The sequence below is a fragment of the Moorena sp. SIO3B2 genome, assembly GCF_010692525.1.
In the GTDB taxonomy this organism is placed as follows: domain Bacteria; phylum Cyanobacteriota; class Cyanobacteriia; order Cyanobacteriales; family Coleofasciculaceae; genus Moorena; species Moorena producens.
Genome location: NZ_JAAHHE010000031.1, coordinates 1 through 55,747, shown reverse-complemented (window position 1 = coordinate 55,747; position 55,747 = coordinate 1). Strand labels below are relative to the sequence as shown.

The window sequence follows — 55,747 nt, the reverse complement described above, 5'->3', positions numbered from 1 at the left end:
GTCGCCAGGGCAGTTAGGACATCGACATTAGTCTCACACCCTTTGTAAGCGATGCAGAGGTGCGACCCGTGGCGAATTTAATTCGCCAACGGAAAGCGCACCTAAGCGGTCTTGGGGGTTTCCCCCATGAGCGACTGCATCAAGAAGCGCAAGAGTTTGACTTCTGACAAATGACTTCTGACAAATGACTTCTGCTATATGAAGTAGGAATTATGACATGATACGTGTAACTCCTGGTTGTTGACCACGTTTTGAGTCAATCTTTAGTGAGCCACTAATCAAGTCATTTCAGGCTACCCTACCGGAACGCTATCCGGCCAACAGCCTTCATACTTCAGCCTTCATACTTCAGCCTCCATACTTCAGCCTTCATACTTCAGCCCCCATACTTCAGTCTTCAAGCTTCAGCGTTCTATAAAATTGTTGTAATTCTCAAGAGGTTTATTGCAAATGAAACGTTCATCAATTCTAGGTCTGGGTGCGATCGCATTCATGGTTGCTGTCCCTTTTGTAGGTAAGACTCCTGTATTAGCTGGTTTACAGGAAGCTGGGGAAGTGATTGTCCAAAACATCATGCGCCCGAAAGTGCAGTTGAAATTAGTGGCTCAGAAGAAGATAGTAGAAGTTGATAGTGAAGGTAAAGAAAATATTACTTGGCAAGCCCTAGAGAACAAAGCCGTTGTCAAACCAGGAGATACCCTTCGTTACACTGTCAAAGGTGAAAATGCTGGGGAAGTGGAAGCTGACAATCTGATGGTTACCCAACCTATTCCTCGCGCTACCATGTATATTCTTGATTCTGCTAGCAACAGCAATGGAGCAACGATAACTTACAGCATTGATAATGGAGAGACTTTTATAGAACAACCTACTATTGAAGTCACCCTTGAAGATGGCACGGTAGAAACTAGACCTGCCCCTGCTTCAGCTTACACTCACGTTCGCTTTGAGTTTCCAGAAGCTCTCGATCCCAAAGCAGTTTTAGAAGCATCTTATGATGTGAATGTTCGCTAGTAATTAGTGATTAGTGATTAGTGATTAGTGATTAGTGATTAGTGATTAGTGATTAGTTGCTAGTTAGTACTTAGAAGTCATTTGTAAATACCAATAAAATCTTGTTAATTACAAATAACTTATAAATCAGGACTCATAAATCGTCAGCATATGCGCTACAGATGGTGCTACTTGAGGTTCGGTCAGCGGTCAGCGGTCGGTGGTCAGCCGTGAGCTAAAAGCTCACGCTACTTGAGGTGCCGTCAGCTGTTGGCCACAGGCCCAAAGCTGATCGCTGATAGCTTACTAAAAATCCTAACTAATGACTAATCACTTAAGCTTATAATTTTGTTATTTTTAGAACATAATTACAGGTAATTAAATAATTTATTTAGTAGTCACTATTACTCATTCAGTTGTAACAGTTTTTATCTGGCTAAATAAAACTCCGTAGTAATAAATTCATAACCATAAATAATTTAATTATAAGTATTAGGCGTTGGGTATTAGGCGTTAAGTATTATGTAAAATTAAAGCAGTTTACAGCCTCGTTGCTGTAGCCGGTTCGCTTCATAATCAGAAGACTACAGCCTAAAACCTAAAGCCTAGAGCAGAATAATTCTATTTTTTTAAAAAAAAGCCAGCATAAGTACTGCCTAAAAAAATCAGCGCAACCCGCGCTATTTTTTGATTATTTTTGCCTGATTTTTATAATTTTGCTTAATTTTTATAAAACTTATAAAACCTAAATTTTAATTTTTATAAAAACACCCAATTTCAATCAACAAAAATATCCAGTGATTTACTATCAAAATGTGCAAATCAACCCCTGACTGGAAAAAACGTTTACCAAAGCTGCTAGCAACAGTTTTGATAGGAGGTGTCTTACCAACATCTCCACCAGTACTGTCGCAAACTCAGCCAGCAGAAATTTCAGCAACAACCGGTAAGACACCGCTACAGTGTACAGCTCCTGAAACAGTAGGAGCAACTGTGATCAATCAAGTCACTTATCGGTACCAAATGCCTCGTGGTCCAAGGGGAAGATTCTCTCGACCTAGTGAGTTATTCATTACTGGTACTTCTAGCAAAGTTAAGAGTGAAACCTCTAAACAAGGAACTCTCAATCTGGTATCTCAGGGGATTAAAGATGGGGAAGGCCAGTTGGTGTTTGGCTTAGGTGCTATGACTGATGCCCTGGAGGATGAACTAGTAACCTTGGGCTTTACTTCAGAGGAAGCTAGCAATGCCAGTATCAAAGCAGTAATGAGTTTTGCTAATTCATCCACTGACACTACCGCTGATCAAGTCATCACTGCTGCCAAAACCGCTATTGAGGAAGCAATACCGAATAAAGCTGCCGTCTTAAATGGGGAGAATAGTCAGGCCGATCAAGTCATGGCTCTAGTCTTTACTGGACTAGCTCAACAGGGCTTAGAATCCATTGGTATTGCTGAAGCCGATGCCACAACTGCCCAAAATACCGCAGCTGGTTTAATCCCAACTGACTTGAGTAGTACTACTTTTACCGATATTCGCCAGCAAGCATTTGATGAAGCGCTCAATGCTATCCCTGAACAACAACAACTCCTGATCCAAGCTAAAGACTCTCTTGAGCAAGACCTAGTAAACATTCAGTCTGGTCAAGGGTCGCGGGTGCAATCGGGAGATATTGTGAGTTTCCGTTATGCCTTGCTTAACACCGGAGATGCAGCGATTGAGATACAAACTCCCCAAGCCAGCGTTATTGCTCAAAGTGGCTTAGTCGGTTCAGCTTCGATTGGCAATGTTACTGTTGAGGGTTTGGAGGAAACCCCGGAAACACTGAAAATCGAGCCTGGGCAGGAGGTGGTGCTGAATGTGCAAGTGGCACTTAACGCTGCTGCTGAAGACAATGATCAGCAAACTATAGCCTTAGGGTTTAGCAGTAATTGTGGTCAAGACAATACCTCCCAAGAAACAGCACAACAGACCATAGCTACTATAGCTCCTACACCTGACCCCAGGTTGGAACTGATTGACCCGTTTGGAGAAATCCGGGGTTGTAACAATGAACTGTTGGATGACTATACCGGATTTAGCGTTGGCTTATTTGAACCAGACCCCAATGACCCCACAGGATTCTTGAGTGCTGTAGAACTGACCACCACTGAAGTTCCCGATGACCCCAATAACACCATTCCGGAAGGGATTGAACCTAATACTACCAATGCCAATCCCTTTTTCCTTAACAATGACGACAATGAAAACCGAGGTAGATACAGCTTTCTGTTTGATCGAGACCGAGGTCAGTTAGAGCAAGGTCGAAGCTACATTTTGGTGGTTAATCCACCCGATAATAGCAACTTCCTACAACGGCGCATTCGCTTGACCATCAATAATGTTGATGAAGCCCAAGGTATAGTTTCCTATACTGCTACGTCTTTAGATGGTCTACCGATTACTACGGATGCCAATCCCACAGAGGTACAGGGTGAATTCCTGATTCGGAATGCCAAACGGGAAGGTCTGGTTTTGGGATTGTTGAATGTAGATACGGGTATTTGTGACCTTGAATCGATTCGGATTACCAAGAGCGCAGACCGAGCTACCGCTGAACCAGGAGATACTATCATCTACCGCCTCTCTTTGCGCAATCTAGCCCGTAGTGCTGTGGTTGACATTGTAGTGACTGACGACTTACCCCTAGGATTCACATTGGTTGAAGATTCTGTCCGGGGCGAGTTACAGCAAGAATCAATGGAGATTGAAACCACACGAGATGGGGCAAGAATTACTTTCAGGGTAGCAGAGCCAATTCCAGAAGGTGGAGTATTGAACATTGCTTATGGGGTGCAAGTCACCCCAGATGGCATCCGGGGTGACGGGGAGAACTCAGCAATTGTTGCTGCGGAACGGGATGACAACGGCTGGGATATCAAAGATGGTCCAGTGGTTCATCGAGTACGAATTGATCCCGGCATTATTTCCGATTGCGGCACTTTACTAGGTCGAGTATTTGTAGACAAAAACTTTGATGGTCATCAGCAACCAGGAGAACCGGGCGTTCCTAATGCGGTGATCTTTATGGAAAACGGTAACCGAATTACCACTGATGCCAATGGTCTGTTCTCGGTTAAGAACGTTCTACCGGGATACCACACTGGAGCTTTAGACCTGACTAGCCTTCCAGGTTACACCCTAGCTCCCAATACCCATTTCAATGAGGGCAACAGCCAATCCCGACTCGTGCGTTTAGAACCTGGTGGTATGGCACGCATGAACTTTGCAGTCACTCCGACCTTCAACGAAGAGGATCAGCAATGAAATTAACTAACAATTATAACACATCTTGTAAACTACAGCTAATGGGAGCGATCGCTGGTAGCGTCACCATGGTGCTGTATCCTGCGATCGCTGAAGCTGAATCAACCCAAGCAGCAGAGGATAAATTACCAGTCATTGACCTGAAGCCAAGTCAACTACCTAGCCTTGATCTCAAACAAGAACCGATCCTCAGCTTCAATCCCGGTCTGGTTCCCTCCCTAAACCAAAATGAGCAATCAACAACAATTGCTCTGAGACAGTCTTCCAGTTTTAACATCAACGATGGACAATTTCCTAGGTTTGATGTGAGGTCAGATCAAGTCCCTAGACTGAACTTGAAACGAGAACCTATCGTTAGTTTCAACTCGACTCTGACTCCCTCACCAATCCAACAGACAGAGCCATCCTCAGACATCGCCCTTGCACCTGTAGTGGACTTGAGTACAAGTCGGCTACCTAGTTTTGACCTACTGCCTGGTCAACTACCTCAGCTAAATTCACCAAAAGCTCTACTTGCTAATCTAGACCTGAAACAACAGCAAAGGGTTAGTCTCAATCGTGTTAATACTGAAGCTAGACAAACTATACCGATCGCAGCAACTAGCTCAGATACTGAAATTACAATCGCACCTGATATCGATATCCAAGTCGGAGACTTACCTGAGTTTGCGGTTAATGGTGAATTACCTAACTTAGATTTAAGTAACGCTCAATTAGACCACCTTCAACTGCGTACGCAACAAACTGTTAGTCTCAATCCTACGGTTAATAATGAAGCTAGACAAACTATACCGATTCCAGAAACTCAGTTAGACCAAGAGATTGCTTATGCACCTGATATCGATATCCAAGTCGGAGACTTACCTGAGTTTGCGGTTAATGGTGAATTACCTAACTTAGATTTAAGTAACGATAAATTAGACAACCTTCAACTGCGTACGCAGCAAACCGTTAGTCTCAATCGTGTTAATACTGAAGCTAGACAAACTATACCGTACCCAGAAACTCAGTTAGACCAAGACATTGCTTATGCACCTGATATTGATATCCAAGTTGGAGACTTACCTGAGTTTACTGTTAATGGTGAGCAATTCCCTAACCTAGATTTAACTAACGATAAATTAGACAACCTTCAACTGCGTACGCAGCAAACCGTTAGTCTCAATCGTGTTAATACTGAAGCTAGACAAACTATACCGTACCCAGAAACTCAGTCAAATCAAGAGATTGCTTACGCACCTGATATTGATATCCAAGTTGGAGACTTACCTGAGTTTGCTGTTAATGGTGAGCAATTCCCTAACCTAGATTTAACTAACGATAAATTAGACAACCTTCAACTGCGTACGCAGCAAACCGTTAGTCTCAATCGTGTTAATACTGAAGCTAGACAAACTATACCGTACCCAGAAACTCAGTTAGACCAAGACATTGCTTATGCACCTGATATTGATATCCAAGTTGGAGACTTACCTGAGTTTACTGTTAATGGTGAGCAATTCCCTAACCTAGATTTAACTAACGATAAATTAGACAATCTGGAGTTGCCATCCCAGCAAAGCATTAGTCTCAATCGTGTTAATCCTGAAGGTAGACAAACTATACCGTACCCAGAAACTCAGTCATATCAAGAGATTGCTTACGCACCTGATATTGATATCCAAGTTGGAGACTTACCTGAGTTTGCTGTTAATAGTGAATTACCTAACCTAGATTTAAATCAAGCTCAATTAGACAAGCTGGAGGTGCGTTCGCGTAGCGTGACCTACGGTCAATCGCAACAAACCGTTAGTTTCAATCCTACTGTTAATCCTGAACCAATCCAGCAGATAGAAGCATCACCAGAAGTAATTGAACCGAGTCAAGAGCAACTAATCAGCTTTAACCTAAGACAGGAGCAACTAGCAAGCTTTGACCTAACACAGGAACAACTCTTAAGCCTGGATTTGACACAGCGGGCATCACTTAACCTTGACCTAAAACCAGTTGAACTTCCAACCATTGCTTTTGCAGAATTGGGAGAAGAGTACCAAGACACTCTCGAAATCGCCAACTACTGGATACGGCAAAGAAGACGCAACCGCCGACAAAGACGCCAACAACCCAGAAGAGAATCGACTCCATCTTCTAGCTCTAAACCCAAATCATCCTATTTAAAAGTACTTGCCCCTACTTCGGATAAGGTATTAGATATTCCAGCAACTAGTATTATTTTACAATATGCTTTGGGAGCTGAGGTGGAACTTCGGGTCAATGGCAAACTGGTAGACCCCTCCTTCATTGGACGCACAGAAACAGATACACTAACTAATCTTATAACTCGGACTTGGTATGGTATTGTCCTTAGGGAAGGGGAAAACACGATCACTGCCACTATCGATGGGTCAGATAACGTAATTTCTATACCGGTACAAGTAAGGGGAACACCCGATAAACTGGTTGTGGAAACGCGCGAGGCTCGTATCCCAGCGGATGGACGTTCTCTAGCAACGGTTCAGGGTCGGTTATTGGATAAATTCGGTAATGTCTCTCACCGCGATACCATTGTTACCTTATACGCCAGTGACGGTGAGTTCGTTGGTGTAGACCAAAACCCAGACCACCCGGGATTTCAGGTAGAAGCTCGAAAGGGGCAATTTACTACTGAACTGCGCTCAGGCTTAGACGCTAAAACCATTCGGATTAGTGCTGCTACTAGTGATTTAGAAGCCTTTACCCAAATGCAGTTTGACACTGCACTGCGCCCGAGTTTAATCACCGGTGTGATCGATATGCGTTTGGGAACTGAAGGGACAGACTTTTTCAAGAGCTTTCGGGACTTTTTACCAGAAGATGAAGATGATGACACTAAATTTGACATCCGATCCGCTGCTTTCTTCACCGGAAGCCTTGGGAATTGGTTAATCACTGGGTCATTTAATACTGACCATGCTTTGAACAAAGGCTGTGATTGTAATGACAGTAATCGGTTATTTCGCGAGTACCAATCCTCTGAACAAGACTATCCCGTTTACGGTGATAGTTCGACAGTGGATGTAACCACTCCTTCTATAGATAATCTCTATCTGAGGCTAGAACGCTCTGGTACAAAAGTAGGAATAGAAGCGGACTATTTGATGTGGGGGGATTACAACACTGACGAGTTTTCTAGACGCTCTCAGCTATTTACCTCCACGAGGCGCAAACTCCACGGCTTCAAGACTAACTACAACTTTGGTAAGTTTCAAATTACTGGATTGTTCGCCAATAACGTGGAAGGCTTCCAGCGGGATACGATTGCCCCTGATGGTACTAGTGGTTTTTACTTTCTTTCCCGGCGACTATTGGTTGCTGGTTCAGAAGAGGTTTACATCGAGTTAGAAGAACTACAGCGACCTGGTACTGTAATTAAACGAGAACGTCTCAGTCGGGTCAGTGACTATGAAATTGACTATGACCGTGGCACTTTATTGTTCAACCAACCAATGTTACGTACTGACTTGGATCAGGAAGGACGAGTCTTAGTGCGACGGATTGTTGTTACCTATCAATTTGATGGGGATAGCGAAGATACTAATATTTACGCAGGTCGGTTTCAATACAACTTCTCTCGGGAACTTAATCAAGAGAGTTGGCTCGGCGCTAGCTATCTGCGGGAAAATCAGGGAGCTAGAGACTTTGAACTTTATGGTGTGGATGCTTTGTTCTCCTTCGGGGAGGATGTTCAATTAATCACAGAATACGCTCACTCTACCAATGATTCTGACGAATTAGGCTTAGTAAGCGGTTCAGCCTACCGCGTCCAACTAGACGGTAAATTTGGTGATGGTTTCTCCGGTAAGGCTTATTTGCGCTCCACTGAAACTGGCTTTGCCAATAACGCTACCGTTAGCTTTGTTCCTGGTCAAACCCGTTATGGTGCTCAGTTTCTGGCCAAACTGACTGATACGACTAATTTTCGGGTACAGGTAGACCGGGAAACTAACCGAGGTATAGCCCCCCGAGTTGTTACTAGCTTTGGTGATTTATTCGACCCCCGTACTGAACCCCAGGCTGGTAATCGAGTGGATAATTCCCTGACTACTGTAATTGCAGGGATTAAGCAACGTATTGGTCCGGGTAGCCTCCAACTCGACTGGGTGTTTCGCGATCGCGAAGACCGTAAAGATGACTCTAGAAGTCGTACATCCAATCAGTTGCGATCGCGTTTTAAAATGCCCTTAACTGATAACCTCACTTTCCAGGCTCTCAATGAACTAACTCTATCCAGCGAAACCGATTCAGTGTATTCAGACCGGACTGCGATCGGATTAGACTGGCGAGTATATCCAGGAATTACCATCAATATCGGACAACAATGGTTTACCCGAGGGCAATTTGAGGGCAAGCAAATTACCCATCTTGGTGTTAGTGGCGATTACAATCTTGGCTCTGATACCACCATCTCTGGACGTTACTCTATTGTCGGGGGATTAGATCAGATGACCGGTCAGGGCGCTATCGGATTGAAGCACGGCTGGACGATTTTCCCTGGCATGCGACTAAACCTTGCTTATGAGCGGGTATTAGGTAACTTCCTTGGAGAAAACGCTGCTGCTGATCAGTTCAGTCAACCTTACGCTTTTGGTCAAGGAGCCTCTGCCCTTGGATTTGAGAGTGGAGAAAGCTACAGTATCGGTTTTGAATACACTGACAGTCCCGATTTCAAAGCCAGTTTCAAATGGGAGCATCGTTCTTCTAATCGTGGCAACAACACTGTAATCACTGGTGCGGCTTCTGGTAAATTGTCTCCTGCTATAACTGCTTTGTTTAGTTATCGACAGGCGAATGGTGCTAATCAACGACTTAGGAGCCGATTAGGAAATTCGATCAATCTCAGGGTAGGTGTTGCTTACCGCAATCCCGAGAGCGATAACTTTAACGCTTTAATGCGCTATGAATTTCGCCAGAATCCCGCTACTATTCCCGACACGATTTTATTGGGCAGTGGTAGTGGTTATAACGAACATCTATTTTCCGGCGAAATGATATATGCTCCCAACTGGCGATGGGAATTCTACGGTAAATATGCTTTGCGTTATAGTAAATCCTATTTATCCAATGATTTAATCGGAGATAGCACCATTCATCTCGGTCAACTCAGAGCATCCTATCGTTTAGGCTACAACTGGGATATAGTCGGTGAAGGTCGCTTTATCTCTCAACCTTCAGCAGACTACTTTGAAAATGGCTTCCTGATTGAAACTGGCTACTACCTGAGTCCGAGTCTGCGCCTTGCGGCTGGATACGCTTTTGGTAATATTGACGACTACGACTTCCGTGGCTCTCGTTCCGCCAGTGGTCCGTATTTAGGACTTACTGTCAAACTTGATGGGCTGATTGGTAATCTATTTGGCGGCTTTGGCAATCAAAAGGTAGCACCACCCCAGCAGCAGGAATCTCAAACTGAATCCATTGTTGAAGATAACCAAAACCAAGACAATCCCAAGAAAACTAACCAACCTGTGGTTGAAGAAGGGCTAGAAGACAACAGCAAACCCCTTTCTAACGACAAATCCGAAGACGACAACACACAAGCAATAAGAATAGAAAAAAATAGTGTGTTCCGGTAATTGATGATTGGTGATTTGAGTATAACAACCAATTAATGAGTTTTTTACTATTATTAATTACCAGAAATATCTAGTTTATCTTTAACTATAAATGGTGTCAGACCATAAACCAGTAAAAAATTACTATTTATCAGTATATTAATCCTTAAAAGTAAGCAGCTATGAATCCAAATAGAATTACTTCGGATTTAAAGTCAGAAGTCTACCTCAAACTCTCAAAAAAAAATCCTTACTATTCTAGTTTAATTTCAGGTTGTATTAATAAAAAAGAAAACCCTAGACTTATCAAAACAAACCAGTATATACCTAGTTTATTATCAACCCTAGACTCAAAAGAGTTCATCCATACTGTTACCGTTTGCCTTTTGCCTTTTGCCTTTTGCCTTTTGCCTTTTGCCTTGATTAAGCCAGCCCTAGCCCAACCAAAACCATCACCCCTAAAAGTAGTCGTCAATAGCAACCAAGATGGTTCAGTAAAACCAGACAATAACTTAACCCTGAGGGAAGCTATTAACCTGATCAACGGCACATTAACCCTAGACCAACTTAGTCCCACAGAAAAAGCTCAAGTAGAATCCCTAAGTTCCCCAGCACGGTCAAAAATAGAGTTTAATTTACCTGGCCAGCAAACCACTATTCGTTTGGTAGAACACTTGCCGCCCATCGCGACTGCTGGAGTAATCGTAGATGGCACTACCCAACCTGGCTATAACCGAGATCAATCAGCTACTGCTGAGATTGAAATCCCGATTCCATTGGTGGCAATTACTCCAGCGGAAACAGTAGAAATTTTTCAAGGTTTGACAATTATTAATGATGATGTTATTATAAAAGGTTTAAGTATATATGGATTTAACGGTGAGCACCAAGCAACTGTCATCTCAACACCAGCAGACATATTGATTTCCCATCGGCTGCCACCCGACTACGACAGTAAATTTTACAAGAGTCAGTTTGCTGCCGACAAACCTCCCCAATCGGTGATTATAGAAAACACTTGGCTAGGTATACCCCCCGATGAGAGTATGCCATCAACCATGTCAGCTTTTGGGGTATGGGTGTTTAACGGGACAGGAGTTACGATCCGGCGTAATCGAATTGCTTATCACGACGGTAGCGGGATTATTACCTCCAAGCAGGCGAGGGATCTAACGATTACCGAGAATATCATCGTTGGTAACGGGATGGCTGGGATGCCAGATGCTATTCGTCTAGATGGTACTATCGACAACACCACTATTGACTCTAACTTAATTTGCGGCAACGACGGCAGCGCTGTGTACCTATTTAAACCTATGGGTGCTGTCAGCATTCGGAATAACCAAATTAAGTATAATGGACACCGTTTACGTCGGGCTGCCATATATTTGATGGGAGATGACCATCAAGTCATTGGTAACCAAATCACTCACCAAGCAGGACCAGGAGTGGTGGTTGCTGCTTATCCAGAAAGCGATCGCAATATCATCCAAGATAATCAATTTGCGGCTCTAGAAGGGCTGAGCATTGACCTAGTAACTAGAAACCACACCGGAGCAAGGCATTATCAAGTGGGTGATGGACCAAACCCCAAGCGAGACTCTCCTAACCGTAGGCGAGACACTGGCAATAATGCTGTGAATACACCTCGGTGGTTAGCGGTAGAGTTTTTTCAACGGGATGGTCAGGTCAGTTTGGATGGGTTAGCTGACCCTGGTTCTGAGGTAGATATCTATGTTGTAGACCAGGTTTCCCCAAAAACCCCTGGTTATGGTGCCTTGAGCAAAAAGATTGCTACAGCCGAAGCAGATCAAGAAGGGAAGTTTGGGATTAGTCTTAGTAATGTCCAGCCTGGGGATTACTTGAGTGCGATCGCAACTCACCCAGACTACGGTACCTCGGAACCAGCTGTGACTGTGGTAGTGCGTTCTCTTGATGATCCAGGGAATAGTATCGAGACCCGGTCAGCAACAACTCTACCGAACACAGCAAAGCCCCAGTGTACCAGCCGTCCAGTGGCCAGGGTTCCGGTACAACCACAGTCCCCACAAATACCTGAACCGATACTTTTTAGCTACCAAAGTCTACCAAGATAGACCAAGGCTCGCCAATGCAAGATGCCATAGCATCCAGGGGGTATCTCCCAAAGCTCTCGGGAATATCCCGCGAGCGCCATAAAAATGTCAAAAAAGTTTAACACCGGGATGTAACCGCAACTATTAAAGCCTTGGTTTTCGGCTTTAATTTAAGTTACATAATAATCCCTGTCGGTGTTACCCTAATTTAAGTCTAACAAATAATAAGAGTTTTTGGTAGACTCTGCGACATTTTATCTAGCTGTTTACTAACCCTGAATATCAATGGTCATGAAGGTTTGGACGTTATCTTGATAGAACAGGAGGAAGACTTACAAGTAGAGTAGGATACGGATTTCTATGGATAATCCCCGATCGGAATAGTTTTTGGGAATAGCCTCAAACCCTTGTTCTACAACACTTCAAGTTTGTCTCGCCCTTTGTTATAGTAAACAACTACCTATAAATACACCAGGGGTATCTTGAGTAAAATGGTGTACACCCTCTCAATTAATTAACTAACATACAATCAAGATATACAACCAATGGACTACGTAATTACAAGCAACACCTAACGATCATATACCTTATTGGAAAAACCTTGTGTGAATATTGCTACTTCATCAGTAGACCTTGACCCGAACAACCTATTTCCCTTTGAACTCGATGAGTTCCAAAAACAGGCAATTGAGGCTCTCAATCATAGTCAGTCAGTAGTTGTCTGTGCTCCGACTGGTTCTGGGAAAACCCTGATTGGAGAATATACCATTTATCGTGCTTTGTCTCAAGGGGGACGTGTTTTCTACACCACCCCCCTCAAAGCGCTCTCCAACCAGAAACTAAGGGATTTTCGGGCAAAATTTGGCGCAGACAAAGTCGGTCTAGTTACCGGTGATTCCTCGGTCAACCGGGAAGCTTCTGTCTTAGTGATGACTACGGAAATCTTCCGTAATATGCTCTATGGTACCCCAATTGGTCAAGTGGGAGCCTCTATGCTAGGGGTTGAGGCGGTCATCCTAGACGAATGTCACTACATGAATGACCGACAACGAGGCACGGTTTGGGAAGAATCAATTATCTATTGTCCGCCAGATATCCAAATTGTTGCCCTCTCTGCCACTGTTGCCAATTCTGACCAGCTGACCGACTGGCTCAATCAAGTTCATGGCTCCACTCAGCTAATTTACTCTGACTTCCGACCTGTTCCCCTAGAGTTTTACTTTGCCCATCCCAAGGGAATTGTCTCCCTGCTGAATGACGACCAAACCAAGATTAACAACTCCCTCAAAACCAGGCGTCCTAAAAGCAAGGACAAACATGGACGTCCGGAGGGCCCCAGCATTAGCTCTGTGGTGAGCAAACTAAAAAAACGGGAGATGTTACCAGCTATTTACTTTATCTTTAGCCGCCGAGGCTGTGATAAGGCAGTAGATGAGATGGGTCCAATATCCCTGGTCAATGAACAAGAAGCAGCTCGACTCAAGAAACGGATTGATGAATTTATCACTAAGAATCCAGAAGCAGCTCGAACCAAACAAATTGACCCCCTCTACCGAGGTATAGCTGCCCATCATGCTGGAATTTTACCTGCTTGGAAAGGTCTAGTAGAAGAACTATTCCAACAAGGACTAGTGAAGGTGGTATTTGCGACAGAAACCCTAGCAGCAGGAATTAATATGCCTGCTCGTACCACGGTTATTTCCAGTCTATCTAAGCGTACTGACCGAGGACACCGGCTACTCACTGCCTCTGAATTTTTGCAGATGGCTGGACGAGCAGGACGGCGAGGGATGGATACCAATGGCTATGTGGTGACCGTGCAAACCCCCTTTGAAGGGGCTAAGGAGGCGGCTTATCTAGCAACTGCTGGTGCTGATCCCCTAGTTAGTCAGTTTACCCCTACCTATGGTATGGTACTGAATTTGTTGCAAACTCACTCTCTGCCTCAAGCCAAGGAGTTAGTTGAACGCAGCTTTGCTCAGTACCTAGCTACTTTGTACCTAAAACCTCAACAACAGGCAATTACTGAACTGACTGCGGAACTGACCAGAATTGATTTTCAACTGGCACCGGTAGATGTGGCAGTAATGGAAGGCTATCAAAAACTGAAGGAACACCTGAAAGTAGAGCGCCGCATTCTTAAAGACCTGCAACACCAAGCAGAGGTATCTGTTTCTAAAGCCGTATCCCAAGTGTTACAACAGGTGGAATCGGGAGCCATTCTCTATCTCAAGGGCAAGCATGTGCCAGTGTCTTCTCCTGTTCCAGCTGTTTTAGTGTCTAAACAAAAGGGTTCCGGTCAATTCCCCTATCTGGTGTGCTTAAGTGCTGCTAACCGATGGTATGTGGCAACAACTGCTGATGTGATGGGGTTAGATGGCTTTCCTGAAGTGGCCGATGACCAAGTATCCAATGGCTCTACGGAAGATTACTCAACCGGCTCAACTCAAGGTGAATCCTCTGACATTATCACTCTTCGATACCTTGATATTGGAACTCTCCAGCCTCTAGAGGGACTTGAGATTAAGCCAGGTCAAGTCAAAGGCGGAAATGAAGATACTGAAGCCTTGGCTAACCAAGTCCCCACTATTGCTCAACTCTGGGTTGCTCCAGAAGTGAGGGAGCAACAAGGTGTTGTTGCTGATCTAGAGGGTCAAATGGAAACCCATGCTCTTCGTCAGTGGGGTAATCCCTCTCAACTGATCAAACGCCACAAAAAACGGTTGTTTTTGCAGGAGCAAATTAACCAACGTCAAACTAAATTCCGAGAATACCAGGCTCAGCATTGGCACGAATTTCTGAACCTGATTGAAATTTTAAAGGAATCTGGCTCTTTGGAGGACTTAACTCCCACTGTTCTGGGGCAAGTGGCTGCTTCGGTTCGGGGAGAAAATGAGTTGTGGCTAGCTTTAGCCATGCTGTCGGGAGAATTAGATGACTTAGACCCCCACCAACTGGCAGCAGCTTGCTCTGCTATAGTTACCGAAACCCCTAGACCGGATAGTTGGACAAACTATAAACCAAGTGAGGAAGTGCTAGAAGCATTGGGAAACCTCAGGAGGATTCGGCGTCAAGTATTTCAGCTACAGCGTCGATATCATGTCGCCTTACCGGTTTGGTCAGAGGATAGGTTAATTGGTCTAATAGAACAGTGGTCATTAGGCAAATCCTGGCGGGAGCTATGCGGAAATAGCAGTTTAGATGAAGGGGATGTGGTGCGAATCTTACGTCGAACCTTAGATATATTATCCCAAATTCCCCATGTGTTGCCTCTACCAGAGTCTTTAAAAGCTAATGCGATTCGTGCTGCTCAGTTACTTGACCGCTTTCCGGTTAATGAGCGAGTCAATTGACACTCCCCGCGCCTATTGAAGCGGGGATTCTTCGCTCAACGATTCGACTTGCTGAACCTGGCCGGAACCAAGAACAGTAGAGGTTAAATCTCCCGAAGTGTTCGGATCGATGATCCAGGTTCCGGTGTGCCCCACCGTACCCAAGGCTTTTTTCAGGATGTTGACTGCGGCGTTGTGGTCTCGGTCTAATTTACAACCACATTTGCAGACGTGAGTCCTAGTTGATAGCGACTTCTTGACTACCTCGCCGCATTCTGAGCAATTTTGACTCGTATAGGCAGGATTCACTGCAACCGTGACTCTACCAAACTTCTTGCCAAAATGCTCTAACCATTTCCTAAACTGATACCAACCTGCATCGTTAATAGCTGAGGGGGCGACGAAATAAGCTAAAACGCAGACTCTATAAGTAATCTAGCCCTTAGACCTCGTTGATAATACTTTCGCTTATTAGGATTTAATTTCATTAATTCGGTTACTAATTCTAGACAAACATCCTTGATTGCTGATTCTCGACTACGATCTCCAAGATAAAATCCAACAATTTCTTTAGTTTCTTGTTCGCGTAGCGTGGCCAACGGCCATCGTTCGCGTAGCGTGGCCAACGGCCAATGGCCAACCAAATCCATTGTTTATTATCTTTTTTTGTCTTGATGCAGTCGCTCATGGTTTGAAGTTACCGTAAGACAGGCTCGCCTTAATCAATGGAGGCGCGCTTTCCGCTTGAAGAATTAAATTACGGGGTCGCGCCTCAAGTTTTAACCCTTTTTTGCATAACCTACCAACCATAAAGGCTCAACGTAATCAGGTTTCGTCTCCGGGGGAACCCCCAAGACCGCGCTGCATCGCTTTAACAAAAGACCACATTTCATCACATTCAGCGGTGCGACCCCGGTCGGGAAACCCGACCTAGGGAACGCGCACCAAGAGAATGGACATCTTACATGCACGGTTTTTCTGAAACCTTTATTTTTCGGGGGGTTTCCGCATATTTCTTATTAACATAATTCTGGAGCCATGTTTTTGAAACTCCAACTGTTCGAGCAATACCGGCTTGCATATATTTTCTCAAGTAATAGGTAATCGATTCTCTTTTTGATCGACAAGGATATCGTTTTTTTTGTCGGATTTTTTACAAACTGTCTCTTACAGTTTTTGCGGTGCGACCCCGGTCGGGTTCCCCGAAAAGCGTGAATGCGCACCAAGAGAAACAGAGATATTTTTGCTTTTTATTATGAGTGCTTCCATGTCTTGATGCAGTCGCTCATGGGGGAAACCACGCCAGTTGCTCATGGGGGGAACCCCCAAGACCGCACTGGCTCCCCAAGACCGTAATGGTGCGTTTGACCCGTAATTAAATTCGCCACGGGTCGCACCTCTGCATCGCTTTTTCACTGTTCGCTCACAATTGCAGTAAGGGCAATTGGGTCGCGTTATTAAATCTGAGACTGTATTCATTCTTACGATGGTGTATTGATAACTTGATAACGTTTTTTATAACAAAAGTTTAGCAGTTTTTTAAAGATTTTTTAATTAAGATTTATTATTTAAACAATAAAAGCTACTAATTAATGATATCAAAATTACTATTTTTACATAAAAAAATGCATTATTTAAGGTCAATATAATATTCTATCACTACTTATTTATCACTACCGGACTGCTTACCACAATAAGTGCATTATCTCCCCCATTTTTCAAGTAAGTACTCCCTAACTTCATAACCAGCTAGTTCCCCTTGCTGGTACTCAGTGCCATTGATTTCAGGATTTTGCATCTTTTGGGTGTCAAACTTGACTTTTTCGACCCAAATCTCATTGACAGGACAAAATTTAATTAGTCGTTTTACCCAAGTTTCAATAGTCAACACCCTGTGCTCTAGGCTAGGTGAAAGCCATCCCTCTGGACATCTACGGTTAAGAAATCGTGGCTTTCTGTATCGGGTATGACGGTTACGTCTTCCACGTCTTGCAGCTCTTCTAGACTCTAGTTTTTTCTTGATTAATCCTCCTCTGTGTTCTAATTCCATACCCTAAATAACTTGGTTGTTTTGAACTAGGGCAAATCCAGTTACCTTACTACCAGGGTCAATCTTTATTTGACAAGATGAGATAACTGGATTATCGTTCGCGCAGCGTCGGCTTTGCCGAATCGCAGTCTTTAAGATGATCGTGAAAGGATACATCCTGAAAACCGCAGCTTTACCTTTGTCTAACAACCGGCGTGCTTTCTTCGGGTAAATTGGGTTTAGTGGTTGTTTGTTTGTGTCAATAACAAATACATAATTTGGCATTTTTAGTGCATCTCAATTTGGTAATGTGTTCCGGACTTCGTCCCGCTACGCGAACGACAATGTTATAATGGCTTGTTAGGCTAACCACACATTTTGCCTTTCCTTAGTAGCTAGCGATAGAGCCGGGAGCTGGAGGTCACCCCCGGGGATCCTGACCAAACCAACGTAGGAAATCAATCCTGAGTCTGCATCTTCGCGGTTGTAATCCGGGAAATTGCCGGGAATTACCAGGCTTTAACGAAGAGGCACCTTGATTTAACCGACTAACTAATATACTATAATTTGTGGCTGTCGTGCCCGATAAATTGGGATGCCATTAGGCTGACTGGTTTAATCTTCAAGATTAATGAGGCTGGTTATGTCAACGAAAATTTCAGCAGTCCAAAAAACAACTATATCCAAGCCGTGAAGCTATCTATCTACCACACCCCGGAAGAAACTCCCACAGACACCTTGCCAGACTGTGCGATCGCAATTGATGTCCTGCGAGCCACGACTACCATGGCTACAGCTTTGAATGCTGGTGCTGAAGCCGTTCAAGTGTTCAGTGATATTGACCAGTTAATGGAAATCAGTGAACAATGGCCCACTGACAAACGGCTAAGAGCTGGGGAAAGGGGTGGTAAAATGGTAGAGGGCTGTGATCTGGGTAACTCGCCCTTGATTTGCACACCTGAGCGAGTACAGGGCAGGAGACTATTCATCAGTACCACCAACGGTACCCGTGCCTTACAGCGTGTCCAAAATTCCCCGGTAGTCCTAGCCGCCGCCTTAGTGAATCGTGTGGCAGCGGTGGAGTATTTACTGACCCACAAACCAGATAGTATTTGGCTAGTGGGGTCAGGTTGGGAAGGAGCCTACTCCCTAGAAGACACGGTTTGTGCTGGGGCGATTAGTCAAAGACTTATGGAAGAAACCGGAGACTCAGTGGATGACATTGCTGGTAATGATGAAGTAATTGGTGCGATCGCACTTTACTCCCAGTGGCAAGATAAATTACTAGAGATGTTCTATCACGCTAGTCACGGAAAACGCCTGCTGCGGCTGAATGGTCATGAAGATTTAAAGTATTGCGCTCAAACTGATGTATTAGACGCTTTACCGATTCAGAAAGAACCAGGAGTTTTGGTTAAAAACCCAGTTAACAGGTAAAATCTAGCAGATAACGAGAGCTTTTTTCTGTTTTAATTTGGGTACGGCATTATTTTTGATTTTTCAGCTAACCTCTAATGTGTTGGAATTTAATGTTTTGGCATGAGCTCACCAGAATTTAATTCTCTTAGCGAATTTTTTCAAGGACTAAGTGAACAAGACTTAGCTCAACGATTAGGAGTAGCACCAGCAACACTCCAAGAATTAAGAGATCAACCTGATTTTAAGCAGTGGAGTCAGGATAAAGACCCAGAATCAGTTTCGTGGCGATATCAGAAGGATAAGCAACGCTATATAGCAAACTTATCCTTTGGATAAGTTTGGTTTACTTTGTCATGGTTTGTTTTGATTAATAATTTATAGTTTCGTCGAATCTACCAGTAACGCTAATCAACACTAAAACTGCTTCAAAAAGCGCAGATCACTGTTGTACAAGCGACGAATATCATCAATCTGGTGCAGCACCATGGCAAAACGTTCTACTCCAAAACCAGCAGCAAAACCTGTATAAATTTCAGGATCATAGCCTACAGCCTTGAGTACATTGGGGTCAACCATCCCGCAACCCATCACTTCTAACCATTTCCCCTTCCACTGCACATCCACCTCTGCTGAAGGTTCAGTGAAAGGAAAATAACTGGCACGGAAACGCACTTCTAACTCTTCCCCAAACATTGCCTCCAAAAATTCCCTAAGGGTACCTTTGAGGTCGGTAAAGGTTATCCCTTCATCCACTGCCAACAGTTCTATCTGATGGAACACTGCCGAGTGGGTAGCATCTACCGTATCCCGTCGATAAACTCGACCAGGTGCCACAATCCGAATCGGTGGCTCATGGTTTTCCATGTAGCGAATCTGTACCGAAGAGGTATGGGTACGCAGCAAATTACCATCCGGCAAGTAGAAGGTATCTTGCATATCCCGCGCCGGATGGTCAGGGGGAGTATTAAGGGCCTCAAAGTTATAGTAATCTGTCTCCATCTCTGGGCCAGTAGCAATGGTGTAGCCTAAACCAACAAAAATATCTAATGCCCGATCAATGGTGCTATTGAGAGGGTGAATGCGACCTTGGGGACGATATACCCCTGGCATAGTCACATCCAGGGTTTCTGAGCGCAATTTTGCCTGAATTTCAGCTGCTTTCAGGTCTTGGAGCCTCTGCTCTAGGTTATGCTGGAGGGTTTCTTTGACAACATTTGCGATCGCACCAATCTTAGGTCGGTCTGCTGGTGCTAACTTACCCATTCCCCGCAATATCTGAGACAGTTGCCCTTTCTTGCCTAGGTAATTAATGCGCAACTGTTCCAATTGTTCCAAGGTATCAGTAGAAGCGATCGCAATGGTTGCTTCTTCTTTGAGTGTAGCTAGTTGGGTCTCAATCTCGTTGAGGCTTGTCATCAGTAATTTTAGGTTAGTAAGAGAAGAACCGGAAACCCCTGTCATTTATGCAGGACTGTTTCATTTTACTGAAAAAATGGTCAGGTGAGTGGGGTAGATGGTCTTAGAATATATCAATTTCAGATTAGAATCGAACAGCGACTTTTATCTTTAGCTGTAGCCTCATATCCTATGAAATTGCTGATCAGCAACGATGATGGTATCTTCGCCCTTGGTGTACGTACCCTTGCCAACACCCTCGCTGAAGCGGGGCACAATGTTACCGTAGTATGTCCTGACCGAGAGCGCTCAGCAACTGGTCACGGTTTGACCCTTCATGAGCCCATCCGTGCTGAAGTTATAGATAACATCTTCCATCCCAAGGTTACTGCTTGGTCTTGTTCTGGAACCCCTTCAGACTGTGTAAAGCTGGCTTTGTGGGCATTAATGGATAGCGCACCAGATTTAGTGCTTTCTGGGATTAACCATGGTTCTAACCTGGGTACTGATGTCCTCTACTCTGGCACTGTCTCAGCCGCTATGGAAGGGTTAATCGGAGGGATTCCCAGCATTGCCTTCAGTCTAGCCACCTACACCTCAAAGGAGTTTCAAGTAGCGGCTTCATTTGCGAAAACTCTCCTAAATCAGCTGTCAGAGCAACCTTTACCAAAAACAACATTGCTCAATGTCAACGTGCCACCTGTTAAGGTCTCAGACATAGCTGGTATTGCTATAACCCGTCAAGGGGTTCGTCGTTATATCGAGAATTTTGAGAAACGAGTTGATCCCCGAGGTAAAATCTATTACTGGTTAGCTGGTGAAGTTATTGAGGATATTGAACAACCCGATCATATTCACTTACCTCAAGATATCCCTACTGATGTTCAGGCAATTCGCGACAACTACATTAGCATCACCCCTTTGCAATATAACCTCACTGATACTGCTAGGGTGTATCACTTGCAGCAGTTGAAACTGGGTCAAGATGAAGGATGTTCACCCTAGGCTTTCCTTGTAGGGTTTTATCAAGGATAAAAGATGAAGGATTAAGGATAAAGTTTTGGAAAATTTACCTTAATTTATATTGAAAAATGAGTAAATTTACTGCTTTTATACATAAATACAAGTGACCGTTTAATCCTCAAAAATAAGGTAAAAATTACCCATACTGCTACAACTTTAGTCAGCGGATTTCTATAACCATTAAAGCAGGTATTGATGAGATGCTTGGGTTTTTGTAAGACCCGTCGGCGATAGCTGAAGAAAGAAAAAGGTGAAACTAACTAGTCAACTATTTTTTTATGCAAATTTTAACTTTTGAACTTCAATGTTAAGCCTTCAGTCTTTCAACTTCAAGTTTTAGCCTTCAACCACCGCCTCGATAGTACAGTTCAAGAAAACGAAAAAACTTTTCACAGAGTTCTGGATCTCTTGCACCAACTTTTATTTCTTTAGTAATTTCTGCTACAGCCTGTTTCCAGTAGGGACGAATACCTGGGGGGTCACTACGGTTACGATATAGGCGCTTGCTGATGATAGCATCTGCCGCATTCACCAGCTGAAAGACCTGAACAATGTAAGGAATTTTCTCACCACGCAACCCATCCGGATAACCAGTGCCATTCAGCCTCTCTTGGTGGGTACGCACTAAGAATGCAAACTCCTTCAGGAGCGGATACTGGTTACAAATCAGTTCTGAAACTTCAGGATACTCCTTAACTTTTGTCCACTCCTTTTCTGTCAGCGGTCCTGTTTTGAACAGGATATGATCGGGAATGCTAATTTTACCTAAACCGTGGCAATAGCACAAAAAAACCAGCTGACGCATTGCTTCTGGCTCTAAGTTTAACCAGCGTCCAAAATGCATACACATAGTTCGCAGACGATAGCACCTTAAGCCAATGGGTACGTTGCGAGCCAACTGGATTTGTTCAAGGAAATTTAGGATATCGGCGTCCCCAGAACGAAGCATCAAACTTTGAAGTTGGTTTTGGTTTTAACAATTAAATTATCCCTATCTATTAGCTTACAGATGTGAATTTTTTATGAAGCTAATCCATTTGATTAAGTCTTTGTCCCATAGTGGTACTCTTTTAGAAGTAGTTAGAGACGTTAGTAAAATCCACTCCTATAGCAATCCTAAATCATTTGTAAAATCAGCAAAATCTGGGATTATTGCTGGGCAAGGGTTTTAGCGATTCGGCGAGGCCGACGCTATCGCGAACACTTTGGCCAATATATTTCACGAATCATATAGGACTGCTATAGCAAGAAATAAAACTGCAATAATACTACTTATTTAAAAGTAGCTAAATCCCGATTTTGGTTAGTTTTTCATGACCCTGAGTCAGTTTATTGAGTTGCGATCGCATAGTGAACTAACTCAACTAGTTTCTGACGCAATGTCTCTAGTCCAAGACGTTTACTAGCAGAAATAAAAACTCCTTGAGGAAATTCTTCTTTCGCTAACGCTAGGGTATCACTATCTACTTGGTCGATTTTATTAAAAACTACTAAAATCGGTCCTGGTGTAATAGGCATATCCCTCAGAATGCCCATTACAGAACGAATATGACTAGCCCAAGCTGAATGGGATAAATCCACTAAATGCAGCAAAGCATCTGCTTCTGTTACTTCTTCGAGGGTAGCCCGAAATGAATCTACTAAGGGTGGGGGTAACTCGTGAATAAACCCTACTGTATCGATCAATAGCATAGCGCTAGATTTACCCGTTACTGAGTCAATAATAGGTAAGCGTCGGGTAGTGGGATCAAGGGTAGCAAATAACTGGTCAGCGGTATAAACCTCAGCATTGGTTAGGGTATTCAACAGGGTAGATTTGCCGGCATTTGTATAACCAACGACCGCCACTGTCGGAACGTCCTGTTGCTGACGCCGCTGCCTTAACCTTGACCGATGAGCCTGTAATTGGTTTACTTCTTGTTGAAGTCGGGTAATTCGACGCTGAATGGAGCGGCGTTCGGTTTCCAGTTTGGTTTCACCCGGACCACGAGTACCAATACCACCCCCTAACCGGGACATCGCCTGACCCCGACCAGTAAGGCGAGGCAACATATATTCTAGTTGTGCCAGTTCCACCTGCAATTTACCAGCACGGGATTGAGCTCGTTGGGCGAAAATATCGAGAATCACTTCAGTACGGTCTACAACCCGAACACCAATTTGGGATTCTAGGTTGCGAGCTTGTGCTGGTGATAGGTCGCGGTCAAATACTACCAGATTAGCGGCTAGAGTTTGGGTAGTCAGGGCAATTTCCTCTACCTTACCGCTACCAACTACTGTTTGGGGATGGGGATGCGATCGCTTTTGCTGGATTACCCCTAATACTTCTCCACCAGCGGTTTCCACCAACCGCCCAATTTCTGCTAAGCCATCTTCAAATCGCTCTGGGCTGATTTTTTCAGTCATTAATCCTATAATCAGCACCCTATCTTGGTCAACATCGACTTGCTGAGCCACAAATTGCCTTCGAAACTCAGCTTCTAGCTCTTCGACCAATTCCTGGAAATCCTGCTTGGTCAGAATATCCAGACTCATGGGTGATGATACACTCCAATTTAGGAGTTGAGAGTCTACCTGATTGTTTCCTTCTGAGTTACTAGGAGGGAGTAAATGTGCGAGATAGGTTTCTTTGATATAACCTGTTGCTCCACCACCCCGCCTTATCATACCTGAGCCAGTAATCGTAAGTACCACCAATGCATCCAATCGCTGAATTGCCATAGCCGTGAGGGTAGATTCTCTGGGGATTTCTGATTTGAGCTGAGTGGCGATACAGCGAATCCCGCACAATCGTTCAGCACCGTAACGGGGCAATTCCAGGGGAGGAATTTTGGTCTGAGTAGGGGTACCTACAGCCACACGAATCACTTGTCCCCGGCGATTGATGTAGGTGCATAGGGGCTGTTGAATGTCTGTGCTAATGGCTGCAACACGTTGAGCAAACTCCGGCGTAGTCAAGTTATCGCTGGGTAAGCGTTGGTGATACAGCCGTTTTAGTTGCTTGAGCTGGCTAGGCTTAAGACCTTGAAGATTACCGTAGATAGTATCGATAGGCGCTACTGACCAGTAACCTGGTTTCCAAGACTACTTTATCTATTTTAAGACTTACCCAGTGAAACCAAAAATCCGGCTTTTGCCATGGTATAGGGTTATGGGGTGGGTGACCGGTTAACCGGGTGTGGCGAGCAAGGGGTGACAACAAAGCGTTAGGCAACATCAATTACCCACCAAGACCCTTAAAACCCGGTTTCTGGTGATAAATCAAAGCTCCTTGCTTGCATGGCTTTTACCTTTTAGATCAAATCGGGATAATTGCCCACATTTACGATATCCAGAACATTATCTTTCTTCCCCTGCACCCGAAGCTCCCCTGCACCCGAAGCTCCCCTCACCAGGAAGTAGGTTATTCAACCGGATTTGATATTATTGTGCCCTAGCCTACCTGTAAAACTAATACCGATTCACCAGCCCGAATCAAGGTTTTACCGATTGGCACCACCGCTAGACCATTGGTATAAGCAAGATTAATCAAATTACCAGAACTATGACTACCGCTGGCCAGATGAAATTCGTGGTTACCAGCTGCATCTAAACACAGTTGTCCCCACAGATAAGTTTCCCGGCCTCCACCGGCATGTAAGTCATTACATGCGATCGCTTTGACAAAAACTGGTTTGGAGACTTCCTCCGGTAAACCAGATAGTTTTAACAGTGCTGGTTTAACAAACCGCCAACAACTGACTAGTGCTGAAACGGGATTCCCAGGTAGACCAAAGTACAGTACTGGACGTTTTAAACACGAGGGAGTACTAGAAAGGTCACTGTCTTCTGGGGAATTAGGCAAGGGGGAGGTAAAAGTAGCAACAGTTAGGGGTTTACCGGGTTTAACCGCAACGGAGTGGATGTGAATCTCTGCTCCGAGCTGGGCTAAGATTTTGTCTACATAGTCATAATCCCCCACTGATACACCGCCAGTAGATAGAACCATATCTGCTTCGGATATAGCGTTTGCGATCGCATTTTTTAGATCGTCTGGCTGATCGCGCACAATCCCCATAGGTATGGGTACTCCCCCCAAGAGGGAGACAAAGGTACCCAAGGCATACTGATTAGAATCCACAATTTGACCAGGTTTTAGGGGTTGGTCAGGGGTTACTAGCTCGTTGCCAGTGGAAAAAATTGCCACCCGAGGACGCCGATACACTGTCAGTTGGTTACACTGAGCTGCAGCTAAGACGGCAATTTCTGGAGCACCAAGCCTAATTCCTGGTTTCATAAGACTGGTTTGGGCTTGGTAAAAAGATGCCCGATGACGGACAAAGGCTTGGGGTTGGGGAGCCTCCAAAATCATCACCTGATTGTCCTGGAGCTTGGTGTTTTCTTGCATCACCACCGTATCAGCTCCTTTTGGCATACAACCTCCAGTAAAAATCCGTGACGCTTGTCCCGGTTTGACTTCACATTGGGGTTGATATCCAGCAGGGATTTCTTCGACAATAGTTAAAACTACTGGTTGTTCGCGATTGCAGGATTGGACATCGCTATAACGCACGGCATACCCATCCATGGCTGAATTATCCCAGTGCGGAAAATCTAAGTTACTGGTCACTGTTGCTGCCAGAATTCTATTAGTAGCAGCGGATAGCTCTACCACCTGTGTTTCCAGCCGTGGGTCAAAGGGTTGAACCAAATTGAGAATGATTGACTCTGCTTCTTGAACTGGTAGCATTGCCTATTAAGTATCAAAGATGAACGATGTAGCACTATTGTATGAAGGACAAAGTGAAGGACTTGCGCTGTGGTGGGCGTGAAATCTTCCCTAATTATCCTCTTAATCAATGGTAGGTTTTAGCTTTCATCGGAAATTTCGATTCTGATTCGTTCATCTTCTGTTCCGACTCTTTCATCCACGAACAACTTTTAGCTTTCATCCCGTGACTAGATCAATTATCGATAGATTACGATTAGGGTTATCCGTAGGCATTGCCAAAACCGTCACCGCTCTGGTTCGGTTATTAAACCTAGGGGCAGCAAGTGTTCTGCCTGGAGCAATTGCCCGTCGTCTCCAGCCTCAAGTCCTGCCGTTACTATTAGCTCAGGTCAGACAAGGTGTCATTCTAATTGTTGGTACTAACGGTAAAACTACCACCTCTTTACTCCTGTGCACTATCCTTGAGAGCCAAGGTTGGCGAGTGGCTCACAATGGCACTGGGGCAAATTTGATTAATGGCTTAGTGACAGCACTCCTAGTTCATACCAATGGCATTGGTCAGTTGGATGCTGATTACGCCCTTTTGGAAGTGGATGAAAATGTGCTGCCCTTGGTATTGCTTGATTGTCAGCCTAAGTTCATTTTGGGCTTAAACCTGTTTCGTGACCAGCTCGATCGTTATGGGGAAGTGGATACGATTAGCCGTCGCTGGCAAAATGCGATCGCTCCGTTACCTCAGGAAACCGTTGTGGTTTTAAACGGGGATGACCCTACCCTGTCTTACCTAGGTCAACAGTTACCCCAGAGAGTCTTTTTCTTTGGGTTAAGTGAGCCAGATCTCTATCTTGATGAAATTCCCCATGCGGTTGACTCAATTTACTGCCCCAGTTGTGGACATCCCCTGGACTATGAGGGTGTTTATCTGTCCCATCTAGGAGACTATCACTGTCCTCAATGTGGCTTTAGTAAACCTCAACTCGCAGTCAATAGTAGCCAGTGGCCACAAATATTAATTGGTATCTATAACAAATACAATACATTGGCAGCGGGATTACTAGCCATAGAGATGGGAATTGACCGGGATACCATCTACAACAGTATTAAAACCTTCCGCGCTGCCTTTGGACGAGCAGAAGAATTAGTTGTGGATGGGAAGCAGGTTCGGATTCTGTTATCCAAAAATCCAGTAGGGATGAATGAAACGATTCGAGCTGTTAATGACTTGCAAAAACAAGGTGGAGCATCCACTAAGCTAGTGGTACTCAATGACCGAACCCCTGATGGCACAGATGTGTCTTGGATTTGGGATGTGGATACAGAAAAATTAGTGAACTCAGGGGGAACTGTGGTAGTCAGTGGCGATCGCGTTTATGATATGGCACTCCGTCTAGAATACAGCCAGAATCAAGACCAGAGTCAAGACCAGAATCAAGACCAGAATCAAGACCAGAATCAAGACCAGACTAATTGCGAATTGATTATTAAAGAAGATTTAGCAGAAGCGATCGCTACCGCTTTGGAACAAACTCCAGATCATGAAACCCTTCATATTTTGCCTACTTATTCTGCCATGTTGGAAGTGCGGGGACTTTTGACTGGGCGCAAAATTTTGTAGGTATTTTTAAGGGAGATAATTGGAAAGTTTATTAAGTCCTGACTCATTAAAAATTCTGCCAAAATAAATCTATACCCCCAGTAGGAGCCGATGAAGAAACCATGACTCAAAGTATTGACCCGGTTGTTTTACCTCCTCCTTTCCCAGATCACACCCAACTACCAGAATCAGATGGAAGTTTTGCCAAAAATTTTCATAAACATCCCCAAAGCATCTTACTTACAGATTCCATTGGACCAGTTTTACAGCAAATTCATCCCGATGGACACTATGCCATTGGACAAGACTGTGGTATCTATTGGCGAGAAACTGACCCACCCGAAAAAGGAGCAGAAGCTCCTGACTGGTTTTATGTTCCCAACGTTCCGCCTAAGTTAGATGGTGAAATTCGCCGTTCCTACGTTATATGGCGAGAATATATCGCTCCTTTAATTGCTCTTGAATTTGCCAGTGGGAACGGGGAAGAAGAACGAGACCAAACTCCTCTATCCCGAAGTGAGCAAGGAAAAGTCACTAAACCAGGCAAATTTTGGGTTTATGAGCAGATTATACGCATTGCCTATTACGGCATCTATGAAATCAAAACCGGTAACTTGGAGGTCTATGAATTCCTTAAAGGTTTCTATCACAAAATGAAGCCCAACGAGCGAGGTCATTATCCCATTGAACCATTAGGAATCGAATTGGGATTGTGGCAGGAAACCTATCAAAATCAAAACCAACTCTGGTTAAGGTGGTGGGATAACCAAGGTAATCTATTGCTGATTGGTAATGAGCGGGCTGAAGTGGAACATGCACGAGCTCAAAAAGCTGAACAGGCAATCTTCGAGGCTGTGCCCCGTTTCCTGAAGATGGGACTAACAGTGGAACAGGTGGCAGAAGCCCTTAGCTTGAGTGTAGAACAGGTACGAGAACAAGTTGAGGGTTGAATAACTGTAAAAAGTCATGAGCATTATTAAACAAACCACCGAATGGTTAGAAACCAACTGGGTTAATCCCGCCTATGGAGGTTTGCTTTTAGCAGGTATTGCCATCTGTTTCTTTGGCGCTGCCACCAATACAATGGCAGGATGGCTCTATGTGATCAGTGCGATTATTTTTGCCCTACTGGTAATTGCCGTTATCTTGCCAGTGCGATCGCTTAACCATCTATCAGTACGCCGACGTCCGATCTCACCGGTCAGTGTGGGAGACCAGTTAACCATTGAACTAGAAATCGAAAACCCCACCCTCGGACCTCAAAGCCTATTACAAATTCAGGATATGCTCCCACCAGAACTCGGAGCAATGACCAAAACACCAGTAGCTAGCATTCCAGCCCAAAGTGTCCATCGCTGGGTTTATTACCATCCCACCGCCAAACGAGGAGTCTATCGGTGGCACCAGGTACAATTGAGAACTGCCACACCCTTGGGATTATTTTGGTGCCGTCGCCGTCGATATGTTAGCGCTAGGGCAGTAGTTTATCCCACTGTACTTCCCCTTACTCGCTGTCCCCTAGTGGATGAAATTGGTAAAGAGGACAGTATGCAAGTCCAAAGCGATCGCAAATCTCAATCACTTAGCCAAGACCTTACCAAAGCACTACGACCTTACCGAGTTGGTGACCCTACCCGTCTGATTCACTGGCGCACCAGTGCTCGTTACGGTGAATTACTGGTACGGGAGTTAGAAGTATTGACTGGTTCTCAAGAAATTATCATCTGCCTCGATAGCTCCAGTCAATGGCATCCGGAAGACTTTGAACAAGCCGTTATTGCTGCTGCTTCTATTTACTCCTATGCTTGTCGGACTCAGCCAAATGTCAAATTATGGACACCGAGAACAGGGTTATTGCACGGTAACTCAGTAGTGTTAGAAGCCCTTGCTGCCACCCAAGCCGGAGTTGATGGGAAAGCTGAAGAGCAACCCTATTTACCTCCTTATCTACCCTTGATCTGGCTGACTCAAAATCCTGTTAGTCTTAACTCCCTACCCCCTGGAAGTCGTTGCTTACTTTGGCCAAAAGATGTATCCGTGGTAAACCCAGTCCCACAACTCAAACGCAATAGTGTGGGAATTGTAATTAATACGACTGAGCCCCTAAAACCCCAGTTACAGCAACCGATCCCATAGCCAATAAGCTGTGGAACGCAACGAATTATGAACGTATTAATGGTCGTGTTGTTTGCAGTCTGGTCTTCTGATTTAGGGTAAACGATAGGGTTTTGGTATTTATTAGCACCAATTCAACCGATCGAACAATTATCCTAAACATATGTATCGCTATCCCAACGATCAACAAATATCCGATTTACCTGTAAGACAGTACGATACAATTCTAAGAACTCTTTCACAACTCAATTTTACTAAATGACTACATCACCAATAGCTAATCAAGCCAGTGATAGTAAACTGGAGGCGATGCAAAACTTTGCTCAGACTTATGCTCAGCGCACTGACACTTACTTCTGTGTTGACCCAAGCGTAACTGCTGTGGTGATTGAGGGACTTGCCAAACACAAAGAAGAACTCGGTGCTCCCTTATGCCCTTGCCGCCATTATGAAGACAAAGAAGCAGAGGTGAAAGCTACCTTCTGGAATTGCCCTTGTGTGCCCATGCGGGAACGCAAGGAGTGCCACTGTATGTTATTTTTGACTCCGGATAACGATTTTGCCGGTGATAAGCAAGAAATTTCCCTAGACGAAATTAAAGCTGCGCGAGATAGCATGGCATGACAGCCATAGTACTACCTGAAGAATTTTGGCAGGGTGTCGATCAATTTAATCAGCAAGAGTTTTACGCTTGTCACGACACCCTTGAAGCTTTATGGATAGAAGCAGTTGAGCCGCAAAAGCGATTTTATCAAGGTATTTTACAAATATCTGTTGCCTGCTACCACCTAGGTAATCTAAACTGGCGTGGTGCAGTGGTTTTACTCGGTGAAGGGATCGGACGTCTCAGTAACTATCAACCAGACTATGGGGGGATTGATGTCACTGAGCTACTATCTCAAAGTGTTAATCTCCTACAGGCATTGCAAAACTTTGGCTCAGAGCAAGTTGCTGATTTTGTTAGACAGTTAGAGGCGGCTGACAGCAATGATGTTGTAGTTAGTGGTGAAGGGGTTAGGGGTTTTCCAAAACTCAAGGGAGTTGATGGTTAACAACTAATGGTTAACCATTAACTTGTTAACCATTAGTTGTTAGCACATGCTTTGAAAGGATGAGAAACTTTGTTGGTGGCTAGTCGTCAAAACTAAAACACGTGCCTTAGAGCAAAAAGCCCATTTTCATTCCCAAGCTATGGCTGGATTTGCTTAAACTAGTAGGCAGAACAGCTTATTGGTATTCGAGATCAGTCATCACACACAACAGCATGAAGTCCGACCTTAAATATACTAACCGATTAAGGCATAATCTAGGTCTAAGATTATTCTTGCCAGTTACCTTGGTAGGTGCGATCGCATTACCAACTTTCCTGAACAGCCCCCAAGCAAAAGCCCAAAATAAACCATCAGCAGCTGATGGAAGTGCCTTGACGGTTCGCTCTGATGTCCAGGAAGCTAACTCCAAAACTGGCGTAGTCACAGCCCGTGGCAATGTCCAAATTAACTATCCCGCTCGCCAAATACAAGCAACTGCAGCCCAAGCCCAATACTTCAGCCGTGAGCGCCGTCTGGTTCTCAATGGTAATGTTTTTGTGTTGCAGGAGGGCAATAGTATTCAGGGTGAAACCATTACCTATTTGATTGATGAAGGACGCTTTGTAGCCCTGCCTCAACAGAACCAACAGGTAGAATCAATTTACATCGTTACTGACTCAGACAGCACCACATCACCTGCTCCAGGGCTTCCCTAACTACATAAAACACTACCATCAGCCATTATGGCTTAAAAACTAGATCTTAATTGATAGAATAGCCTGCAACCACTTCTGGTCATTTACTGGTCATTGGTCAATTACTAAGGATATAAGGATTATGGACTATTGACTAATGACTGATTCAAGGTGCTATCCGTGAAAATACTATTAGATAATATCCATAAGTCCTATGGCAGGCGCAGTGTTGTCAGTCGCGTTAATCTTTCCGTTGCCCAAGGGGAAGTTGTAGGGTTGCTTGGTCCTAATGGTGCTGGTAAAACTACAACCTTTTACATTGCCACTGGTCTAGAAAAACCCAATCTGGGTACAGTTTGGCTAGATGATCAAGATATCACTGGCATGCCGATCAATCGGCGAGCGCAGCTAGGTATTGGTTATCTGGCTCAGGAAGCGAGTATCTTCCGCCACCTTAGTGTTCGGGACAATATTCAATTAGTCTTAGAACAAACTGGTGTGCCTCGTGGTGAGTGGGGATTAAGAATGCATTACTTACTCCAAGAGTTTCGTTTGGAAAAAGTCGCCAATACCTTGGGTAATCAAGTGTCTGGAGGAGAGAGACGTCGAACAGAACTGGCAAGAGCCTTAGCTGTTGGTTCACTTGGACCGAAGTTCTTATTCTTGGATGAGCCATTTGCTGGTGTCGATCCCATTGCTGTGTCAGAGATTCAAAAAATTATGGCTCGATTACGCGATCGCCAAATGGGAATTCTGGTGACTGACCACAATGTAAGAGAAACCCTAGCGATTACTGACCGCGCCTACATTATGCGAGAAGGACAAATCCTGGCTGCCGGGAGTGCTGAAGAACTTTATGATAATCCTTTAGTACGTAAGTATTACTTAGGGACAGGGTTTCAACGATAAAAGAAGCTATTAAAAATTAATTTAGTGATTAGCACATCATGAAATTTGGTAAATCCAAGTCCATCATTGCACTAATGCCTGGCTTATCAGTGATGGATCGGTACATCGTATTTGAGCTAATCCCACCACTGCTGTTTGGTATAGGTGCTTTTTCATCACTTGGTGTAGCTATTGGAACCCTATTTGAGTTGGTTCGCAAAGTTACTGAAGCAGGATTACCACTGGGAATTGCACTTCAAGTGCTACTGTTGCAGATACCCCAGTTTATTTCCTATGCTTTACCAATGTCGATGCTCCTAGCTGCTCTGATGGCATACTCTCGCCTCAGTAGCGATAGTGAGTTGATTGCCATGCGTAGCTTTGGGGTAAGCATCTACCGACTCGTAATACCTGCTGTAGTGGTGAGTTTGCTCGTTACAAGTCTGACATTTGTATTTAATGAATTAGTGGTTCCTGCGGCTAACTACCAGTCCAAAATCACCTTAGATAAAGCGCTCAAAAAAGAAAGACCATCTTTTCAGGAAAGGAACATATTTTATCCCGAATATCAAAAAGTAAAGCTACCCAATGGCAAAAAAGTAAACAAAATTAAGCGTTGGTTCTACGCCGAGCAATTTGATGGTAAGCAGATGAGAGGCTTGACAATTTTAGACTTTTCTCAGACCGGTCTAGAACAAATTGTTACCTCTGAGTCTGCCGTTTGGAACCCCACTGAAAATTTATGGGATTTTTTAGATGGAACCATCTATATTATATCTCCCGATGCTTCTTACCGCAATATCCTCAGATTTCAAAAACAAAAGCTACAACTTCCTAGAACACCTTTGGATTTGGCAAAAAAAAATCGTGACTATGGTGAAATGAACATTGCTCAGTCTCTAGAGCGTTTGGAGGTATTACGCCATAGTGGTAATGCTAAAAAAATCCGTAAACTTAGGATCAGAATTCAACAAAAAATATCTTTTCCCTTTGTTTGTCTAGTTTTTGGTTTAGTGGGAGCCTCCTTGGGAACTCGTCCTCAACGTACAGGTAAAGCAACCAGTTTCGGCATTAGTGTTTTAGTGATTTTTTCTTACTACTTATTAGGATTTATAACGAATGCCCTAGGTCTAGTTAACATTTTCTCTCCTTTGATGGCAGCCTGGTTGCCTAATTTATTTGGACTAGGTGCGGGAGGATTGTTGTTATATAGGGCTGCCCGATAGGTAGGCTCGATAGCTAGGTAGTTATTGTTGCTAATTGTAAATTGCTAATTGTAAACCTGAATCCGTTGATTAGAGGCTAGCATCAAGTTACAGCGAAGCTGAAATATTTAACATCGTTGAAACCTGCCATGTCTTATCGTCATCAACCTCCTGCCTACCTCCGCTATTGGAAAGCTCAACTACAACCTTTGGGACGACCAGCATTTTGGGGAGCAGCTGTCTTGTTATCCCTAATGTTGTGGTTTGTCCGGGAATACTGGAACCGTCCAGAATTGTTAAGGGCAATTGGGATCAATCAAGTGGCTGACACTGATACTCCCACCGTTGAACCAACCCTGTCTTCTGAAGATGATGAACTAGCAGCAACGTTGGCTGATATTGATAATTCTGCCGTGCTATTAGCAGAGCTCGAAGCGCTAAGTGCTATATCAGTACCACCACAGCAAACCAATAAAGCCAGAAAGTCTAAAACCAAAAATTCGGAAGGGTTATTTACTCAAGTTATTCAGCAGACAAAAGCTAACTCCCAAGCAACATCACCTTTACTAACGCCAAACGTCCAACCTCAGCAGTCCTCAAAAGCCAGAAATCCGTTTGTTACATCTACAAACGATTTGTTTAATATCCCTCCTGTTCCTGGGACTGGCTTACTGACCAATCCTAACTCTGTTAATCAGAGATCTTTATCCTCAAGCACACTGAACCAGACTAATTCTGTATTGGGGTTGGGTTCCTTCAATTCCCCCTACACTAATCCAGCCGAGTTACCAGTCAGCCCTTTACAGGAAGCCTTGAATAGGCTTAATGCTGCTAAGTCTAATACCGGTAATAGCAAAGCTCAACTACCCGCTAACATATTGCCTTCAAACATCTCCTATGGAAACAGGGGAGTTCTCGAACAACGGAACTCAGGAACTCAGGAAATTAAAGCTAGGGGGGGAATACCGTTGAGTGCAACTGGCAATCAAGCATTACCGACTCCCTCCTATCCAGGACAAATTACCTATCCTGGGGTAACAACACCAGGTTTAACCGGCAACAGGAATTTCTCGACCACACCCACAACAGCTCCTTATCCAGGACAAATTAATTATCCTGGAGTCAATCTACCTCGAACAAGGAACGATAGAACTTTTCCGACAACACCTACAGTACCTACAGTTCCTCTCAATTCCAACACCTACTCTAGTCCATTCCGGCAAGCTACCGGTGTACCAACGGCAGCACCGCTTACACCAGTAGCACCGCAAGGAACTAGTAAATTGGGGCAATTTTCTACCCAGTCTACTAGTCAAAATCAGTTTTTCAATCAGCCTCAGTTAAAGTCTAAGCTTGAACCAAGTCAGCTGAGGCGACCTAAAATTATCATTTCCAATCCTTGACATTCCCCGGTATCCCATACGCGGAGATTCTCCCTTAATAAATTTTGGTTAATCGACTCGCCCTAACCTGACAGCTTGACAGCAACCAAGGGCTTAGGGCAAATCTTCCCAAGGATTGCCCTTAAATGTAGACTTGCACGTTCGGTTCATCGACCCAGTTTCTGGCATGGCCTGTCGTAAAAAGTTTGCTCAAAACCTCTGTTGATCGGGTTACCAACTTAAAAGACTCAAGTGTCAACTAAAATATTTAATGATTGCCTCAGCAAACTCAGAACACTTCAGGGGAGGTTCTACGGGTGGAGTCATCATCCGGGCTAGGTCATAAGTAACTTCCCGGTTAGCGATCGCATCTGATATCCCCTTCTTAATCAAATCAGCAGCTTCTTGCCAACCCATATACTCTAGCATCATCACTCCTGATAAAATCACAGAGCCTGGATTGACCCGGTCTAGACCCGCATGTTTGGGAGCTGTGCCATGGGTGGCTTCAAAAATCGCACACGTGTCACCAATATTAGCTCCTGGACCCATACCTAATCCACCAACCATAGCAGCAGCAGCATCGGATAGGTAATCACCATTGAGATTCATCGTGGCCAGAATAGAGTATTCCGCTGGTCGAGTCTGGATTTGTTGGAAAATGCTGTCCGCAATCCGGTCATTGACCATCACCTTATCTTGCCATTGACCTTGCCCATGGGTGTCCCATATGGAATTAAGGACATTTTCCACTTCCTGGATCACTTTCGCCTGTTTTTCTGGGGTCAAGGCATCATAACCGGGTTCAATCGCGCGAGCATTATCTTCCAGGGTAATGTCAGGATTTTGCTCTTTGTTGCTGAGAATCCAAGATTCCCGTTCAGTTATACATTCTGCTCGAAACTCTGTGGTTGTTAGTTCATAACCCCAGTCCCGGAACGCGCCTTCGGTATACTTCATAATATTCCCCTTATGTACCAAAGTCACCATCTGCTTAGGCTTAGGTAGCCTGAGGGCATGTTGGATGGCGCGGCGCACTAAACGCTGGGAGCCAGTTTTACTGATGGGTTTAATGCCAATACCAGCATCTAAGGGAATCTGTTTTTTGCCATGTTCTGGAGTCGCTGGGATTAGATCCTGATTGAGTAAAGTAATCAATTTTTCACCAACTTCGCTTCCTTTGGGCCATTCAATACCCAAGTAGATATCTTCTGTATTTTCCCGATAGACAATTACATCCAGTTTCTCTGGAGTTTTGTGGGGAGAGGGGGTTCCTGGGTAGTACTTACAGGGACGCACACAGGCGTAGAGGTCATTAATTTGCCGCAGGGCAACATTGAGAGAGCGCATACCACCACCCACAGGAGTTGTCAAGGGTCCTTTGATAGCAATGCCGTATTCTTTGATGGCATTTAGGGTGTCTTGGGGTAAATACTGATAAGTACCGTACTTTTCGCAAGCTTCGTCACCCGCATAGATTTTAAACCAGCTGATGCTGCGATCGGCACCATAGGCGCATTCGACCGCTGCATCAATTACCTTCTGGGCAGCTGGCCAGATATCGACGCCAGTACCATCTCCGCGAATAAACGGAATAATTGGGTTGTCAGGAACAATGGGTTGACCATCCTTGTAGGTAATGGCAGAACCAGTCTGGCAAGGGGAGATTTTCTCGTACATAAAGTAGTTTTAATGAATTTCAGATGGAAGTTGGCAATAGACCTATAGTCAGAAAACTACCAGATCTCCTGCATTGGGCTTGAGACATTAAGCTTTTTTGCTGATCAACCCCAGGTAGATGGTAGTTGAGGTAAAGTCTATCTATAGGGGGATGGCAAAAAATATACCCTAGTTAATCTTCTCATTAAGATGATTACTAATTGACAGGGCAAGAGTGACAGAAAGAGCAGGTAGTTGTTGAGCTTTCTTCCCGAAAATTCCCATTTCTGGGTATTAGCATAAGTGAACGTAGTTCAAGTTCAAAGCTTTGATGAAGTTATTACACCATGGCTCAACTGTTTGAAATCAGCCTTTATGCTGAAATAGGGGTTCTATAGCTTAAGTTCTCCTGTAATAGGAAGGTGTTCAACTGTTTTACAACAGTCAGCCAAGGCTGCTTTGTGCAGCGCCATCGCTCCTAAAAAATTGCTTGGGTGATGTGTCAATAGTTAGGGCTTCAACACCGAAACTTACAGTGTTATTAGCATAGATTCTGCCTATGGTCAATCGAATTACGATCAAAAGATATGGTGTATTGTTTGTCTGAGTGGGCCTTTCACAGACTTCCAGCCAGATGGCAGCAGCATCAATTCATGACCAATTGGCAGGAGTGTTTGTAGAAAAGGTGGCTCCAGAAAGAATATGAAAAAGATTTTAGTTGTTGACGATGATAAAACCCTGCTAACTCTTTTGAAGCGCTACCTGGAACATCGAGGATACCAGGTAGAACAAGTGTGTTCGGGAACTGAAGCCTTAGAAGCTTGTGTCAAAAATCCACCGGATTTGGTAGTTTCTGATGTGCTGATGCCGGAGATGGATGGTCTAGAGTTTTGCCGTCGTCTGAGAAACATTCCCAATGGTAGGCTGATGCCATTTATTTTTTTGTCTAGCAAAGCAGAATTAGAAGACCGTATTAATGGTCATTCTATGGGAGCAGATGATTATTTAACTAAACCAGTTGCTCCGAGAGAATTAGAGGCAAAAATAGAAGCACTGCTAGAGCGCTCGCACCGTATCCATGCTGAAATTGTCCGGTTGATGCAGCAAGCTACTGCTATAGCTCCTGGCCATTTAGCTAACCAATTATCAACCTCAGCATCTGCTGAGAATTCTAAAACTTTGGCTCAGGTAGGGGCAAAACCTAAACCTCTACCCTTGACACCAGCAGAAGAACGAGTATTTTGGCAAGTTATTCAGGGGTTAACCAACAAAGAAATAAGCGATCGCCTATTTATCAGCCCTCGTACTGTGCAGACTCACCTCAGTAGCATACTCCATAAGTTGAAACTACATAATCGTAGCCAATTGGTGCGCTTTGCCTATGAGCAGGGATACAAACGTCCCAAGGAGTAGACATGAAAGGAATTTTCCCTCAAACGGCGAAATCGGGTTTATTGGTCAATCTTCAATTGTGACGGAGCTGCCTTGTATTTATACTTCCCACAGAAATCAACTGAGCTTTTATTTAACTATCAGCTATCACCCATCTGCCAATTTCCTAACTGCTGACCTAGACAAGCTAACCCCTCACAGTTTAACTGATCAGCTTTCAACTTCTTCCGCAACCAGTGTCCGGTCTACCGGACGGTCGGTGGTGAGAGGTCAGATGAACTGAAGTAAAATCGCCGCCAAAATGGGTTATCGATTTTGAGCAAAAGTTTGAGCCTATGTGTACTAGGACTGCCCTTTTCCATGAACGGAAGATTCAACGAATTGCGGACAGGGTTTTCCGGAACTTCAGATAAGTCTTTTTTAGTATATAACTGGAACCGAAATCAGCTAAGGCACTTTTGCTTCGCTCAAACCGTTGACCCAGTAGGCAGTGTTAGCTAGCAATCGGAACATCGAAGCACTGGGGATCTCAGAGAATCCCCTCGGTTATAGAAAAAATATTCTGGTGTGGTGGAATCGTTAACTCGAATCGCGCTTGCTCCCCTTTTTCAAAGAAGTAAGGAGAGGATGTAAGCGGCGAACGAAGAATGAGTGAGCAATTTTTTGGATATGTTTTCAGAATCCGATTTACATCGCCTGTATAATAGTATTGGTTCCTGAACTGGCCTACTAACTAAAAGCCAACAGTTACCATATATCAGAGCTTGGTAAATCTGTCAAACCCCCTGACCCTCTTGGTAAAAAATCCAATCAACATCGTAGACGGCAAATTAGAAATCAGCTCCTTCGGGGCGAGGGAGCTAGCCTTGGTAGTAGAGAAACCTACTACCGAAGTAAGTCCTTTTAACTCAGAACTCTCTGGCTGACTCACTCAGAACTATTTTCAAGTTAGATGACTGGAATTTACACTGCAGATGAATTACAACAGCTGATCACCCAGGAGTCAGAGCGATGGCGACCACTGGTATTTACTAATGGGTGTTTTGATCTACTACACATTGGTCATGTCCGTTACTTAAAGATTGCCAAATCCTTGGGTTCGTCTCTAGTGGTCGGGCTAAATAGTGATCAATCAGTAAACCGCATTAAACCATCACAGCCAGGATATCCTTCCCGACCACTGGTTCCTGAAATACAGAGGGCAGAAATTCTGGCAACTCTCAAACCCGTAGATGGGGTAGTGATTTTTGCTGAAACCACAGCTAATCGTTTAATTGAAGCACTGCAACCAGAGGTGTACGTTAAAGGGGGTGACTACACTTTATCCACTTTACCAGAAGCCAAAATTGTTCAATCCTACGGGGGGCGGATTGAGTTAGTCCAGGTTGAATTTCCTACCTCCACTACTCAAATCATTAACCGCATTCTTCAGGCTCGATAAGCAGGTGAGAATAGAGAATGGTTGAAATTTGGTAAGTTGTTGTGCTTGTAAATTGATTATTTGTCAATTTTGGAAAAAACTTTTTATACCCTCGGATGTTGTCTCTCCCTCACCGGTATCTCCCTATCTACTTCAGTATAGGCTGGCTTACATTAGGCATGATAGCACGCTTACATTAGGTACTAAGCACGCTTAAACACTTACACGCTTAACTATTAACCATTAACCAAAGCCAACACCTAACCCATAACCCCTAACAATTAACCTGCAAGTTAATTGTTCCACCAGGTTATGAGTGAAGCACCGCTACAGACAATTGACGGACTAGGCTCGGTGAAATTTTGGCACAAGTTCTTGATCGTAAAAGGTTTAAGCTTAGACAATTATAAGCTTTAAGGTTGTATACAAGCGGTTCCTTGCCGTAGTCTAGGTTAAAAGCATCAACTTGCTTGACTCTCGACTTTAAAAGCTATCACATTCAACCTTCTTGAGTGCAACCTCAAACCCTACCCTTCATGAGCGATCAAACGGCCCGGTTCCCAGCAGAAGTCTCTAACACAGTTGCCGAACTCCAGCGCCAGCTAAAGTCTAGTTCTGAAAAAAAACAACAGGCTTTGATTCAGGAACTTGCCAGCACTGGCACTGCCGGGTTAGACGTGTTAATGGAATTTTTACAGGAGCAACATGCCAACCCGACTATCCTCAGTGCTGGTTTTGCCTATCAAGCCCTCCATCAAGCCAATATGCCCAAAACCAATGAATTTCTGCAAACTTATTTTCCTACTGGGGTTGTACCCCTACGTTCTGAAGCAGGCATTGATTACACACCCGTGCAACAGCTGCTAGTTAAACAAGACTTTCTCGCAGCTGACCGTCTTACTCTCGAAAAACTCTGTGAGTTAGCAGGAGCTGCTGCTGTACAGAGAAGATGGCTGTATTTTTCGGAAGTAGACAATTTCCCGATTACGGATTTGCAAACTATTGATATCTTGTGGGTTATTCACTCTCAAGGCAAATTTGGATTTTCTGTGCAGCGGGAGCTTTGGTTGTCTTTAGGCAAGAACTGGGAAAAACTTTGGCCAAAAATTGGTTGGAAAACTGGCAATCGCTGGACCCGATATCCCCATGAGTTTATCTGGGATCTCAGTGCACCAAAAGGTCATTTGCCTCTTTCGAATCAGCTCAGAGGTGTTCGGGTATTTTCCTCTTTGCTTTCTCATCCAGCTTGGTCTACTCAGACATCACTCCCATAAGCGGTCAGGAACGAAACAACCGCAAAAATGCTTCTGATACCAAAAAAAATGGCATTATTTAAGCATTTATTTTCCTGAGAATTTGTTTACTTCACTACTCTATCTGGGAACCTTAAGTGTTGTGGGTAGCACTACAGTAGCCAGTGGACTGTGGTGCTACCAAAGGTAACCATGGGGAATGGGTTGGTTATGGCAAAAGAAAATCAAATTTTTTGTACTTTGGATGGTTTGACTGCTAAAGAACGGAAAAAAAAACGACTGAAAACTCTTCGGGATTTAGGTCTACTCGAAGCAGAAACAGTACCAGTTTTCGACGAGGCAACTCAGACTACTGCCAGATTTTTAGATGTGCCTATCTGCATTTTGGGCTTTATGGTACAAACGCAACAGCACATCAAATCAGCTGTGGGATTATCTAGAATCGGGCTAATGAATCGAGTGGCACAGTCCCGTCAGTTGCCCCGTAGTGAATGCTTTTGTAGCTATGTAGTAGATAGTCATCAAATGTTGGCGATTAATGATACAGTCGCCAACCCTGTCTTTGCTAGTAGTGTACTGGTTCACCACTACGGTATCCGTTCTTACTTAGGTGCACCACTGTTAACTGCTGACGGAGAGTGTTTAGGTACCCTAGCAGTTATGGATTTAGTACCTCGCAATTTTACCACCAAAGATTATGAGTTTTTGGCAATTACCGCTCGCTGGAGTCTCAGTGAATTTGAGCGGAATCATTTTTTGAAAAAAGAGCGTGACCGCTTTGTTAACTGGCTAACTAACTCTTCAACAGAGCCTCAGCACTCTCAGGAAGTCGAGTCTGATCGCCAAACTTCTAGCCCTAGGAATGTCTCTCTAGATGGGATAGCTGGTTTTAACTCAGTTCACACCATTAAGTACAAATTACTAACTCAGCTGACACAGGAATTGCGCACACCTCTAACATCGATTATGGGAATGGCTAGTGTATTAAGTCGCCAAGTTTATGGGTCTTTGACTGATAAACAAAAAGAATATCTAGAAATTGTTTATTGCAGTGGTCGTCAGCTGGTCTTGATGGTTGATGAAATTCTTTGCTTGGGGATTTTTGATGAAAACAGCGAACAACTAAATTTAACTGCTGTAGATATTGAAATGCTCTGTCAACAAGCAATGAACAATTTAGCACAGATAGCCCAGCAACATCGACAAAAGTTGCATCTATCTGTAGAGCCAGGTAATCGCATCTGGTTTCTGGATAAAGAAAAGGTACGACAAATGCTATATTACCTCATATTCAGTGTGATTTACTCGGCTGAGGCAGGGGGTGAAGTACGCATCCATGTCTCTCGAAAAACTGATTTGGAGAGGGCTAATGTCGTGTCTTTGAAAATCGCGGTTTGGGTTTCTCACCCCTGGCTCGGAGATGGTCTACCTCAGATGTACGGACAAATTTATGAGTTACCGTTACAATCCCCCTCAGCAGCAGCAGCGGTTGCTAATGCTTTAGAAACCCCATTCATCACTGAAGCACTGGGAATAAGTGAACTACCTTCGAGTTCAAACTTCCTCTGTGACAATCAGTTTTTATCCAGTTCTTTTGATCCAGAAACTACTAGTTGGGGTTCTGAATCGGAAAAAAGACCTCAGAATAGTGAATCTCGTGAAAGTTTAGGGCTATTACTAAGCTGCCATTTAGCTAAACGCCATAGAGGAAAAATTTCTGTTCAAGGTTTGCCAGAGTTAGGGTATCGGTACGTGATTACTTTACCGCAATTAGAGTCTCCTGATCAAAACTGTTAAACCACTGTTCCGATTCATTGACTCATATGTTAAACTAATCTAGGCAACGGTACTGTCAAGGTGATCTAGCCATCAGACCTAGACCGTATTTATCAAAAAAACTCATAAATAGAAGACTAACGGCTGATAAAGGTTGCTCAGTTAATAAATTATTTAATTTTGCTTAGTCTTTCTGAAGTGGTCGATAGCAAAAGTGCTAAAGACCCCCTGAGAACGCCAGCTTTTCGGGAAGCGTCGAAAAGTTTTTTAGTATTTGGTGAAGGAATCCTGATATAAAATCAAAGATTATAGATGAGGTGGGTTCAAATAAAAAATAGACAATGAATTCAGCATGGGCTAAGTTTACTCTTTCAAATTTACAGCTGTATCGGTGGCGAGGCACTAGCTATTTGTATCGCCTGGTAGGACTCCTAGATGCTTGGCGTCAGAGTAGCTTGCTCCTACAGTGGTCTGACCCAATAGGAGCGATGATAGTTGCTCTGGTGTTAAGTTTAGCTCCTTTTGTTTCCAATGCTCTAGTAGGCATCTTGTTAATTGCAAGTGCAGGGTTATGGGTATTGCTAACCTTATCCGATGATATAGGAAAGCCGAAGGTAAGCCCCATTCATCTGTTAGTTTTTTTGTACTGGAGTGTTGCCACTATAGCCACCGCACTCTCTCCGGTGAAAGGGGCTGCCTCTAGTGGTTTGGTAAAATTAACCCTTTATTTGTTCTTTTTTGCCCTGATGGCAAGGGTATTACGTTCTCGTCCCCTTCGTAGCTGGATTATTACCCTCTTTCTCCATATCTCACTAATTGTCAGTATTTACGGCTTGCGGCAGTGGTTTTTTGGGGCTGAAGCATTAGCTACCTGGGTAGACCCCACTTCAGCAGCAGCAAAACTGACGCGGGTTTATAGTTATCTGGGCAACCCGAATTTACTAGCTGGTTATCTGATCCCAGCAGTAGCATTGAGTTTGGCAGCAGTATTTGTCTGGCAGGGTTTGCTCCCCAAAGCCTTAGCACTGACGATGGTAGTCGTGAATTCAATTTGTCTAGTGCTAACCTTTAGTCGGGGTGGATGGATTGGTTTTGTTGTTTGTATTTTCGTCTTCTTGATCCTGCTGGTGTATTGGTACAGTGTGCAGTTGCCCCCTAAATTACGCCCTTGGGCAATGCCAGCACTATTAAGCAGTTGTGCTGGGGTGATGCTTCTCGCCGTCATGTTTGTTCCAGCTATACGCGATCGCATTGCTAGTATTTTTGTTGGTCGGGAAGATAGTAGTAACAACTTCCGCATGAATGTTTGGTCTGCGGTGATGGACATGATTCGTGACCGACCCATCATTGGCATTGGTCCAGGTAACAACGCCTTCAACAAAATCTATCCCCTTTTCCAACGCCCCAAATATACCGCCCTCAGTGCCTATTCCATTTTCCTAGAAACTGCCGTAGAAATGGGTTTGATCGGGATGTTATGTTTCCTTTGGTTGCTGATAGTCACCTTCAACCAAGGCATGCAACAACTGAGTCGTCTGAGAAATTTAGCGAACCGTCAGGGATTTTGGCTGATGGGAGCCATTGCCACCATGTCAGGAATGCTCGCCCATGGTCTGGTAGATACCGTTTGGTACCGTCCTCAAGTGCAGACCCTATGGTGGCTAGTCGTCGCCATTATTGCCAGTTTCTATGTCAATCCAAATTCTGACCCGTCAAAAGTTTAAAGTTTGCAGGTTGCTTTGCAGGTTGCAGGTTACAAGTTACCAAGTTACAGGTTGCTAGTTTTGTGCTGACCAAACAACCTTCAACCTACCCTACGGGAACGCCAAGAGCGAACAACCTTCAACCTTCAACCTACCAACCTTCAACCTTCAACCTTCAACCTTCAACCTTCAACCTACCAACCAACTAACCAACCTTGGCCTTTCGGCCACGCGATCGCGTTCAACCTTCAATAACGTTTAATAGCCCTTGCCATATCTCGCTGATCCTGACGCCTCTTGATCGTCTCCCGCTTATCATGGAGCTTTTTCCCTCTGCCCAAACCAATGCTGACTTTAACCAAGCCGCGCTTCAAATAAATCTTTAAGGGGACAAGGGTTAAACCTTGCTGTTCTAATTTACCGGTGAGCTTATTGATTTCCTTACGGTGCAGCAGTAGTTTTCGGCTGCGACGGGGGTCATGATTAAAATATTCGTTGATATTTTGGTACGGAGAGATATGGACATTGAGCAGCCAGGCTTCCCCACCACGAATCAACCCATAGCCATCCCGCAAGTTGACCTTGCCAACTCGGATAGACTTCACCTCCGTTCCCTTTAACTCAATCCCAGCCTCGTAAGTCTCTAAAATTTCGTAGCGGAAACGAGCTTGTCGATTATCACTAATAACTTTATAACTTTCACCTTTATCACTCATAGTGTTGCCACTCCCACAGGCTTGCAGTTATCTAACTCTAGCGCCTGAGGTTAGAACTGGCGACAACGCGAAACTATTAACTTTTATGAAGATATTGACATTTACCTGAAAAACGGTAAAAATAGATACAGAAACATAAAATCGTTCATCTCTTCATGAATTAACCATAGGTGAGCAAGCTTCATGGAGAGACGGAAGTAAGGATGAATCCTGAAGGAACGCGCCTCTTATCACTACACTCACATTATGAGGCGAAGACTATGAAACTTTCTTATCGCGGTGTTAGCTACCAACACCATCCTTGCGAAGTTTCCACCACAGCAGTTGACTTTGCTGGCAAGTACCGGGGACTGAATTACCGATTGGGTAGTGCCCATCCTTTAACACTTGTGCAAGACAAAGTCAACCTCAAATATCGTGGCGTTTCTTATTAAGTGACATACTCCCACACTGACCTATCGGTTCAGTGTGGGCTTCTTGCCAACTCCGCCCATTGGTTAGGATACAAGGCCGTAGGCCACGCGGGGCGCGTTCGGCAAGCTTTATTAACGATACGGTCAGAAGTTACCGCAAGAATAGGGCAGCCTTTATGGTTAGTCGGCTATGGGTAAAGAGTTAAAACTTTATGATTAAGGCAAGAGACGAAACCTTAGATCAGGTCGCCTTTATAACAATAGTTTTAAACCTTTTCTGCATAACCTACAACCCAAAAAGGCGACCTGATCTTACGGTAACTTCAAACCCTATTCTAAGGTTTCGTCTCCGGGATGCCCCGACCCACCGGAACCATACAAAAAAGTTCAATTTTGAGGCACGTAGGTGGCGGTTAGCTCTTAATTTGTCTTCCCTACTATTTTCATTATAGCATTTTTCAACCTATGCAATACAGTTCCTGTCCGCTCTTTAGCCTCACACTCATGGGGTAGCATTGAGATGTGAGGCTAAAGAGCGGATGAAGCTAAATATTAGCTCAGTATTCTAGCCTACAAACAAGGTGTCTCTAAACTTATAGCCAGTGGTGGCGATATGCCCTAGGCATTTGCCCTATAAGCAATCACTCTCTTGGTGCGGGTTCTCTACTGCTTTTAACAAGCGCTGGGTTCCACCCCATGTTTCATTTGGCTTCCTGATGGGGTGACAACCCAGTTGGATAGATAAGTAATAGATGCACCCTGACTAATTCCCTCAGCTAAGAGCAGAGTATATCCTCTGTAAGTGGCTGAGGTTTTTTTGTGTTGATATCAGTTTTTACAAAAGATTTATGATATAAATATTTATAATAGTTAACATTAAATAACAATAGACTACCTAGAGGCAGGAAAAATTAACTATGGGACTCTTAGGCAATTTGTTCAACTCTCAGACCAAGTACGTTGATGAAGACAGCCAGGACATGGAACAGTCCATAGAAGCTAACCAGTCCCAAGAGTATTTCTTGGACACAGATGAAGCAAAGACCATGGGAAACATTGACTACATGCGCACCCCTGTTAAGGTCAAGAAATCCTTTCCCAAGACCAAGACTGCTGTTTTAAGCGGTGAAGTGGTAGAGCAGACCTCCGCTACGGATAAAGTCACCCTTTCCCAAAATCAGACACCTATGGCCACTTCTGAGACTGCTTCCCAGTCTGGAACTAAATTAGAACAAAACGGTCAGGTAAGCTCTCAACCCCGTCGCCCTGACTCAAGCCTGGATCCGTTCCTCAAAATGGCTCAGGAGCTCAGAAAGGGTTAATTTACTGCTGTGTAGATTGACTCCAACTCTACAGGGCTTGATCAGATATTAACTGCACCAGCGGCAAATTTGATTTTGAGATAATCCTCTTCCATCTTGGCTCCTGAAGGTTTCAGGGCAGCTAAAGCTTGGGGGAGGACTAAATTGCGGCGATGGTTACCAATGCGAACATTCAATTCATCTCCTGTTTGAGTAAGCTGTATTTTGTCTTTGGGGATACCAGGTAGGTACAGTTCTAGGCTGTACTCATTTTTATGCTGTATTACTCTAATGGTGTTTTCTTGGTAATACACTTGAGTGGGATCTTCTGAACCATACAGAGTTTCTTTGAGACGCTCCAACGCTTCAATACCGCACATCTCTTGGGAATAGAGGGGAACTTCTTTAATGGGTAAAGGCCGGAAATTGTCGTGAATTTCTTGGCGGTACTGTTGCTGATTTTCTTTCCAGCGTTGGAAAAATGGGTCAGTTACTTGGTCAGGAATAATCCGATTGGCAACAACTAGATCAGTGGCAACGTTGTATAGGCTTAAGTAAGCATGAGCTCGTAAGGACTCCTTAATCACCATTCTCTCAGGATTAGTAACCAGACGCACTGATGTTTGTTGGTTGTCAGTGAGTACCTTCTCTAGGGCTTCAATTTGTTCATAAAACTCATAGGGAGCATCCATGACCTCTTTATCTGGTAAAGAAAAGCCAGCAATGGGTTTGAATAACGGTTCAACCAAAGGTCTCAGAGCAACTGACATACTTTGTAGTGGCTTATAAAAACGGCGCATATACCAGCCACTGACTTCTGGTAAGCTCAGTAACCGTAGCGCAGTACCAGTGGGAGCTGAGTCAATAACCAGAACATCGAACTCGTCTTCATCGTAGTGACGTTTCATGCGGACGAGACCGAAAATTTCATCCATACCAGGAAGAACGGCTAATTCTTCTGCCTGTACCCCATCTAAGCCCCTAGCTTGCAGCACTTGGGTAATGTAACGCTTAACCGCTCCCCAGTTTCCTTCCAATTCCATCAGAGCGTCAAGTTCTGCTCCCCAAAGGTTGGGGCGAACTAATCGGGGGTCGTGACTGAGTTCAATATCAAAACTATCTGCTAGGGAGTGAGCTGGGTCAGTACTCAGAACTAGGGTTTTGTAGCCTAACTCGGCGCAACGCAAGCCAGTAGCAGCGGCTACAGAGGTTTTTCCTACTCCTCCTTTACCGGTCATCAAAATTACGCGCATGGTATGCTCCAGCTGTTCTGAGAAAAGTTTAGATTTATTTACTTTACATTACTGTACAAAAGCTGCTTAAGTACGTCCAGGCGTGAACAGTCCCAATAATCTATATGAGAAACAATTAATCCCTCAGCATTCAGCTTTAACTCGCTCCAGCCAGGAATAGTCATTCGCGGTTTCCAGGGTAATGGCGTAGTCCAGCTCAGAGTCCAGCGGGTTTTTATTGTATCTCCTGACTGGGAAATGTTTTGCAAATCTAGATGGGGCTCAAGGAACCAGCGATTGATAAAGGCAATCATTTGTTTGTAACGCTCAAGCCCGCGAAACTGGTTGAGGGGGTCTTTAAAATAGACGTCTGAGGCGTAGATGCTATAAGTTTGGTCAGCTGGGAACCTTTGATAGTCTTGTTGGATAATTTGGGCTATGGACTGACGAATCTCTTGTCGGTCACGGTCTTCAGTGTTATTATACCGATTTGTATTCATACGTTGTATTCATACAGGTATTAATAACCTAATATATTTCGTTATTTAGTTGTGAGTCGTACTGGCATGTTCAAACAAGGCTTTTTCAGCAATTGCACCTAACCCGACCGAATCCAGAAGTTTGTTCCAAGCTTCTGCCAAGTTCTCGTCATTGGGGCGCTGCCTTCGCAATTCTACCAGAGTCGTTAATGTTTCGTACCAAAGCCGATCATTTGCGTAGATCACAACACGCTGTTGGGGGGTTGCTTGTTTTAAACGCTCCGCTAGGTTTGGAGCTTCTTCAACTCGCTTGACCCCACCATCAATATAGATATTGTTTGACGAGTCGCCGGGATCAATCAATCTTACCTGCCAGTCATAGTTCTGATTAACTTCTAAGGGAGGTAGGTTAACAAAGGTAGGAAGCGTTATACTCCTAATTCCATGATTTACCGTATCCGGTAAGGGATACTTGACTGAGTAAACCTCCTTTTCATAGGCATCTTTCAGCACAAACTTTAAATATAGCCCTGATGCTGATTCTATACAGGGCATATACCAAGAGAAAGTGGGGTATTCAGCAACCGTTGTTCCCATCCCAGAACTGGGAACCAACGCTACAGGATTTTTCAGGTTTGATTTCTGGCATTTGGTAGCCTTAGTTCCTCCAGGACCCCTAGTTCCTCCAGGACGTCCGAGATCAGAGGGTGTACCATTTCCGTCGTCTGAAGGTGGATCATATTCAGATAAATAACTTTCCCAGTGGTTCGGTATCTTCTCAATCAGTTCCCTGCCTAGGGAAGAACTCGCCTGAGCTTGTACCTGGGCTGGAAGATTGACTGCCAGACTGAAAGCCAAAGCAACCGTTAAGAGCGTAAATTTTGATGAACGTGTTAACCAAGCCATGATAAAACTATTCCCTGGTAGAGCCAAGTTTCTCTTAAGTAAGCAGGATAAGTAACAAGTATGGCATAACAACAGCCCTTCGAGGCACCCGTAACCCCTATAAGAGGATCAGGTTTTCATACCTTACCTGCCTCATTTTAACAATAACTTCAGGTATTTGAGACATCGCCACTATAAGCTTATAATCTTGTCGAAATCTTCATCTGTTCTTCATCTGATTTACTCATGATTATGAATTCAGCTTCATTTTTGAAAGAGCGACAAAAATTCGACAAAACTATCAGACCAATTGGAGCATATGCCTTGCAAGGTATAGCATTTTGGAGAGAAAAAATAATTGCTATCGACTCGATAAAGGGCTATCTCTTAGAAATTGATCCCTTCACAGATAACACAAGGATTTTGAATCCAGAACGGGACTCAGATTTGGTCGGTGTGAGTGGTTTAGCCCTGGCAGGAGAAACCCTATGGTTAACGCTACAAGATAGTGTCTATTTTTGCCATATCAATGATAATTTAACCCTACAACACTTTGTTGATTTGCCTTACACCGCTAACGGAATCGCTGTTAAAGATTCAACTGTTTATGTTACCTGTAAAAAAGTTGGATATATTATTATTTATAGCAGCAATACAGGTCATGATATTACCCGGTTGCGTTCTCCCGGAGTTGGCATTGAACATATAACAATCCGCGATGAAGAACTGTGGGTATCGGATGACCAAGAACAGACAGTTTACTGTCTTGATCGAGCAACTGGCGAAATTCAGTTCAGTGTACTCACCCCCTTTGAAAATCCTACTGGCTTAGCGTTTTGTACTGACCCCCAGACGGGAGACGATACCCTCTATGTTGCTTATGCAACTGAGGAGGCTTACATCCGGGATAACCCTAACGCTGATCCTAATTATGAATTGCAGTATCGCGATCGCACTTTTATTCATCCGTTACACTTTACCTACAATCCGGAAGGTCGCTATGCACTCTCCAATGGCTATTTAATCGAAATGTCCTATGTCGAGGAACTTGACCCCCTCAAGGATATCGAGTTGAATGATTTGGAATGGCGAATTGCCTTGCCATCGGAAACTGACCGACAAAAGGTCTCAAAAGTCGAACCTGTGGGTATACCCTTTACTATAGACGTTCAAGATGGTCAGCAAGTTGCCGTTTTTAAGTTTGACAACCTCAAGCCAGGGGAACGCCATATCTTTGGTTGGAAGGCACTCCTAGAAGTCTGGAGTATCAAGTACCGCCTGACACCACGGGATATGGAGGGGTTGCCTGAGTTACCGCCAGAATTTCAGAACCGTTATTTGGTCGATGATGACAAGTTAGCCATGGATACAGAAATCATCCGCCGTTCGGCTAAAGAAGCAATTGGTAGCGAAACGAATCTGTTGCGGCAAATCTACAGTATTCGCAATTATGTCTACGACAAACTTTCCTACCACGTGACCCCTAAAATAGATACTCCAGACATTGTGCTACGAAGGGGTGTGGGGTCTTGCGGGGAGTATTTGGGAGTATTGCTAGCTTTGGCACGCCTTAATGGGATCGCGTGCCGCACTGTTGGTCGTTACAAATGCCCTCCCCATCCTGACCAAATCGGTATTCCTTTGGTACCAGATTTTAATCATGTTTGGATGGAATTTTATATCCCAGGAATCGGCTGGCTACCCATGGAATCCAGTGCTGATGATACGGTTGAAGGGGGTCCTTATCCCACTCGGTTTTTGATGGGTCTTGCCTGGTACCATATAGAGATCGGTAAAGGAATTAAGTTTGAAATCCTGAAGAGCCAAGGGGTGCCTGTGAAAAAGGAAGATATTTCCATTGGTGAGTTAGCCATTAATCATGTGCGGTTTAAGATTGTGGCAGAATTGCCCAGTGGTAGTGCTTCAATCGAACAATAAGGACTACTGCTGGCAAGGGTAGCCGGAAAGAAGTGGGTTGGAGGGGATCTAAGACCAAATCAAGGACGTAACTCCTAGACTTGGGCTACCCCCGTGATTTCAGAAGCGTACACCATACCTGCTGGGATTGGTGTGCGGTAGTTCACTATAGGTTAGGGGGAAATTGAGTCATGGATGTTATTCCAGCTATAGACTTACTTGAAGAAAAATGTGTGCGGTTAGTCCAGGGAGACTACCAGCGTGCGCAAGTATTTAACGATAACCCAGTCGAGGTAGCGAAACAATGGGTTGAACAAGGTGCATCACGGCTGCATGTGGTTGATTTGGATGGCGCAAAACTGGGTACGCCAGTGAACACTAAGGCAATCGAAGCAATTGTGCAGGCGGTACCTGTGCCAGTGCAAGTCGGTGGTGGATTACGCTCCCGCTCCGGAGTGACTCAACTGTTGACTCTAGGCGTCGATAGAGTCATTATAGGGACGGCAGCGGTGGAAGACCCTTCCCTAGTAGAACAGCTTTGCACTAAATTCCCAGGGAAGATTGTAGTTGGTATTGATGCTCGTCAGGGATGGGTGGCCACTCACGGTTGGTTAGAAACCTCAGAAATTGCAGCAATTGACCTAGCTGAGCAAATGACTCAGCTGGGAGTAACTACGATTATTTACACCGACATTCACCGGGATGGAACTCTGTCTGGACCAAACCTAGACGCTCTAAGAGAACTAGCAAGCCATATCTCGATCCCCGTGATTGCTTCTGGGGGTGTCAGTTCAATCACTGACCTATTGAGTCTACTGACCCTCGAACCTCTAGGGGTTAGGGGTGTAATTGTTGGTCGTGCGCTTTACACCGGAGATATGTCTCTCAAAGAAGCTATTCAAGCAGTCGGTCCTGGAAGGTTACAAGATATCCCTCTAGATATGGGCTTTTCTAGCTTTGGTTGATCACTCGTCAATGGAAAAATGGAAAATTGATCTGATTCGAGCCAAATACCCCATGATCAGTTTTTCATTCTCAGGGGTAATATTTTAAGATAATAATTTGTCTAATTGCTTCCTGATTACACTGTAAAAGTTTAGTAAAGGGGGAAAGGGCAAGGAATTCCAACCATTGACCTTTTCCTTTTTATATTTATAACTGAAATTAAAGACAATACTACTAAACTCAATTGCCTTCTTCAAGTGTTATTTAGCTAGGCAGGAGGACAAGGTAATGGGGAGATAGGTAGATAGTGCTACCTATGAATGTAACTTGGTACCAGTAAACACCATTCCCCTAACTTAACCATTCCTTCATTTTATCCGGATATTTGATAAGTTTTGCGTAAAATTTTCCAGTTCTAGTGTCAAAAACTAGTTTGTTAACACAAACTAACTACAGAGCTGATGGTTAGTGGCAACTACTGAAGGTATGATAGGGGAGCGATTAGCCATAGGTTCAGTTACTCTTGAACATAACTTAAACCAATAAATAAAAAGGCACATATAGAGATGGGCAATAAATCAGAGCTTTTCCCACAGGGGAATGGTAAATATATCCACTCACAGCCCGTCATCTACCACACTAGAAACTCAAAATACTATCAGGATGGGCGTAAGCTAGAGGAGATTTGGACGATCATACGGCGTCGCTTTTTAGTGGCTGCTGGTGTAGCAATTACGATAACAGCTAGTATTTTTGTATGGACCTCTAATCAGAAACCTCTGTATGAAGGCAAGTTCCGGCTGCGTCTGGAGCCTCTGACAGCACAGGATCATGAAAATCAATCGATACCAGGTTTTGAAACCTTGGCTTATAAAACCCAAATGCTGGTACTGCGTAGTGAAAAACTCATCACTCCCGTGATTGAGGAAATAAACAAGCGCTATGGCAAAACTAGCTACAAGTCTTTAGTCAAGAATAATCACCTGAGGATCAAACATATTGAAGGAACTAGTGTCTTAGAAGTTCGTTACCGGGATAGTGATCCTCAAAAAGTTCACTTTGTTTTAAAGCAGCTTGCCGATAATTATATCAAGTACTCCCGCCAACAAGAAGCAAGTTACCATCATAAGGACCTTGAGCTAGCAAATAGAGAGTTGCCTCAAGTACGCCAAGAAGTAGACAGACTGGAGGAAGAACTGCTGAAGTTGGAGCTAGGGTACAAGTTGATCGATTATGATAATCAAAAACAGCAGCTTTCAACTCAGATTAGCCAGATTAAGCAACAGCAATTAGATACTCACATCCAGCTTAAGGAAGCTCAGTCCTTCTACCAGATCATCTCTCAAAAGCTAGGACTGTCATCAAATCAGGTCAAGGACTCTCGCGCCTCGGAGTTAGCTCTGGCTCAAGTGAATTTGGCTGAAAACCCTTACTACCAAAAGATGCTCAACCACCTAGAAGAGGTTGAGGCTGAGATCGCTATCGAGTCAAGCCGCTATACTCCAGACAGTCCAACCATCAAGACCCTACAGCAGCAAAAGTATAATTTCTTATCCCTGTTACGCTCTGAAGCTGAACAGGTACTAGGGATCAAACTAACAAATACAGATGTTCCTAAGATATCACCCAATTCAATTCACCAGCAGCTCACTCAACAACTGGTAGATCGGAGCATCCAAATATCAGTTTTGCAAGCACGACAACAAGCTCTTGCTGAGGAAGAAGAAAGTCTTGAGCAAGACATGAAACAGATGTTGGTGATAGATCCAACCTACACCAGTTTACGGCAAAAACTTAGAGATAAAACCCAACGATTAGACACTCTGTTGGAGCTTAAGGAAAGCTTCCAGCCTTATTCTTGGGAACTTATTCTCAAACCCAAACAGCCTCAATATCCGATTCCGCAACATCAGGAACTTCAGATTATTTTGGGAGCGATCGCAGGTATATTACTGGGTGCAGGAACAGGGTGGTTGATGGAGCGCTTAGACCATGTGTTCCACTCTCCCGACGAACTTAAACATCATACCCAATTGCCTCTTCTTGGTGTTATTCCTTACCATCCAGCACTTAAGGCAACCAAGTCATCAAGCTGCAAAGGTATACCTTTTGTTCCAAGCTTCCCTAAGAATCAGAAAAATAACTCAACGCCAAAACTGCAGCAAGCTTCTCCCTTTTTAGAGGCGTTTCGGTTCCTCCATCGCAATATTGGCTTACTCGGCTGCGATAAGCCAATCCAATCTATTGTGATTAGCTCAGCTAGACCAGCAGACGGTAAATCTACCGTTGCTGTCCACCTAGCTATAGTGGCTGCTGCTATGGGTCGGCGGGTGCTACTGGTGGATACAGATCTGCGCCGTCCCCGGGTACATAAAATTTTTGGTTTGAACAATCAACTTGGTTTGAGTGACGTCCTTAGTAAGGGGATCAAAGCTAACCGAGCCATCCAGCAAGTGCCCCTGTGGGATCATCTTCATGTGCTAACTGCTGGTTCCCCAGCACATGATCCGATTCGGTTACTATCTGCGCCAAAGATGGGAACTTTGATGGAGCATTTTAATGCTGTTTTTGATTTAGTTATTTATGATACACCTCCCGTGATCGGACTTGCCGATAGCCGCCTTCTAGCAGCTAACACGGATGGTATGGTCTTCGTAGGCAGATTAAACAAGACTGACCGCTCAGTTCTAATGCAAGCCTTGGATGAACTCAAAACCTCTAGGACTAATCTTTTAGGTATTGTTGCTAATGATGTTGAGAACTACGCAACTAGCTCCTATTATCACCATCAGGACTACTATACAACCGATTCAGCAACCATGAAGGTGAAAAAGCTTCTAGATCAGAACATGAGATGATATGAAGTCCAGTTAATAACTTTTAATATGCTTGATTGCTTTTTGTTAATGGTTAATGGTTAATTGACCATTAATCATTATAGTTAGTGATCAGTAGCTGGGGATGAAAATACGTATGTTAACAGGACTAGCATCACCCTTGACACCATCAAGGTTAGTGTGAACAGGACTAGGGAAACCTCGACAGTTAAGCGTAACCGTTTACCCTTACGATACAAACGTTTATCCGCTACAGGGTGAGCAGTTTTAGAAAAGAGTGTTAATGGTTGATGAGGCTGATAAGGATTCCAGAATACATGGGCACCTAAATTCTGATCGGCACAGGGTTTCATAGTTCAAAATTCGAGGTAGTGTGTTGAGAGCGAACCAGCGTTTACGCCCTGTGGTGTAAACGTTAGTAGTAAAACTGAGATAGTTCCTGTCTCAGTCTTGATAGTGATGCTCAACCCTGTCCAAATTGCTTTGGACGGGCTTGTCGTATTCAACCAAGGCTTACGTATTTGTTTTAGAGTAATGCGAGAGGCAGAGAAGGGGGTAGAGGGGGAGGAAGATGATTTTGTTTGGTTATTTTGTCTTTCTTCCAAGTCCACCTTGTCTTCCTTGTCTTCCTTTTCCTGTATTAGATACAGAGCAATGGTTTAGCCCTGGGATAGGTAGGGTTTTGATGGCTGAATTTGGTAATGCCTGCTACAATATAAGAATTGACTTTAACAACAATTTAGGGCATCTAATTAAAATCTTGAACCCAGTCGTTTCAGATAAGTTGAGGGGTTTGACCCCCTAATTGATTGAGTTTTGTTATTTGGGTTAGCTTGATTGGGTGAAAAAGGGGATGCGATCGCGTAGCGGCTCTGTAAGAGCATCGCTTTTTAAAGTGATGATGAAAATCAAGAGTTAGTGTCATACCACTGGGGGGGCGACGAAAATAGTTATAAAGCAGACAGGACAAGCGATTTAGCTCTCATTCCTCGTAAATAATACTTCCATTTATTACGATTAAGTCTCATTAATTCTCGTACTAAATTAATACACTCA

Annotated in this window: 40 protein-coding genes, 2 pseudogenes and 1 riboswitch; of the genes and pseudogenes, 28 read left to right on the top strand and 14 right to left on the bottom strand. The window is 44.1% G+C overall.

The window, feature by feature from the left end; translation table 11 throughout:
• Positions 1–450: 450 nt before the first annotated feature.
• The 5 genes from F6K38_RS10600 to F6K38_RS10580 all read left to right on the top strand — a co-directional run bounded on the left by F6K38_RS10600 (position 451) and on the right by F6K38_RS10580 (position 15,297).
• Positions 451–1,014, top strand: coding sequence for a DUF11 domain-containing protein (locus tag F6K38_RS10600; protein ID WP_044492655.1), 564 nt, complete (start codon positions 451–453; stop codon positions 1,012–1,014).
• A gap of 792 nt (positions 1,015–1,806) precedes the next feature.
• Positions 1,807–4,299, top strand: a complete 2,493-nt coding sequence (locus tag F6K38_RS10595; protein WP_008182445.1) for a DUF11 domain-containing protein — start codon at positions 1,807–1,809, stop codon at positions 4,297–4,299.
• On the top strand, positions 4,296–9,890 hold the full coding sequence (locus tag F6K38_RS10590; protein ID WP_287356579.1) for a hypothetical protein: 5,595 nt from the start codon (positions 4,296–4,298) through the stop codon (positions 9,888–9,890). Before F6K38_RS10595 ends, F6K38_RS10590 begins: the two co-directional genes overlap by 4 nt.
• A gap of 161 nt (positions 9,891–10,051) precedes the next feature.
• Positions 10,052–11,965 (top strand): right-handed parallel beta-helix repeat-containing protein, encoded by a 1,914-nt coding sequence (locus F6K38_RS10585; protein ID WP_287251708.1) that lies wholly within the window; start codon positions 10,052–10,054, stop codon positions 11,963–11,965.
• Between the two features lie 584 nt (positions 11,966–12,549).
• Entirely contained in the window at positions 12,550–15,297 is a 2,748-nt protein-coding gene (locus F6K38_RS10580; RefSeq protein ID WP_044492656.1) for a DEAD/DEAH box helicase, read from the top strand.
• Positions 15,298–15,309: 12 nt separating this feature from the next.
• Here F6K38_RS10580 and F6K38_RS10575 read toward each other — a convergent pair.
• The 4 genes and pseudogenes from F6K38_RS10575 to iscB all read right to left on the bottom strand — a co-directional run.
• Positions 15,310–15,666 (bottom strand): annotated as a pseudogene (locus F6K38_RS10575) (RNA-guided endonuclease InsQ/TnpB family protein); the annotation flags it as partial.
• Positions 15,667–15,781: 115 nt separating this feature from the next.
• Positions 15,782–15,964: a hypothetical protein gene (locus tag F6K38_RS10570; protein ID WP_008182453.1), complete on the bottom strand. Its 183-nt coding sequence runs from the start codon at positions 15,962–15,964 to the stop codon at positions 15,782–15,784.
• A 479-nt stretch (positions 15,965–16,443) separates the two neighbouring features.
• Positions 16,444–16,692: a hypothetical protein gene (locus tag F6K38_RS10565; RefSeq protein WP_154659749.1), complete on the bottom strand. Its 249-nt coding sequence runs from the start codon at positions 16,690–16,692 to the stop codon at positions 16,444–16,446.
• 289 nt (positions 16,693–16,981) lie between these two features.
• Positions 16,982–17,590 (bottom strand): annotated as a pseudogene (iscB, locus tag F6K38_RS10560) (RNA-guided endonuclease IscB); the annotation flags it as partial.
• 405 nt (positions 17,591–17,995) lie between these two features.
• Between iscB and F6K38_RS10555 the strand changes: the two are divergent.
• Together F6K38_RS10555 and F6K38_RS10550 are read left to right on the top strand one after the other, a co-directional pair.
• Positions 17,996–18,742, top strand: a complete 747-nt coding sequence (locus F6K38_RS10555) for a 2-phosphosulfolactate phosphatase family protein (RefSeq protein WP_044492687.1) — start codon at positions 17,996–17,998, stop codon at positions 18,740–18,742.
• 102 nt (positions 18,743–18,844) lie between these two features.
• Entirely contained in the window at positions 18,845–19,060 is a 216-nt protein-coding gene (locus F6K38_RS10550) for a hypothetical protein (RefSeq protein WP_008182463.1), read from the top strand.
• A 78-nt stretch (positions 19,061–19,138) separates the two neighbouring features.
• On the opposite strand, the gene pheS is transcribed toward F6K38_RS10550, so the two are convergent.
• Positions 19,139–20,140 carry a phenylalanine--tRNA ligase subunit alpha gene (gene pheS, locus F6K38_RS10545; protein WP_324293468.1) on the bottom strand — a complete coding sequence of 334 codons (1,002 nt, stop codon included), beginning with the start codon at positions 20,138–20,140 and terminating at the stop codon, positions 19,139–19,141.
• A gap of 171 nt (positions 20,141–20,311) precedes the next feature.
• On the opposite strand from pheS, the gene surE reads away from it, so the two are divergent.
• Positions 20,312–21,124 (top strand): 5'/3'-nucleotidase SurE, encoded by an 813-nt coding sequence (gene surE, locus F6K38_RS10540; protein WP_044492659.1) that lies wholly within the window; start codon positions 20,312–20,314, stop codon positions 21,122–21,124.
• A 361-nt stretch (positions 21,125–21,485) separates the two neighbouring features.
• On the opposite strand, the gene F6K38_RS10535 is transcribed toward surE, so the two are convergent.
• The 3 genes from F6K38_RS10535 to F6K38_RS10525 form a co-directional block, all read right to left on the bottom strand.
• Positions 21,486–22,091: an HD-GYP domain-containing protein gene (locus tag F6K38_RS10535; RefSeq protein ID WP_008182469.1), complete on the bottom strand. Its 606-nt coding sequence runs from the start codon at positions 22,089–22,091 to the stop codon at positions 21,486–21,488.
• A gap of 380 nt (positions 22,092–22,471) precedes the next feature.
• Positions 22,472–24,193 carry a GTPase HflX gene (gene hflX, locus F6K38_RS10530; RefSeq protein WP_044492662.1) on the bottom strand — a complete coding sequence of 574 codons (1,722 nt, stop codon included), beginning with the start codon at positions 24,191–24,193 and terminating at the stop codon, positions 22,472–22,474.
• Positions 24,194–24,575: 382 nt separating this feature from the next.
• Positions 24,576–25,871 carry a molybdopterin molybdotransferase MoeA gene (locus tag F6K38_RS10525; protein ID WP_008182472.1) on the bottom strand — a complete coding sequence of 432 codons (1,296 nt, stop codon included), beginning with the start codon at positions 25,869–25,871 and terminating at the stop codon, positions 24,576–24,578.
• A 205-nt stretch (positions 25,872–26,076) separates the two neighbouring features.
• On the opposite strand from F6K38_RS10525, the gene F6K38_RS10520 reads away from it, so the two are divergent.
• The 9 genes from F6K38_RS10520 to F6K38_RS10480 all read left to right on the top strand — a co-directional run bounded on the left by F6K38_RS10520 (position 26,077) and on the right by F6K38_RS10480 (position 34,784).
• Positions 26,077–27,468: a Mur ligase family protein gene (locus tag F6K38_RS10520; RefSeq protein ID WP_008182474.1), complete on the top strand. Its 1,392-nt coding sequence runs from the start codon at positions 26,077–26,079 to the stop codon at positions 27,466–27,468.
• A 101-nt stretch (positions 27,469–27,569) separates the two neighbouring features.
• Complete coding sequence (locus tag F6K38_RS10515; RefSeq protein WP_008182476.1) at positions 27,570–28,397, top strand: Uma2 family endonuclease; 828 nt, start codon at positions 27,570–27,572, stop codon at positions 28,395–28,397.
• Between the two features lie 16 nt (positions 28,398–28,413).
• A complete protein-coding gene (locus tag F6K38_RS10510; RefSeq protein ID WP_008182478.1) occupies positions 28,414–29,583 on the top strand; it encodes a DUF58 domain-containing protein in 1,170 nt (389 codons plus the stop codon).
• 237 nt (positions 29,584–29,820) lie between these two features.
• Positions 29,821–30,186 carry a ferredoxin-thioredoxin reductase catalytic domain-containing protein gene (locus tag F6K38_RS10505; RefSeq protein WP_008182480.1) on the top strand — a complete coding sequence of 122 codons (366 nt, stop codon included), beginning with the start codon at positions 29,821–29,823 and terminating at the stop codon, positions 30,184–30,186.
• On the top strand, positions 30,183–30,614 hold the full coding sequence (locus F6K38_RS10500) for a DUF309 domain-containing protein (protein WP_008182483.1): 432 nt from the start codon (positions 30,183–30,185) through the stop codon (positions 30,612–30,614). Before F6K38_RS10505 ends, F6K38_RS10500 begins: the two co-directional genes overlap by 4 nt.
• 212 nt (positions 30,615–30,826) lie before the next feature.
• Positions 30,827–31,309: an LptA/OstA family protein gene (locus tag F6K38_RS10495; protein ID WP_044492664.1), complete on the top strand. Its 483-nt coding sequence runs from the start codon at positions 30,827–30,829 to the stop codon at positions 31,307–31,309.
• 159 nt (positions 31,310–31,468) lie between these two features.
• The gene (gene lptB, locus F6K38_RS10490; RefSeq protein WP_008182487.1) at positions 31,469–32,197 is read left to right on the top strand and encodes an LPS export ABC transporter ATP-binding protein; all 729 of its coding nucleotides are present in this window, start codon (positions 31,469–31,471) and stop codon (positions 32,195–32,197) included.
• 38 nt (positions 32,198–32,235) lie between these two features.
• Positions 32,236–33,402, top strand: coding sequence for an LptF/LptG family permease (locus F6K38_RS10485; protein ID WP_008182489.1), 1,167 nt, complete (start codon positions 32,236–32,238; stop codon positions 33,400–33,402).
• A 128-nt stretch (positions 33,403–33,530) separates the two neighbouring features.
• On the top strand, positions 33,531–34,784 hold the full coding sequence (locus F6K38_RS10480; RefSeq protein WP_044492666.1) for a hypothetical protein: 1,254 nt from the start codon (positions 33,531–33,533) through the stop codon (positions 34,782–34,784).
• Between the two features lie 234 nt (positions 34,785–35,018).
• Here the strand turns inward: F6K38_RS10480 and F6K38_RS10475 are convergent, their stop codons facing one another.
• Positions 35,019–36,443, bottom strand: coding sequence for an NADP-dependent isocitrate dehydrogenase (locus tag F6K38_RS10475; protein WP_008182493.1), 1,425 nt, complete (start codon positions 36,441–36,443; stop codon positions 35,019–35,021).
• Positions 36,444–37,124: 681 nt separating this feature from the next.
• Here F6K38_RS10475 and F6K38_RS10470 point away from each other — a divergent pair.
• The 6 genes from F6K38_RS10470 (at position 37,125) to F6K38_RS10445 (ending at position 44,175) form a co-directional block, all read left to right on the top strand.
• Positions 37,125–37,835 carry a response regulator transcription factor gene (locus F6K38_RS10470; protein WP_008182494.1) on the top strand — a complete coding sequence of 237 codons (711 nt, stop codon included), beginning with the start codon at positions 37,125–37,127 and terminating at the stop codon, positions 37,833–37,835.
• 931 nt (positions 37,836–38,766) lie between these two features.
• Positions 38,767–39,255 (top strand): adenylyltransferase/cytidyltransferase family protein, encoded by a 489-nt coding sequence (locus tag F6K38_RS10465; protein ID WP_008182497.1) that lies wholly within the window; start codon positions 38,767–38,769, stop codon positions 39,253–39,255.
• 515 nt (positions 39,256–39,770) lie between these two features.
• Positions 39,771–40,508, top strand: coding sequence for a GUN4 domain-containing protein (locus F6K38_RS10460; protein ID WP_044492691.1), 738 nt, complete (start codon positions 39,771–39,773; stop codon positions 40,506–40,508).
• Positions 40,509–40,697: 189 nt separating this feature from the next.
• Entirely contained in the window at positions 40,698–42,284 is a 1,587-nt protein-coding gene (locus F6K38_RS10455) for a GAF domain-containing sensor histidine kinase (RefSeq protein ID WP_131827202.1), read from the top strand.
• 320 nt (positions 42,285–42,604) lie between these two features.
• Positions 42,605–43,987, top strand: coding sequence for an IctB family putative bicarbonate transporter (locus tag F6K38_RS10450; protein WP_008182505.1), 1,383 nt, complete (start codon positions 42,605–42,607; stop codon positions 43,985–43,987).
• A 62-nt stretch (positions 43,988–44,049) separates the two neighbouring features.
• The gene (locus F6K38_RS10445; protein WP_267872018.1) at positions 44,050–44,175 is read left to right on the top strand and encodes a hypothetical protein; all 126 of its coding nucleotides are present in this window, start codon (positions 44,050–44,052) and stop codon (positions 44,173–44,175) included.
• A gap of 39 nt (positions 44,176–44,214) precedes the next feature.
• On the opposite strand, the gene smpB is transcribed toward F6K38_RS10445, so the two are convergent.
• On the bottom strand, positions 44,215–44,682 hold the full coding sequence (gene smpB, locus F6K38_RS10440; protein WP_008182507.1) for an SsrA-binding protein SmpB: 468 nt from the start codon (positions 44,680–44,682) through the stop codon (positions 44,215–44,217).
• Positions 44,683–44,822: 140 nt separating this feature from the next.
• Positions 44,823–44,907: riboswitch (Glutamine riboswitch) on the top strand.
• A 35-nt stretch (positions 44,908–44,942) separates the two neighbouring features.
• Here smpB and F6K38_RS10435 point away from each other — a divergent pair.
• Both F6K38_RS10435 and F6K38_RS10430 read left to right on the top strand, forming a co-directional pair.
• Complete coding sequence (locus tag F6K38_RS10435) at positions 44,943–45,116, top strand: DUF4278 domain-containing protein (protein WP_287249983.1); 174 nt, start codon at positions 44,943–44,945, stop codon at positions 45,114–45,116.
• Between the two features lie 896 nt (positions 45,117–46,012).
• The gene (locus F6K38_RS10430) at positions 46,013–46,417 is read left to right on the top strand and encodes a hypothetical protein (RefSeq protein WP_008189474.1); all 405 of its coding nucleotides are present in this window, start codon (positions 46,013–46,015) and stop codon (positions 46,415–46,417) included.
• Positions 46,418–46,458: 41 nt separating this feature from the next.
• Here F6K38_RS10430 and F6K38_RS10425 read toward each other — a convergent pair whose 3' ends face one another.
• From F6K38_RS10425 to F6K38_RS10415, 3 genes are read right to left on the bottom strand one after another with little or no spacing between them, the layout of a single operon-like run.
• Entirely contained in the window at positions 46,459–47,649 is a 1,191-nt protein-coding gene (locus F6K38_RS10425) for a TRC40/GET3/ArsA family transport-energizing ATPase (RefSeq protein ID WP_044495167.1), read from the bottom strand.
• 38 nt (positions 47,650–47,687) lie between these two features.
• Entirely contained in the window at positions 47,688–48,128 is a 441-nt protein-coding gene (locus F6K38_RS10420; protein ID WP_008189478.1) for a C6orf136 family protein, read from the bottom strand.
• 45 nt (positions 48,129–48,173) lie between these two features.
• Positions 48,174–49,013, bottom strand: coding sequence for a DUF928 domain-containing protein (locus F6K38_RS10415; RefSeq protein WP_008189480.1), 840 nt, complete (start codon positions 49,011–49,013; stop codon positions 48,174–48,176).
• 225 nt (positions 49,014–49,238) lie between these two features.
• Between F6K38_RS10415 and F6K38_RS10410 the strand changes: the two genes are divergently transcribed.
• The 3 genes from F6K38_RS10410 (at position 49,239) to F6K38_RS10400 (ending at position 54,712) form a co-directional block, all read left to right on the top strand.
• Positions 49,239–50,930 carry a transglutaminase-like domain-containing protein gene (locus F6K38_RS10410; protein ID WP_131827206.1) on the top strand — a complete coding sequence of 564 codons (1,692 nt, stop codon included), beginning with the start codon at positions 49,239–49,241 and terminating at the stop codon, positions 50,928–50,930.
• A 170-nt stretch (positions 50,931–51,100) separates the two neighbouring features.
• Positions 51,101–51,874 carry a 1-(5-phosphoribosyl)-5-[(5-phosphoribosylamino)methylideneamino]imidazole-4-carboxamide isomerase gene (gene hisA / locus F6K38_RS10405; RefSeq protein ID WP_008189482.1) on the top strand — a complete coding sequence of 258 codons (774 nt, stop codon included), beginning with the start codon at positions 51,101–51,103 and terminating at the stop codon, positions 51,872–51,874.
• 546 nt (positions 51,875–52,420) lie between these two features.
• Positions 52,421–54,712, top strand: a complete 2,292-nt coding sequence (locus tag F6K38_RS10400) for a GumC family protein (protein ID WP_008189484.1) — start codon at positions 52,421–52,423, stop codon at positions 54,710–54,712.
• Between the two features lie 83 nt (positions 54,713–54,795).
• Here F6K38_RS10400 and F6K38_RS10395 read toward each other — a convergent pair whose 3' ends face one another.
• Complete coding sequence (locus tag F6K38_RS10395) at positions 54,796–55,044, bottom strand: hypothetical protein (protein ID WP_008189486.1); 249 nt, start codon at positions 55,042–55,044, stop codon at positions 54,796–54,798.
• Positions 55,045–55,747 lie beyond the last annotated feature (703 nt).

Coding starts and splice junctions, on each gene's coding strand:
- F6K38_RS10435 (WP_287249983.1), top strand. CDS start 44,943: ATGAAACTTTCTTATCGCGGTGTTAGCTACCAACACCATCCTTGCGAA.
- F6K38_RS10470 (WP_008182494.1), top strand. CDS start 37,125: ATGAAAAAGATTTTAGTTGTTGACGATGATAAAACCCTGCTAACTCTT.
- F6K38_RS10460 (WP_044492691.1), top strand. CDS start 39,771: ATGAGCGATCAAACGGCCCGGTTCCCAGCAGAAGTCTCTAACACAGTT.
- F6K38_RS10495 (WP_044492664.1), top strand. CDS start 30,827: ATGAAGTCCGACCTTAAATATACTAACCGATTAAGGCATAATCTAGGT.
- smpB (WP_008182507.1), bottom strand. CDS start 44,682: ATGAGTGATAAAGGTGAAAGTTATAAAGTTATTAGTGATAATCGACAA.
- F6K38_RS10595 (WP_008182445.1), top strand. CDS start 1,807: ATGTGCAAATCAACCCCTGACTGGAAAAAACGTTTACCAAAGCTGCTA.
- F6K38_RS10525 (WP_008182472.1), bottom strand. CDS start 25,871: ATGCTACCAGTTCAAGAAGCAGAGTCAATCATTCTCAATTTGGTTCAA.
- F6K38_RS10600 (WP_044492655.1), top strand. CDS start 451: ATGAAACGTTCATCAATTCTAGGTCTGGGTGCGATCGCATTCATGGTT.
- F6K38_RS10550 (WP_008182463.1), top strand. CDS start 18,845: ATGAGCTCACCAGAATTTAATTCTCTTAGCGAATTTTTTCAAGGACTA.
- surE (WP_044492659.1), top strand. CDS start 20,312: ATGAAATTGCTGATCAGCAACGATGATGGTATCTTCGCCCTTGGTGTA.
- F6K38_RS10475 (WP_008182493.1), bottom strand. CDS start 36,443: ATGTACGAGAAAATCTCCCCTTGCCAGACTGGTTCTGCCATTACCTAC.
- F6K38_RS10485 (WP_008182489.1), top strand. CDS start 32,236: ATGAAATTTGGTAAATCCAAGTCCATCATTGCACTAATGCCTGGCTTA.
- F6K38_RS10430 (WP_008189474.1), top strand. CDS start 46,013: ATGGGACTCTTAGGCAATTTGTTCAACTCTCAGACCAAGTACGTTGAT.
- F6K38_RS10500 (WP_008182483.1), top strand. CDS start 30,183: ATGACAGCCATAGTACTACCTGAAGAATTTTGGCAGGGTGTCGATCAA.
- F6K38_RS10400 (WP_008189484.1), top strand. CDS start 52,421: ATGGGCAATAAATCAGAGCTTTTCCCACAGGGGAATGGTAAATATATC.
- pheS (WP_324293468.1), bottom strand. CDS start 20,140: ATGACAAGCCTCAACGAGATTGAGACCCAACTAGCTACACTCAAAGAA.
- F6K38_RS10570 (WP_008182453.1), bottom strand. CDS start 15,964: ATGAGCGACTGCATCAAGACAAAAAAAGATAATAAACAATGGATTTGG.
- F6K38_RS10450 (WP_008182505.1), top strand. CDS start 42,605: ATGAATTCAGCATGGGCTAAGTTTACTCTTTCAAATTTACAGCTGTAT.
- F6K38_RS10505 (WP_008182480.1), top strand. CDS start 29,821: ATGACTACATCACCAATAGCTAATCAAGCCAGTGATAGTAAACTGGAG.
- F6K38_RS10480 (WP_044492666.1), top strand. CDS start 33,531: ATGTCTTATCGTCATCAACCTCCTGCCTACCTCCGCTATTGGAAAGCT.
- F6K38_RS10395 (WP_008189486.1), bottom strand. CDS start 55,044: ATGAAACCCTGTGCCGATCAGAATTTAGGTGCCCATGTATTCTGGAAT.
- F6K38_RS10515 (WP_008182476.1), top strand. CDS start 27,570: ATGACTCAAAGTATTGACCCGGTTGTTTTACCTCCTCCTTTCCCAGAT.
- F6K38_RS10410 (WP_131827206.1), top strand. CDS start 49,239: ATGATTATGAATTCAGCTTCATTTTTGAAAGAGCGACAAAAATTCGAC.
- F6K38_RS10590 (WP_287356579.1), top strand. CDS start 4,296: ATGAAATTAACTAACAATTATAACACATCTTGTAAACTACAGCTAATG.
- F6K38_RS10465 (WP_008182497.1), top strand. CDS start 38,767: ATGACTGGAATTTACACTGCAGATGAATTACAACAGCTGATCACCCAG.
- F6K38_RS10455 (WP_131827202.1), top strand. CDS start 40,698: ATGGCAAAAGAAAATCAAATTTTTTGTACTTTGGATGGTTTGACTGCT.
- F6K38_RS10415 (WP_008189480.1), bottom strand. CDS start 49,013: ATGGCTTGGTTAACACGTTCATCAAAATTTACGCTCTTAACGGTTGCT.
- hisA (WP_008189482.1), top strand. CDS start 51,101: ATGGATGTTATTCCAGCTATAGACTTACTTGAAGAAAAATGTGTGCGG.
- F6K38_RS10425 (WP_044495167.1), bottom strand. CDS start 47,649: ATGCGCGTAATTTTGATGACCGGTAAAGGAGGAGTAGGAAAAACCTCT.
- F6K38_RS10535 (WP_008182469.1), bottom strand. CDS start 22,091: ATGCTTCGTTCTGGGGACGCCGATATCCTAAATTTCCTTGAACAAATC.
- F6K38_RS10510 (WP_008182478.1), top strand. CDS start 28,414: ATGAGCATTATTAAACAAACCACCGAATGGTTAGAAACCAACTGGGTT.
- F6K38_RS10585 (WP_287251708.1), top strand. CDS start 10,052: ATGAATCCAAATAGAATTACTTCGGATTTAAAGTCAGAAGTCTACCTC.
- F6K38_RS10420 (WP_008189478.1), bottom strand. CDS start 48,128: ATGAATACAAATCGGTATAATAACACTGAAGACCGTGACCGACAAGAG.